The organism is Paenibacillus sp. V4I5, assembly GCF_030817255.1.
Classification (GTDB): Bacteria; Bacillota; Bacilli; order Paenibacillales; family NBRC-103111; genus Paenibacillus_E.
In genome coordinates this window covers 7,983,168-8,039,957 of the sequence record NZ_JAUSZB010000002.1, presented here as the reverse complement: position 1 = coordinate 8,039,957, position 56,790 = coordinate 7,983,168, and the positions used below count along the sequence as shown (strand labels likewise).

Annotated in this window: 61 protein-coding genes, 3 tRNA genes and 1 riboswitch (2 of these 65 running past the window's edge); of the genes, 15 read left to right on the top strand and 49 right to left on the bottom strand. The window is 44.5% G+C overall.

Annotated features, from left to right (window positions below; genetic code table 11):
• Positions 1–583 carry the 3' portion of a TetR/AcrR family transcriptional regulator gene (locus tag QFZ78_RS38040; protein WP_307555318.1) on the top strand. The gene continues 113 nt to the left of window position 1, outside the view, so the window shows 583 of its 696 coding nt (coding positions 114–696); its start codon lies off the left edge, out of view; it ends in the stop codon at positions 581–583.
• Positions 584–608: 25 nt separating this feature from the next.
• Here the strand turns inward: QFZ78_RS38040 and QFZ78_RS38035 are convergent, their stop codons facing one another.
• Positions 609–1,781, bottom strand: coding sequence for an MFS transporter (locus tag QFZ78_RS38035; RefSeq protein ID WP_307555316.1), 1,173 nt, complete (start codon positions 1,779–1,781; stop codon positions 609–611).
• 35 nt (positions 1,782–1,816) lie between these two features.
• Positions 1,817–3,076 carry an MFS transporter gene (locus QFZ78_RS38030; RefSeq protein ID WP_307555314.1) on the bottom strand — a complete coding sequence of 420 codons (1,260 nt, stop codon included), beginning with the start codon at positions 3,074–3,076 and terminating at the stop codon, positions 1,817–1,819.
• A gap of 171 nt (positions 3,077–3,247) precedes the next feature.
• Between QFZ78_RS38030 and QFZ78_RS38025 the strand changes: the two genes are divergently transcribed.
• Both QFZ78_RS38025 and QFZ78_RS38020 read left to right on the top strand, forming a co-directional pair.
• Positions 3,248–4,717 (top strand): aminotransferase class I/II-fold pyridoxal phosphate-dependent enzyme, encoded by a 1,470-nt coding sequence (locus QFZ78_RS38025; protein ID WP_307555312.1) that lies wholly within the window; start codon positions 3,248–3,250, stop codon positions 4,715–4,717.
• Between the two features lie 87 nt (positions 4,718–4,804).
• Entirely contained in the window at positions 4,805–5,224 is a 420-nt protein-coding gene (locus QFZ78_RS38020) for a DUF1885 family protein (protein ID WP_307555309.1), read from the top strand.
• A 61-nt stretch (positions 5,225–5,285) separates the two neighbouring features.
• Here the strand turns inward: QFZ78_RS38020 and QFZ78_RS38015 are convergent, their stop codons facing one another.
• The 3 genes from QFZ78_RS38015 to QFZ78_RS38005 all read right to left on the bottom strand — a co-directional run bounded on the left by QFZ78_RS38015 (position 5,286) and on the right by QFZ78_RS38005 (position 7,280).
• On the bottom strand, positions 5,286–5,597 hold the full coding sequence (locus QFZ78_RS38015) for a DUF1292 domain-containing protein (RefSeq protein ID WP_047672482.1): 312 nt from the start codon (positions 5,595–5,597) through the stop codon (positions 5,286–5,288).
• Positions 5,598–5,688: 91 nt separating this feature from the next.
• Positions 5,689–6,306, bottom strand: coding sequence for a stalk domain-containing protein (locus QFZ78_RS38010; RefSeq protein WP_307555307.1), 618 nt, complete (start codon positions 6,304–6,306; stop codon positions 5,689–5,691).
• Between the two features lie 80 nt (positions 6,307–6,386).
• A complete protein-coding gene (locus tag QFZ78_RS38005; RefSeq protein WP_307555305.1) occupies positions 6,387–7,280 on the bottom strand; it encodes an alpha/beta hydrolase in 894 nt (297 codons plus the stop codon).
• Positions 7,281–7,377: 97 nt separating this feature from the next.
• Between QFZ78_RS38005 and QFZ78_RS38000 the strand changes: the two genes are divergently transcribed.
• Positions 7,378–8,130 (top strand): MBL fold metallo-hydrolase, encoded by a 753-nt coding sequence (locus QFZ78_RS38000; RefSeq protein WP_307555303.1) that lies wholly within the window; start codon positions 7,378–7,380, stop codon positions 8,128–8,130.
• A gap of 199 nt (positions 8,131–8,329) precedes the next feature.
• A complete protein-coding gene (locus tag QFZ78_RS37995) occupies positions 8,330–9,949 on the top strand; it encodes an ATP-binding protein (RefSeq protein ID WP_307555301.1) in 1,620 nt (539 codons plus the stop codon).
• On the opposite strand, the gene QFZ78_RS37990 is transcribed toward QFZ78_RS37995, so the two are convergent.
• A complete protein-coding gene (locus tag QFZ78_RS37990; protein ID WP_307555299.1) occupies positions 9,946–10,383 on the bottom strand; it encodes a GNAT family N-acetyltransferase in 438 nt (145 codons plus the stop codon). The genes QFZ78_RS37995 and QFZ78_RS37990 overlap by 4 nt on opposite strands.
• Before the next feature lie 77 nt (positions 10,384–10,460).
• Positions 10,461–10,922, bottom strand: a complete 462-nt coding sequence (locus tag QFZ78_RS37985) for a divergent PAP2 family protein (RefSeq protein ID WP_307555297.1) — start codon at positions 10,920–10,922, stop codon at positions 10,461–10,463.
• A 171-nt stretch (positions 10,923–11,093) separates the two neighbouring features.
• Here QFZ78_RS37985 and QFZ78_RS37980 point away from each other — a divergent pair, with 171 nt between their 5' ends.
• Positions 11,094–11,525, top strand: coding sequence for a CBS domain-containing protein (locus tag QFZ78_RS37980; RefSeq protein ID WP_307555296.1), 432 nt, complete (start codon positions 11,094–11,096; stop codon positions 11,523–11,525).
• Here the strand turns inward: QFZ78_RS37980 and QFZ78_RS37975 are convergent.
• The 8 genes from QFZ78_RS37975 to QFZ78_RS37940 all read right to left on the bottom strand — a co-directional run bounded on the left by QFZ78_RS37975 (position 11,494) and on the right by QFZ78_RS37940 (position 16,343).
• Entirely contained in the window at positions 11,494–12,705 is a 1,212-nt protein-coding gene (locus QFZ78_RS37975) for an ArnT family glycosyltransferase (protein ID WP_307555294.1), read from the bottom strand. The two genes, QFZ78_RS37980 and QFZ78_RS37975, sit on opposite strands and share 32 nt — an antisense overlap.
• A gap of 28 nt (positions 12,706–12,733) precedes the next feature.
• A complete protein-coding gene (locus tag QFZ78_RS37970) occupies positions 12,734–13,078 on the bottom strand; it encodes an EamA family transporter (RefSeq protein WP_307555293.1) in 345 nt (114 codons plus the stop codon).
• Positions 13,079–13,089: 11 nt separating this feature from the next.
• Positions 13,090–13,434, bottom strand: a complete 345-nt coding sequence (locus QFZ78_RS37965) for a DUF2304 domain-containing protein (protein WP_307555290.1) — start codon at positions 13,432–13,434, stop codon at positions 13,090–13,092.
• Between the two features lie 6 nt (positions 13,435–13,440).
• Complete coding sequence (locus QFZ78_RS37960; RefSeq protein ID WP_307555289.1) at positions 13,441–14,139, bottom strand: glycosyltransferase family 2 protein; 699 nt, start codon at positions 14,137–14,139, stop codon at positions 13,441–13,443.
• A 281-nt stretch (positions 14,140–14,420) separates the two neighbouring features.
• Positions 14,421–14,591, bottom strand: coding sequence for a hypothetical protein (locus tag QFZ78_RS37955; protein WP_307555287.1), 171 nt, complete (start codon positions 14,589–14,591; stop codon positions 14,421–14,423).
• Positions 14,592–14,810: 219 nt separating this feature from the next.
• Positions 14,811–15,278 carry a hypothetical protein gene (locus tag QFZ78_RS37950; RefSeq protein WP_307555285.1) on the bottom strand — a complete coding sequence of 156 codons (468 nt, stop codon included), beginning with the start codon at positions 15,276–15,278 and terminating at the stop codon, positions 14,811–14,813.
• Between the two features lie 21 nt (positions 15,279–15,299).
• Positions 15,300–15,851 carry a superoxide dismutase family protein gene (locus QFZ78_RS37945; protein WP_307555282.1) on the bottom strand — a complete coding sequence of 184 codons (552 nt, stop codon included), beginning with the start codon at positions 15,849–15,851 and terminating at the stop codon, positions 15,300–15,302.
• A gap of 165 nt (positions 15,852–16,016) precedes the next feature.
• Positions 16,017–16,343, bottom strand: a complete 327-nt coding sequence (locus tag QFZ78_RS37940) for a hypothetical protein (protein WP_047672455.1) — start codon at positions 16,341–16,343, stop codon at positions 16,017–16,019.
• A gap of 311 nt (positions 16,344–16,654) precedes the next feature.
• On the opposite strand from QFZ78_RS37940, the gene QFZ78_RS37935 reads away from it, so the two are divergent.
• The 3 genes from QFZ78_RS37935 (at position 16,655) to QFZ78_RS37925 (ending at position 17,660) form a co-directional block, all read left to right on the top strand.
• Positions 16,655–16,810: a hypothetical protein gene (locus tag QFZ78_RS37935; protein WP_307555280.1), complete on the top strand. Its 156-nt coding sequence runs from the start codon at positions 16,655–16,657 to the stop codon at positions 16,808–16,810.
• Positions 16,811–16,965: 155 nt separating this feature from the next.
• Positions 16,966–17,175, top strand: a complete 210-nt coding sequence (locus QFZ78_RS37930; protein WP_029196083.1) for an alpha/beta-type small acid-soluble spore protein — start codon at positions 16,966–16,968, stop codon at positions 17,173–17,175.
• 194 nt (positions 17,176–17,369) lie between these two features.
• Positions 17,370–17,660 carry a hypothetical protein gene (locus tag QFZ78_RS37925; RefSeq protein ID WP_171648541.1) on the top strand — a complete coding sequence of 97 codons (291 nt, stop codon included), beginning with the start codon at positions 17,370–17,372 and terminating at the stop codon, positions 17,658–17,660.
• Positions 17,661–17,765: 105 nt separating this feature from the next.
• On the opposite strand, the gene QFZ78_RS37920 is transcribed toward QFZ78_RS37925, so the two are convergent.
• The gene (locus QFZ78_RS37920) at positions 17,766–17,960 is read right to left on the bottom strand and encodes a hypothetical protein (RefSeq protein ID WP_079420361.1); all 195 of its coding nucleotides are present in this window, start codon (positions 17,958–17,960) and stop codon (positions 17,766–17,768) included.
• A gap of 362 nt (positions 17,961–18,322) precedes the next feature.
• Between QFZ78_RS37920 and QFZ78_RS37915 the strand changes: the two genes are divergently transcribed.
• A tRNA-Val gene (locus QFZ78_RS37915) sits at positions 18,323–18,395 on the top strand.
• A gap of 133 nt (positions 18,396–18,528) precedes the next feature.
• Positions 18,529–18,987, top strand: a complete 459-nt coding sequence (locus QFZ78_RS37910; RefSeq protein ID WP_307555276.1) for a DUF2243 domain-containing protein — start codon at positions 18,529–18,531, stop codon at positions 18,985–18,987.
• Positions 18,988–18,997: 10 nt separating this feature from the next.
• Here the strand turns inward: QFZ78_RS37910 and QFZ78_RS37905 are convergent, their stop codons facing one another.
• Genes QFZ78_RS37905 through QFZ78_RS37895 form a run of 3 tightly spaced genes read right to left on the bottom strand, consistent with a single transcriptional unit; the run spans position 18,998 to position 21,701 of the window.
• Entirely contained in the window at positions 18,998–19,510 is a 513-nt protein-coding gene (locus tag QFZ78_RS37905) for a metallophosphoesterase (RefSeq protein ID WP_307555274.1), read from the bottom strand.
• Entirely contained in the window at positions 19,503–20,864 is a 1,362-nt protein-coding gene (locus QFZ78_RS37900) for a Na+/H+ antiporter NhaC family protein (RefSeq protein WP_307555272.1), read from the bottom strand. The genes QFZ78_RS37905 and QFZ78_RS37900 overlap by 8 nt, the downstream gene beginning before the upstream one ends.
• Positions 20,865–20,867: 3 nt before the next feature.
• On the bottom strand, positions 20,868–21,701 hold the full coding sequence (locus QFZ78_RS37895; protein ID WP_307555270.1) for an alpha/beta hydrolase family protein: 834 nt from the start codon (positions 21,699–21,701) through the stop codon (positions 20,868–20,870).
• A gap of 167 nt (positions 21,702–21,868) precedes the next feature.
• On the opposite strand from QFZ78_RS37895, the gene QFZ78_RS37890 reads away from it, so the two are divergent.
• Complete coding sequence (locus QFZ78_RS37890) at positions 21,869–23,005, top strand: hypothetical protein (protein WP_307555268.1); 1,137 nt, start codon at positions 21,869–21,871, stop codon at positions 23,003–23,005.
• A 49-nt stretch (positions 23,006–23,054) separates the two neighbouring features.
• Here the strand turns inward: QFZ78_RS37890 and QFZ78_RS37885 are convergent, their stop codons facing one another.
• The 24 genes from QFZ78_RS37885 to QFZ78_RS37770 form a co-directional block, all read right to left on the bottom strand.
• Positions 23,055–23,828 carry a stalk domain-containing protein gene (locus tag QFZ78_RS37885; RefSeq protein WP_307555266.1) on the bottom strand — a complete coding sequence of 258 codons (774 nt, stop codon included), beginning with the start codon at positions 23,826–23,828 and terminating at the stop codon, positions 23,055–23,057.
• 81 nt (positions 23,829–23,909) lie between these two features.
• A complete protein-coding gene (locus tag QFZ78_RS37880) occupies positions 23,910–24,656 on the bottom strand; it encodes a DUF1906 domain-containing protein (protein ID WP_307555264.1) in 747 nt (248 codons plus the stop codon).
• A 149-nt stretch (positions 24,657–24,805) separates the two neighbouring features.
• Positions 24,806–25,084: a DUF2277 domain-containing protein gene (locus tag QFZ78_RS37875; RefSeq protein WP_307555262.1), complete on the bottom strand. Its 279-nt coding sequence runs from the start codon at positions 25,082–25,084 to the stop codon at positions 24,806–24,808.
• Between the two features lie 176 nt (positions 25,085–25,260).
• The gene (locus QFZ78_RS37870; RefSeq protein ID WP_307555260.1) at positions 25,261–25,617 is read right to left on the bottom strand and encodes a hypothetical protein; all 357 of its coding nucleotides are present in this window, start codon (positions 25,615–25,617) and stop codon (positions 25,261–25,263) included.
• Between the two features lie 26 nt (positions 25,618–25,643).
• A complete protein-coding gene (locus tag QFZ78_RS37865; RefSeq protein WP_307555258.1) occupies positions 25,644–26,162 on the bottom strand; it encodes a DUF3231 family protein in 519 nt (172 codons plus the stop codon).
• A gap of 128 nt (positions 26,163–26,290) precedes the next feature.
• Positions 26,291–27,811, bottom strand: coding sequence for a xylulokinase (gene xylB / locus QFZ78_RS37860; protein ID WP_307555256.1), 1,521 nt, complete (start codon positions 27,809–27,811; stop codon positions 26,291–26,293).
• 253 nt (positions 27,812–28,064) lie between these two features.
• A tRNA-Ile gene (locus tag QFZ78_RS37855) sits at positions 28,065–28,138 on the bottom strand.
• Between the two features lie 11 nt (positions 28,139–28,149).
• Positions 28,150–28,226: transfer RNA gene (locus tag QFZ78_RS37850), tRNA-Met, on the bottom strand.
• A gap of 91 nt (positions 28,227–28,317) precedes the next feature.
• Positions 28,318–28,482, bottom strand: coding sequence for a hypothetical protein (locus QFZ78_RS37845; protein WP_164484139.1), 165 nt, complete (start codon positions 28,480–28,482; stop codon positions 28,318–28,320).
• Between the two features lie 162 nt (positions 28,483–28,644).
• Positions 28,645–30,396: a hypothetical protein gene (locus tag QFZ78_RS37840; RefSeq protein ID WP_307555253.1), complete on the bottom strand. Its 1,752-nt coding sequence runs from the start codon at positions 30,394–30,396 to the stop codon at positions 28,645–28,647.
• Between the two features lie 66 nt (positions 30,397–30,462).
• Positions 30,463–31,719 (bottom strand): efflux RND transporter periplasmic adaptor subunit, encoded by a 1,257-nt coding sequence (locus QFZ78_RS37835; protein ID WP_307555251.1) that lies wholly within the window; start codon positions 31,717–31,719, stop codon positions 30,463–30,465.
• Between the two features lie 29 nt (positions 31,720–31,748).
• Entirely contained in the window at positions 31,749–34,859 is a 3,111-nt protein-coding gene (locus QFZ78_RS37830; protein ID WP_307555249.1) for an efflux RND transporter permease subunit, read from the bottom strand.
• A gap of 460 nt (positions 34,860–35,319) precedes the next feature.
• On the bottom strand, positions 35,320–37,464 hold the full coding sequence (locus QFZ78_RS37825) for a hypothetical protein (protein ID WP_307555247.1): 2,145 nt from the start codon (positions 37,462–37,464) through the stop codon (positions 35,320–35,322).
• Between the two features lie 52 nt (positions 37,465–37,516).
• Positions 37,517–39,001: an ABC transporter substrate-binding protein gene (locus QFZ78_RS37820; RefSeq protein ID WP_307555245.1), complete on the bottom strand. Its 1,485-nt coding sequence runs from the start codon at positions 38,999–39,001 to the stop codon at positions 37,517–37,519.
• Entirely contained in the window at positions 38,998–39,930 is a 933-nt protein-coding gene (locus QFZ78_RS37815) for an ABC transporter ATP-binding protein (protein WP_307555243.1), read from the bottom strand. The genes QFZ78_RS37820 and QFZ78_RS37815 overlap by 4 nt, the downstream gene beginning before the upstream one ends.
• 1 nt (position 39,931) lies before the next feature.
• Positions 39,932–42,865, bottom strand: a complete 2,934-nt coding sequence (locus tag QFZ78_RS37810) for an ABC transporter permease (RefSeq protein ID WP_373461092.1) — start codon at positions 42,863–42,865, stop codon at positions 39,932–39,934.
• Complete coding sequence (locus QFZ78_RS37805) at positions 42,865–43,956, bottom strand: efflux RND transporter periplasmic adaptor subunit (protein ID WP_307555241.1); 1,092 nt, start codon at positions 43,954–43,956, stop codon at positions 42,865–42,867. Before QFZ78_RS37805 ends, QFZ78_RS37810 begins: the two co-directional genes overlap by 1 nt.
• Complete coding sequence (locus QFZ78_RS37800; protein WP_307555238.1) at positions 43,919–44,689, bottom strand: ABC transporter ATP-binding protein; 771 nt, start codon at positions 44,687–44,689, stop codon at positions 43,919–43,921. Before QFZ78_RS37800 ends, QFZ78_RS37805 begins: the two co-directional genes overlap by 38 nt.
• Before the next feature lie 343 nt (positions 44,690–45,032).
• A complete protein-coding gene (locus tag QFZ78_RS37795) occupies positions 45,033–46,142 on the bottom strand; it encodes a sensor histidine kinase (RefSeq protein WP_307555234.1) in 1,110 nt (369 codons plus the stop codon).
• Positions 46,135–46,830 (bottom strand): response regulator transcription factor, encoded by a 696-nt coding sequence (locus tag QFZ78_RS37790; protein ID WP_307555232.1) that lies wholly within the window; start codon positions 46,828–46,830, stop codon positions 46,135–46,137. The genes QFZ78_RS37795 and QFZ78_RS37790 overlap by 8 nt, the downstream gene beginning before the upstream one ends.
• Positions 46,831–46,871: 41 nt before the next feature.
• Entirely contained in the window at positions 46,872–47,393 is a 522-nt protein-coding gene (locus QFZ78_RS37785; RefSeq protein ID WP_307555230.1) for a VanZ family protein, read from the bottom strand.
• A 44-nt stretch (positions 47,394–47,437) separates the two neighbouring features.
• Entirely contained in the window at positions 47,438–48,295 is an 858-nt protein-coding gene (locus QFZ78_RS37780) for a M15 family metallopeptidase (RefSeq protein ID WP_307555228.1), read from the bottom strand.
• 224 nt (positions 48,296–48,519) lie between these two features.
• Complete coding sequence (locus QFZ78_RS37775) at positions 48,520–49,062, bottom strand: GNAT family N-acetyltransferase (protein ID WP_307556110.1); 543 nt, start codon at positions 49,060–49,062, stop codon at positions 48,520–48,522.
• A gap of 37 nt (positions 49,063–49,099) precedes the next feature.
• A complete protein-coding gene (locus QFZ78_RS37770) occupies positions 49,100–49,237 on the bottom strand; it encodes a hypothetical protein (protein ID WP_307555226.1) in 138 nt (45 codons plus the stop codon).
• A gap of 178 nt (positions 49,238–49,415) precedes the next feature.
• Here QFZ78_RS37770 and QFZ78_RS37765 point away from each other — a divergent pair, with 178 nt between their 5' ends.
• Both QFZ78_RS37765 and QFZ78_RS37760 read left to right on the top strand, forming a co-directional pair.
• Complete coding sequence (locus QFZ78_RS37765; protein WP_307555225.1) at positions 49,416–50,792, top strand: dipeptidase; 1,377 nt, start codon at positions 49,416–49,418, stop codon at positions 50,790–50,792.
• A 24-nt stretch (positions 50,793–50,816) separates the two neighbouring features.
• Entirely contained in the window at positions 50,817–51,323 is a 507-nt protein-coding gene (locus QFZ78_RS37760; protein ID WP_307555223.1) for a GNAT family N-acetyltransferase, read from the top strand.
• 88 nt (positions 51,324–51,411) lie between these two features.
• On the opposite strand, the gene QFZ78_RS37755 is transcribed toward QFZ78_RS37760, so the two are convergent.
• Both QFZ78_RS37755 and dapA read right to left on the bottom strand, forming a co-directional pair.
• A complete protein-coding gene (locus QFZ78_RS37755; protein ID WP_307555222.1) occupies positions 51,412–51,819 on the bottom strand; it encodes a RidA family protein in 408 nt (135 codons plus the stop codon).
• 14 nt (positions 51,820–51,833) lie between these two features.
• Complete coding sequence (dapA, locus tag QFZ78_RS37750; protein ID WP_307555219.1) at positions 51,834–52,715, bottom strand: 4-hydroxy-tetrahydrodipicolinate synthase; 882 nt, start codon at positions 52,713–52,715, stop codon at positions 51,834–51,836.
• Between the two features lie 123 nt (positions 52,716–52,838).
• Here dapA and QFZ78_RS37745 point away from each other — a divergent pair, with 123 nt between their 5' ends.
• Positions 52,839–53,714 carry a LysR family transcriptional regulator gene (locus QFZ78_RS37745; protein WP_307555217.1) on the top strand — a complete coding sequence of 292 codons (876 nt, stop codon included), beginning with the start codon at positions 52,839–52,841 and terminating at the stop codon, positions 53,712–53,714.
• A gap of 62 nt (positions 53,715–53,776) precedes the next feature.
• Here the strand turns inward: QFZ78_RS37745 and QFZ78_RS37740 are convergent, their stop codons facing one another.
• From QFZ78_RS37740 to carB, 4 genes are all read right to left on the bottom strand, one after another.
• On the bottom strand, positions 53,777–53,983 hold the full coding sequence (locus QFZ78_RS37740; RefSeq protein ID WP_307555215.1) for a putative motility protein: 207 nt from the start codon (positions 53,981–53,983) through the stop codon (positions 53,777–53,779).
• Between the two features lie 14 nt (positions 53,984–53,997).
• Positions 53,998–54,084, bottom strand: a riboswitch (cyclic di-GMP riboswitch).
• Between the two features lie 74 nt (positions 54,085–54,158).
• A complete protein-coding gene (gene pyrE, locus QFZ78_RS37735) occupies positions 54,159–54,806 on the bottom strand; it encodes an orotate phosphoribosyltransferase (RefSeq protein ID WP_307555213.1) in 648 nt (215 codons plus the stop codon).
• A gap of 40 nt (positions 54,807–54,846) precedes the next feature.
• The gene (gene pyrF / locus QFZ78_RS37730; RefSeq protein WP_307556108.1) at positions 54,847–55,536 is read right to left on the bottom strand and encodes an orotidine-5'-phosphate decarboxylase; all 690 of its coding nucleotides are present in this window, start codon (positions 55,534–55,536) and stop codon (positions 54,847–54,849) included.
• 54 nt (positions 55,537–55,590) lie between these two features.
• Positions 55,591–56,790, bottom strand: the 3' end of a protein-coding gene (carB, locus tag QFZ78_RS37725; RefSeq protein WP_307555211.1) for a carbamoyl-phosphate synthase large subunit. The gene runs 2,010 nt beyond the window's last position; only the last 1,200 of its 3,210 coding nucleotides appear in the window; the start codon falls outside the window, past its right edge; its stop codon occupies positions 55,591–55,593.

Genomic DNA, 56,790 nt, shown 5'->3' with positions numbered 1-56,790 from the left:
GATTGTTCAAGCGGCCGTAGAGATTTTCTCTGAGAAAGGGTTTGCAGGCTCCTCGACCAGTGAAATAGCCCAAAAAGCTGGCGTGGCGGAAGGTACCATTTTCCGTCACTATAAAACGAAAAAAGAACTGCTGCTCTCGATCGTTGCCCCCCTCATGACAAAGCTCATTGCACCGTTTGCAGTGAAAGACTTCACCAAGGTGTTGGAAGCTGATTATCCTGATGTGGAACAATTCTTGCGCGCTATCACGGTGAACCGATTAGAATTCGCCCGCAAAAATTTTCCTGTTATCAAAATTTTCATGCATGAAATCCCTTTCCATACGGAGCTGCGTGAACAGTTTAAGGAAACCGTTGCCGTATTAGTGCTGGAAAAAGCTTACAAAGCCATTCGACATTTTCAGGCTGAAGGTCAATTAATCGAGCTCCCAGAAGCTACGAGTATCCGACTGATTGCCTCTACGATTTTTGGCTTTCTGATTGCTCGATTTTTGTTGGTGCCGGATTCGGAATGGGATGAACCCCAAGAAATCGAGTACACGATTAACTTCATCATGCACGGCTTATCGCCTCGCAAGCCATAGCTAGCCGCTAAACACAAAAAAGCTGTCAGGCGGTTTGCTGCTGCGCCCGCGTCTGACGATCTACGAGTACGAAGCGCTGCAGCAGCAGGATCGCCGCTAAACAGAGCACGCCACCGATAATGAACGGCAGCGAATGCGCGATAGCGAATACCGCTCCTCCAAGGAGCGGGCCCGCAATGCGTCCCAGACTGTCCATAGAGGAGCTTAGGCCCGTCGCTACGCCCTGACCTACTTTCGTGCGCTGTGTAATCAGCGACGTCACACACGGGCGTATGAGGGCGTTACCTGCGCCGAAGACCGAGAGATAAATCGCAGCGGTCACTACGCTGCTCGAGTACAGCAGCAGGAAGAACCCTGCAGCTGATAGCAATAATCCAATGCCGATCACTCGTTGCTCGGCCCCCTGTTTGACCAAGCGGCGAACTACGCCGCCTTGGATTAAGGCGCCAACAATACCGCTAGCTAAAAACATCATGCCGATATCGAATGGCGTTGCGCCAATCTTGTCCATTTGGTAGTACTGAAGCGTCGCTTCCAACCCTGCCAATGTGAAAGATACGAAGAATGATAACACATAGAGGTACTTCGATGCCCCGGAGAAAGCTGTCCATCTAGATGGAGCTTTCTCCTTCACGGAGGTGCGTTTGTCTACCGTCAGCGATTCTTTCAGAATAGCAAATGCAAAAACAAAGGAAGCTAGTGCGAGTCCGGATGCTACAAAGAATGGTAGGTACGTCCCCCATCGGCTTAATATCCCGCCGATTGCTGGACCGAAGATAAAGCCTAACCCAATCGACATCCCCACCATACCCATGCCTTTTGTCCGATTCTCAGCGGTAGTAATATCAGCGACATAAGCCACAGCGCAGGCCGTTGCTGCTCCTGAGAATAATCCGCCTAGAATGCGGGATACGTACATGATCCACAGATTACCGTCAGCGAATCCAAATATCAAAAAGCTAACACTAAATCCAAGCAGACCTATTAAGATAATCGGTCTGCGTCCGATGCGATCCGATAGTCCTCCCCAAATGGGGGACATAAGAAAAGAGGCTGCGGAATAGACCGATAATAGCAGCGCGTTATGATATTCAGCGCCTGCACCTTTAACAACTTCCGGCAGTACAGGAATGATGATCCCGAAACCTACGAATATAGTCATCAACAACAGCATGATGATTCCGATCTGTTTATTCATGATGCTTATAATCCTCCAAACGAAACATTTTTCCCTTATCGTACCATACCTTTTTTGGGGATGGAAATGAACATTTGAAGAACAAGCAGCAGTACCAGAACTAGGCCGCTCATCAAGAATGGTGCATGATAGCCATACACATCCCAAAGCTTACCGGAAACGATCGGCCCAATGATCATCCCCAGTCCTTCAATCGTTAGGAAGAAGCCCCACACAGCGCCTCGTTTCTCAGGTGGAATGGCAGACGCAATGAGCGCATTCCAAGAAGGAATAATGAAGGCATAGCCCGCTCCGAGCACAGCTACCAAGACATAAAGCAGCATCATTGACTTCGCGAAGGTAAACAGCAGAAGTACGAAAGCGCTCAGCATAAATCCTGCAACCAAAAATGGACGAATGCCTAGACGATCAACCAACTTCCCCATCGGAACTAAGAAAATAACAGTTACAGCTCCACCTGCAATTAGAAACATGCTGTACTGAAAAGATGTAAGCATCAGTACCTCTTTGGCATAGAGTGTGAGAATGGGTGTCAGTATACCGAGAGCGAACGTTTGCAGAAACATCGCGGGGAATAAAAGCGGACTAACAGACATTGAGCGCCGTACTTCACTTAAATATGTTGTAACCCGTTCCCATAGTGGTGCAGCGGCACGGTTAGAAACCAGCGCCTTCTCCCCCCCGCCCTCTCCATCCGTTCTTACCACGCCATTCTTTCTTGGAAGCATGAGCGCAACAATAACGACGACCGTCATACAACCGATCAATAATCGAAATGAGGTGCTGTAGTTATTTTCTCCAACGAAAAAGTTAATCGCTACCGGTCCCAGTCCAACGCCCGAGAGCCAAGCCATATAGACAACGCTCATGATCGTGGCTTTGCCATCGTCGCCAGCCACTTCCGTCGATCCTGTAATCACACACGGCCATAATGGCGCCGTACCAAAGCCAAGCAGCGCACATCCTACGATCATCCAGATATACTGGGATGTTGTTGCAATTAGAATGACTGAAACGAATGTCATGAGTACACCAGTAAGCATGGTTGTTCGGTAACCCAATTTGTCAATAATCCAGCCAACAGGTGTACGAAGCACATTATCACCAATATATTGAGCAGCTAGCGTCCAGCCGATAATAAAAGCGGAAGCACCTAGTGTCGTTTTCATATAAACGGGTAAAATTGTTAAAAGTAAGGCTCCCTTCACAAATTCGACGACAAACATAATAATTAACAATTCGATCACAAATGGGGAAAACAAGCGATTATTCCGCCATTTTTGCATCCAAACCATAAGATTTCTCCTTATTTTGGCGTATTTTAACAAGTTGCTGTTAGTTTTACCTGAACTAGCACAAACTATTTTCGAAAAATTAGCTTGCATGAAATCTCTATTTTGATATACTCATTTTGTTTGTTGCAATGTTCGACAAGCAATCCACTATAGAAGGGAAGCGATAATCAGGTGGATCATACCCGTACCCCCCTGTTCACTGCACTGCTCACACATGCTGAGAAAAATCCAATTCAATTCCATATTCCAGGCCATAAAAAAGGAGTCGGCATGGACCCAGAGTTTCGTTCCTTTATTGGGGACAACGCGCTGTCTATCGACCTCATCAATATAGCACCGCTGGATGACCTTCATCAACCGATGGGCGTGATTGAGGAAGCTCAAAAGCTTGCTGCAGACGCCTATGGGGCGGATCACACGTTCTTCTCTGTTCAAGGGACAAGCGGTGCCATTATGACCATGATTATGACCGTCTGCTCGGAAGGCGATAAAATTATCGTTCCGCGGAATGTACATAAATCCGTCTTGGCCGCGATTATTTTCGTCGGCGCTAAGCCCGTGTTCATCCAACCTGCTCGTGATAAAAACTTAGGTATTGATCACGGAATTCCGACACGTTCTGTTCGCCGGGCACTGGAAAAGCATCCAGATGCCAAAGCTGTTCTGGTCATCAATCCAACCTACTATGGCGTATGTACCCATCTTAAAGAGATTGTTGACCTTGTACACAGCTATAACATGCCTGTCCTTGTGGATGAAGCACATGGCGTGCTCATTCATTTCCATGATAAATTGCCGATGTCCGCGATGGATGCCGGAGCCGATATGGCCGCGACCAGCGTGCATAAGCTAGGTGGTTCCATGACGCAAAGCTCCGTCCTTAACGTGAAAGGGAATCGTGTTAATCCGAAGCGCATCCAGACCATTATTTCGATGCTCACAACTACTTCAACTTCTTATATATTGTTAGCCTCATTAGATACTGCACGCAGACATTTGGCGTTAAACGGCCATGCAATGGCCGAGCGCACGATAGAACTTGCACAGTACACTAGAAAACAGATCAACGAAATCAGCAACCTCTACTGCTTTGGGGAAGAGATTTTGGGTGAAGAAGCAACTTATAACTATGATCCGACGAAAATATGCGTTCACGTGCGCAAGCTTGGCATCACTGGCTTTGAAGTTGAGAACTGGCTGCGCGATCATTACAATATTGAAGTCGAAATGAGCGACATGTACAACATCCTGTGTCTGATAACCCCAGGTGATACCCAAGAAAACGTTGACACCTTATTGGAAGCCTTACGTGAGCTCTCTCATATGAATGATGACGTTGTTGAGGTGAAAGAAGTCGTTATCAAAGTTCCTGCGATTCCACAATTAACCTTGACACCTCGGGATGCCTTCTATGGCGAAACCGAAATACTCCCATTCAAAGACGCTGCAGACCGAATTATTGCCGAATTTATTTATGTGTACCCGCCCGGTATTCCCATTTTGCTTCCAGGTGAAGTGATAACCCAAGAGCTTATTGATTACATTGTGGAGCATGTGGAAGTTGGGTTGCCTGTGAAAGGACCTGAAGACCGCAGTGTTCAAAATGTGAAGGTCATCGTAGAGACCCAAGCGATTTTCTAGTACCCTCCTTGTGCGGTGTATATATTGTAAAACCGTTTACATGATGCTATGATGTTGGTGATGTTTAGCGAACGAGGTGAACAAGAAATGGCTCAAAGCGCTTATATTAAATTCGTAACAGGATCCACAGTTGCCGCACTCACCTTAGTTGAACTAAAGGAAAGGCTGCTGCATTACCGTGATCAGCTCAGTCAGACAGCCAAGCAGCTTGGCTGGGAGTATGACGAGGCCGGATTCCCTTATACCATTGAGACGAAGCCGGAAGGCGAAGGCAAATGGTTCTACCTGAAAGGTATCAATCCTTTATACAAATATATTGTGATTGGTGTTGGGAATGAGCAGAACCAAGAGAAAGAGCAGCATTATGTGCAAGTCGTGCTGCCCGACGACGCCACGCATGGTGACAAAAGTAAGGGCAATGAATTCTGCAAATACCTTAGTAAACTGCTGAAAGCTGAACTTCATCTATTCAACGGTAGAATCATGTATTTCAATCCTAGAAAATGAATGTATGCAAACAGAAACCCCCTAACAGATTATTCTGTTAGGGGGTTCTTATGTATAGCTCTTATTCTTCGCCTTCTTGAGCTACGATCTCATTGTAAATAGTCACTACACGTTCCCACTCTTCTTCATCTTCAATGTTGACAAGGAAGGCATCGTCGTCCTCTTCTTCAACACGGAAAATAACACCATCAGCTTCAGGATCGTTACGATCGAGCAAAACAGCATAAGCCTGCTCTTGAGATTGGAAGGTGTATACCATCACCATCTCATGCTCTTCACCGTTCTCGTCCGTTACGATAAAAACATCTTCCCCTTGCTCGTGATCGTGGTCACAGTCCGGGCCGTGTACATGATCATGCTTATCATCGCTCACAGGCAGAACCTCATTTCGTCGAATAATTAGTTACCTAATTATCCTAACATTTTCATAATAAGAGGTCAAACCGCTTTCGAGTTTGCTTTTCCTACTCGGATTGAATCTGCTTCTCAGATACGACTGAGTAGTCGTTAGAACCATCTAGCTTCATAGCAAATTTAACAACATACGTACCAGCCTCATTAAAGGAAACGCCATATAACGGTACTTTCAGCCAAAACGATTCTTTGGATTCTGAGATTGATTTCACAACCGGTGTAATAACGCTCTTCCCGCTTGGTGATACAACAGAAACCTGTACAGAGTTAATACTTGACTTCAAATTATCGACTTGAGCAAAAACGATAAAGTCTGCTTCTTTCCCGCGCTCCACAACGCCAAATGGAACGATGGCGGAGTCTTTACGCACCTCAGTTGTGAAGAACATGTGCACATTGGGTTTGTATAAGTAGGCAGTCTTATTCGAGTTATCCCATTTCACTAATGCTTGAAGCGCATCACTTACTGCGCGAAGCGGCAGAACGGTTTTACCATCAACAATAAGAGGCGGAACATCTGAATCCCCGAATTCCACCGTCTCTTCATTAACGATTAAGCGGGCAATATTATTACCTTTAAAATCCCCCCAGATCGATGAAGCCACCACTGCAGCCGTACTTAGAACAAAAAACATCAGCATCAACGCTAATATCCGTTGAACTTTCATTCGCGTAACCTCCAGCTCTTGTTAGTAATCTTTGTGTCTGCATCTTTATACTCCAATGATTAAGAAGAGTTGCGATGATTTTATAATTTTGATAAAAAAGCTAGAACACGTTGTGTATAGGCTTCCGGTTGCATGTGATAGGAGCCAACATGCCCTGCTTTTTGTGTGACCCAAAGTTCAAATACATCCGGATGGCGGCTCCACATTCCTTCACTATTGGACCAAGGAATAGCCTCATCATCTCGACTATGAATAAAAAGAATCGGCCTAGGATAAATGTGATCTACCGCGGCAAGCGCATCAACGCGATGAGGGTTGATGCCAATTAATCTAGGTAAAATAAGTAGAATTAGAGGTGTAAAAGGAAAACGCGGCAGCCTAGACCATACAGGCAAATTGTCCCTCAAGTACGGACTGAGCTGACTAAAAGCGCTGTCTGTAATGACCCCTAATACAGCCCTTTCTTCGGCTGCTGCTAAGATGGATGTACTGCCGCCCATTGAAAAACCAAGCAAGCAAATTTTACTTGGTTCGTGCTCCTGAACCCAGTCGATAGCACCGAGTACATCTTGCTTTTCCAAAAAGCCAACCGTAGTTATTTCCCCCTCCGATTTCCCCGAGTTCCGAAAATCAAACATAAGCACATGATAGCCTGCTTCGACAATGGATTTAGCCAAGGCCAACGCTGGAAGCCCTTTTTCCAGACGTGTTCCCGCATAACCATGCGACATAATAACGGTCATTGGCATAGCATCAGTTGGAGCATAAGGAGACTTCAAAATCCATCCATCTAATTGGACATCTCTAGATCGGCTTTGGAAGCTAATATTCTCCATGTGCAAACTATAGTCATCAGGCGAGGCATCAACCGGCTTACGCTGCGGATGTGTGAGCTGCCAACCTACATAGACCGCTATACCTATTAGAGCTAGACAGACAAGAACAAACAAAATACTACTAATCATCCAAATCATGAAGTAATCAACACCTTTTAATTAATGGTTGAAATTCCGCAACCTCCCATGCTACATTAGAAAAAGATGGTTTTTGTCGAACAATGGAGGCTGCTGAATGAGTTTGCAAATTCAAATGTTGGGAACCGGCAGTGCGTTTGCCAAAACATTTTACAATACAAGCGCATTAATCCGGTCTAATGAAATGAACATCCTAATCGACTGCGGGGCAACAACACCAAGATCGCTTCATGACATCGGTGTACAGCCTGACCAAATTGATGGTATCATCATTTCGCATATTCATGCCGATCATGTAGGCGGATTGGAAGAAATTGCCTTTCGCTTGTTATACCAATATAAGAATAAGAAAACGAAACTTTTCGTAACAGAATCACTAGCAAGAGTCCTTTGGGAAAACACGCTAAAAGGCGGCATGTATAATCCCACAGACGGCTTCAGCCGATTAGAGGATTATTTTGAAGTCATCCTTCTCGAAGAAAATGTACCTGTTACTATTCTTCCTGGGCTAACCATTGAAATTATATCCACACTTCACATACCTCATAAACTTAACTACTCACTTTTTATCAATGGCCGAACATTCTATAGTGCTGATACCCAATTTAATGAGGAACTTCTCGTTCAAGAAATTGTTAACAAAAGAAACTGTCACACCATTTTACACGATTGTCAACTAAGCGGGGACGGTTTTATACATGCTACATTGGATGAACTGCTTACCTTGCCTGATTATGTACAGGAGCGAATCTATCTGATGCATTATGACGATGATATGATGAATTTTATTGGGAAAACAGGCAGCATGACTTTCATCCATCAACATGAAGTGATTAAAATTCCAGAATAATTATTTTACGATCAAAACCTAGGGATGAATTGTCCTTAAGGTTTTTTTTTGAGAAGAAGCGTGATACTTTTCAATTTTGTTTACTATTGTTGAAGGGATTTAGTTCATAGATAGAGAACATGTCACAATGATGTGAGAAACCTCGAAAATAGGCCATTCAAAGATGAGCGACCGCGTTTAGTTACAATCAGGAGATGATATGGTGGTTATCAATTGGATTTTTTATGTCTATGCACTTGTTTTTTGTCTATACACAATTATATTGCATACTGCACTCAACATACCCTTACTTGTCGTAGGATTGGTCCTTTACATCATCAGTCTTAGGTTTCAAATGCAGCATGCGGCAATCCCTTGGCTTCGCTTGCTTTTCATTGGATTTTTACATTACATCGGACATTCGAATTTTTGTCTTCCCTTGTACATACTAACACTTTCCTTCGATATTTATAAAGAAGATAGCCGCAAAAAATCTTGGTTGTTAGCTGCATCCTATGCATTCATTTATATTTGCAATGTTTATCTCATTATTGGTTTTTCCAGTAAGAACTTGCTATGGATTCATGCTCTTAATAGTATACTTAATTTTACCGCGGTAGCCTTATTCACACGAGCAGCTTATTCTACAATTAGACAAGCAGATTCATTAAGAAATGAACGATATTTATATACGCAAAAGGATTCGCTAACAGGATTATATAATTACGAAGAGTCACATCGCAGATTGGAACAATACATACAGCAAAAGCAAAGTCTAGTCCTTATCCTTATTGATTGTACGGATCTGAAGGCAATGAATACAACTCGCGGGTTTCAAGCGGGGAATTTCATTTTGAAGCAAATGGCTGACCTCCTGCAAATCTTGTTTAAAGACTCTCTCTTTATAGCAAGGTACGGTGGTGATGAGTTCGCTGTCGTCTTGCCGCTTAATCCAGATCATGATTCAACCACTTCTTTCAAGCTAAAACTTGATTCTGATCTGCCGAAATTGACTGGCATTCAAATCACGTATGGCATTGCTAATTATCCGTTAGAGGGTTTGACGAAGGATGATCTCATTTTATTAGCCGAGCATAACTTATTTATGAAGAAGCGTGAATCCTGGTTAAAGCGCGAAGAGCATATGCTCAGATCGGAAAAACTGAGAGTCGTCGGTGAGCTTGCATCCGGGATGGCTCATGAAATTCGAAATCCGTTGACAACAGTAAAAGGATTTTTGCAAATCTCTAAGGCAAATGGATACAATATTGAAAATTGGTATGCGATGATCATGGATGAAATTGATCGGATGAGTGACTTGACTGCTGAATTCCTCCAATTCTCAAAGCCCCATCGCATTGATTTCCAAGCCGATTCTCTCCATGAGTGCATACTCAAGGTCATTGCCTTGATGGAATCAGAAGCTACTCGTTTCGGCCACGAAATTCATTATCAAGAATGGATGGATCCTATCCTCGTATGGATGGACCAAGATAAAATGATACAGTTATTGCTTAACATTATAAAAAATGCTTGCGAAGCCATGGAAGAAAACGGCATTATCCGCATGCAATTAAGCCGCGATCCGAAGAACGCGACTTTAATTATTGCAGATAACGGCCCTGGCATTCCAAGTGAACAGTTAGAGAAGATCTTCCATCCCTTCTTCACGACAAAAGCAGCCGGTACCGGACTTGGTTTATCTATTTGCTACAAAATCGTTCAAGATCACCAAGGGACCTTGGAAGTTGAGAGCGAACTAGGAAAGGGTACTCGATTTATCATAACCTTCCCATTAGTTGACGAAAATTCACAGAATGAAAAAACCGCTTTTCTTTAAAGCGGTTTTTTCATTCTTACATGTAGGATGCCAGCATCATAAAAAGGTTCATCCGAGATAACTTTATAGCCCAGTTGGCTATAAAAGCCCTCTGCTTGACATTGTGCGTCGAGGATCGCAGTTGAACAATGCTTTTCACGAGCTTGCTGCTCCATCGCAAGAATCATTTGTTTACCTAGGGATTGGCCCCTATATTCTTTCAAAACCGCCACACGCTGCAGTTTAGCCGTTTGAGGTTGATATTCATACCAACGAGCTGCCGCAACAGGCTGATCTCCATCTAACATAAGAAAATGATGGCACGCTTCAGGTGATTCATCCTTTTCATCGATCTCCTCGTGCTCAGGTACTTGCTGTTCTTCAACGAACACTTTGAACCGTACTCCAAAACAGGCTTGTAATTGATCTTTTGTTGTGACTCGAATGATTTCCATGTGAACTTCTTCCTTTCTAAGAACATTTCTTGATCTTATCCCATTCAAGAAAAGTTGTCCACATGTACTAATTTAACCTATTTCTTGTTTTCCAGCATATAACTAAAAGCACCAATGGCAATACCGAGAAGCGCTCCCCCCACGACTTCTCTTGGCAAATGACCTAATCGTTCCTTTAAGGCTTTACGTCTTCGTGCATGGTACAAACCCGGATGCTGTTTGGCCAATCTCTCGACTTGCTCATCGAGGTCATTCACTTCAACCGCAATCTCTCCAGCAGCCCGCCGGATCCCCATCGCATCATACATGACGACCGCTCCGAAAACCGAACTCACGGCAAAATCGATCGCAGAAAAGCCTCTTTTCATCGCTATATAGGTTGCAAGCGCAGATACCCCCGAGGAGTGTGAGCTTGGCATCCCTCCTGTTTGAGTCAGCTGCGACCAGTCCCACTTTCTAGTTTTCAAATAGAAAAGTGGCAATTTCATTACTTGAGCAGTACCAATACCAATCACTGCTGTTGTCAATGCTCGATTCATCACTTTCACCTCACTTCTAGCATCCATCACAGGTTTAGATTCTATTCGAAAAGTTTGATACAATAGAAATGTTGACCCTGCATGAAAAGCAAATAAAGTTTTCCAGCGGAAAACTCAGCCCATGCTTACGAAGAAAGTTTTCCTACGGAAATCTCTAAGGAGTGTTAATGAATGAATATTGCTTTTTTCCTTTTACCTAAATCCGAAGTTATCACAACGACATTGCAAGCAACGCTTCGCCAGACATTAGAACGAATGGAATATCACCGTTATACGGCTGTGCCTATTCTTTCCGATGATGGTCATTATGTAGGTACGGTTACCGAGGGAGATTTATTGTGGTTTCTTAAAAATTCAGACGGAATTGGCTTCGAAAATGCTCATCGCCATGTACTGGCCGAGGTTCCTCTGCGTGTACAAAACAAACCGGTTCATATTCATGCCGAAATGGTCGATCTTATTGATTTGGCCAAAGTGCAAAACTTCGTGCCGATAGTTGATGATTCCGATAAATTCATCGGGATCGTTCGAAGGAGTGAGATCATCGAATACTGCGCGAAGCAGCTCGAATTTAAATCCCCCTCCGCTGCAGGAGAGAGGTAGTCCAGGCAATATGAAGTAAGTAGATGACTTGTGTAATCAAATAGGCACTGCCGAGCATCAGGAATGGAAGCATACCGTACACATAGCGATCCACCGGAATAAAGACCATATGGACGCCTAAGAACAAGAGAAATGCCACCGTTAAATATTGAATCGAAGTCTTGCGAAAACTGAAAAAGAGCATTGCTATGCTACCTGCAGCAATTAAGAAAGTGTGCAATTGAGTTAGTGCATTCGCATACCACGCCGGTACGGAAAAAGGATAAGGTCCCACCCACATCGTTTTAAAAAATACGAGTAATTTTCCGATTGTCATCCATTTCATCCATAACAACGGTTCCTTTACCAAACCTTCTTTTATCCGTCTCATACCTTCAGCGAACTGATTATCTGTATCGATATGATCCCAATCAATTGTTCCTTGGAAGTAGGGGTCCGTTCCTCCAAGGAACGGATTGCCCGCTTCCCCTTTGGCGATAAAAATAAAAGAATGAAAAGTCATCCAATTCCGAATCCACCAAGGCATCATAATACAGGCAAAAGACGCTGCTGCAAGTAATCCATAGGCTGCGTCTATTTTCTTTGTTCTCACCCAAAGAAACAAATAGGGAACAACAGATAGGGGAAGTACATTCGGACGAATGAGCACGCAAATCCCAAGCAGAGTCCCCATCCATAGATGATCCCGCCATTTATTATCTTGTAAGATCCGCACCTGCATGTAGAGCAGTCCCGTAAAAACGGTCAAAAACGGAACCTCCGTCAAGATGAGTGAAGTTGACCAGACGTAGGAAGGATACACCGCGGCAAAAGTACCGGCGATTAGCCCTGTTATGGGGTTAAACAGCCTTTTTCCAATTAGAAATAGGAATAGTATCGCTCCCAGTGAAATAAAGCAGTTCATGATACGAACGACCATTAATGCCGGCTCCAGGTGTTCATGGCCTGTAAGGCTAAATACAGCCGCTAAAAGCAGCGGAAATCCGGGAGTCACGAGTGAGTTAGGCTCGGTATCGCGATAGGCGAATAGGCCTTTTTCTAGCAATTGAATCGCTGTCTTCGCATACTCTAATTGATCCCACTCTAGTGGTGGGTATTCAGCTTCAAGCACATAGTGCAGGCGTATATACAAAGCTGCAGCCATAAGAAGCAGCAAGCCAAGCCAAACTCCGCGTTTCATATGACTCTACTCTCCTTATTAGACGAACCTATCTAGCTAACAGGAAGGCGCCTCCAACTAAGAAGAGCAGTCCTACCCATTGTGATGATGTGAACGTTTCCTTTAATACTATCCAACCGAACAATGCACCCAGTACATACGCAATCGATTGGAGCGGATAAACACGACTTAAATCGAATCGACTAAGAGCATAGAACCATATCAACGTTGCAATGCCATAAAGTAAACATCCTATAAGAATATAAGGCTGCATCAGTACGGTTCCTAAATTTTGAATCCCTGTTAATGGCGTTCGATTGAGCGCTATTTTCCATACAATTTGACCACAAACCAACAAACATACATTTAGGAATACAAGGAGAATCGGAGCCATCGACATAGACATCATTCAGAACCCTTTCCGCGTAATTGTTCCTGCAGCAGCGCAACTTCTTGAATCAAACGGGTTAATTTGCGATGAAGCTTAGAAATAACTAGCGTCAAATGCATGATAAATACAAGTGAGAATAACAATCCCACCAGAAAAAGCAACGAAGGTGCGTAGTAGATGTGCATTTTGTGCGAAATCAGATCCAATAAGCTCGGAAACACGCTAAACAATGCCATGATAAATCCTAGTACTAGCCAGAGAATGGCGTACTGCTCCTGTAGTTTTTGCCTACGAATAAGCTCTATGGAAATGAAAATAAACACCAAACAAAAAGAGATTGCCCAAACATACACATTCACGAATCATCAACTCACATTACGGATTCTTGTCATACATACAGCTAGAGATACTTTGACCATATAGTAAAATGATTTCACAGGGGTAATGGACGATTGTCCCGCTTTCCTCGCATGCATTAAAACAGATACTTCTCTCACTCTGAATTGCTGCCGTTCCAGTAAAACTACAGCCTCTACCTCCGGATAATCCTCCGGGTAATACCTCGCAAAAAGCTCAATGATGGGACGGTTCACCGCTCTAAAGCCTGATGTAGGGTCAGTGAAGGTCTTACCAATCATCCAACTTATCATCCAGGTAAAAAAAAGAATACCTAATCTTCGATTCCAAGCTGAACGATAAGCGGTCTTCACCAGAAATCGAGAGCCGATACAGCAATCAACATGCCCCGTCAAGATTGGTTCCATAATTTGAGTCAATGCTTCTGGGTCATGTTGGCCATCTGCGTCGATCTGAATAGCGATATCGTAGCCATTCCGTGCAGCATACATATATCCCGTCTGCATAGCGCCTCCAATGCCTAAATTAACAGGTAAATCGATGACAGCCGCATGCTGTAACGCACGTGCAACTGCTGAGGTACGATCCGAGGAACCATCATTGACGATGACAATATCCATTTCAGGCTGCTCTCGTTTTATGGAGGCTACCACGCCTGCTATCGTTTTTTCTTCGTTATAAGCCGGAATGATTGCAAGTGTCTTCATTAGGTTATTCCTTCCCTCGCTAAGATCATCATCCATCCTGAACCATTTCTATTCCCAAGCATGCCCGCTTCTCCATCTGATTAAACCAAATGGAAAGAACGCAAATGGATAGGGCCCGACTGAAAGAGACAGACTAAGAGGAAAACTTTGCTTGGAGTGGAAGGATATCCTTGGATCTCACAAGCCAGAATAAGCAGTGGCTTTTGTTTCGGAATATGCATTCGATTTTTACACAAAAAAAAGAATGGGGGTTGAATCCCATCCTTCCTTTTATCGAAGTATCAAGAAACTATTATACGATCAACACTTCTATGGGAAGTTCCAATCGAAGTGTCAACAACGCTTGTACTTTTAACTTCATCTTGTTGAGCTTGTTGAGCTTGAAGCTCTTGCCATTGTATGGGCTGAATTCCAAGCTGATTCATGACGTGATTAATATCGACTTCTCTCACGATTCCAACACCTCATCCATGGTTTGTCTCTTTCTGTTGTCTACACTTTACTTTATCGGTCATTCTGTCATCTGTAAATATGGACATATTGTCGAATCGCCTAAAAAATCAATAAACCTTTTATTAAGTTCACTTAATGAATAAAGTTAGAATTCGACAAAAAAAAGACAAAAGAGCTGCTACATACGGCCCTTTTGTCTTTTTCATAGACATTTTCAATTATTGTACTTGCCCATTCGACGATGCTCTGGATGAAACAAATTCGCTCGCCCAATCTACCATACCATTCATTAAAGTCAGTATAAGATTGACCGCATCTTTCTCTGTTAATGTACCATTGGACTGACTACTAACATATTGGGACGTTTTTAGTTCTAATTTTTCAACGAGATCCTTGATTTTCAATAAATCATTAGCCAAATCCGTTACTTGCTGACCGTTCGCGTTAACTTGACCGACCCTTTTGCTTTGATTCTGATTTGGGTCTTGACCCTGCGCCTGTTGATTTGAGTCCGAGGTTTGCTGATCACTGCTGCTATTAGTTAATTGTTGCTGCCCTTGGCTTCCTTGTATGCTTTGAGAGCTGTTAATCAACATCTTCTTTACTTGCTCTAGCTCGATGAGCACCATATCATTTTGTTTCGTTAGTTCATCCATTTGCAGCTTGAGATCCTGTGTTTTAATCATGTTGCCAGACAGCTCCTTCCATTATTTCACAGTCCCACACGCAATTCGATTGCCCGAATTCCCGGTTGGATCTGTCTTTAGATCATCTTCTTTCTCATGGATGACCAGACTTGTCCCCCCTTGTTTCAGCAAATAATTGGGCTTGTCCGGAAGCAGCACTGCAGCTTTCGTAATGGCATTGAACTTCCCATTTCCCTGTTCATCCACGACTAAATTGGGGAGATCCCCTGCATGGAAACCTTTCGGATTGTGAAAGCCATGTTCCTTCTTAAATGGATTGAAATGGGCTCCTGCCGATTCAAAGCTAGGGGCTTCGCAGATCGCTTTCTCGTGAAAGTGTATGCCATGTTTTCCTGGTGTCAGCCCGCTAACTTGGAGATCAATCTGAACGCCATCCTGAACAGGTGTTAAATGGGCAGTCCCTATGGGTTGGCCGCTCGAACCGATTAGTGAAACTTGGAGCTCTGATGGTGGTGATGCGGCTTCTGTCGTTACCGTGCTCTTCACACTCTGACAAGCGGTAAGTAATAGAAGCCCCAGACTGAAGGTCATGATGGTCTTCATTGATTTCATTCAACAATATCCTCCCGGAAACTTGGCTTTTACATAATCTACCCTTAGGATGCACAACTGCATTACACTGTAACCGCAGTAAAAGAACAAATTTTTCATAACTAGCGTTCTATAGTAAAAAGCCCGCCATCTCTCGATGCGGACTTGATACATTTCATTATCTCATTATAAGATCGTCATGAGTTTCGCAATTATTTGAAGATTCTCTAGCTTCCTCTTGTAGAAATGGAACTCAACCTTCGTATGCTCGACGGCGTCTTCCATCCGCAAAACTTGCTGCTGTAAATCTTTGGTGTATGGCCACATCTCGGCTTGTCGGTGAAGCTCGTTTTTCCCTGTAACCATTCCGTCCCCAATCACTTCACATTCTTTGGCTAGAAGCTGATGCTTTGCCCAGGCCAGTTCTGATACCGCATCCACATAGATGGCTTCTGCTTGTTTAAGCAACTCCGGTACAAGTTGTAACTCCAAAATAACATCCGACCGATTCATTCGGATTCCTCCTAAGAGTTTTCATAAGAAAACTAACTTCGTAAGCATAAGCTCAGCTTAGCAAATCATGAACTTTTGCTGCTTCGCCTCATGTATATTCATAGAAAAAATAAAACATGCTTAATCGTGCCATCAGGCGAAAACAAAGCATTTTATCGTAGAATACGACTTATGTTGCTAAACGAATTCCCCAAGGAATGACAAACGGATTAAGGTTACATTAAATCTATCGTATCCTCCTCTCCCCTACTTGTTTAGCCTGCTAGAAGCAGATAAGATGATACTATACGTATCAGAGGAGGTGACGATATATGAGCCAAGAGGAAGAAGTTGTATCCCAAAATGAAGAAGAAACAGCCCCAGAGTCCACCGAAGAAGTGGTGAACGAAGAGGCTTCTGAAGAAGTTGCAGAAGCTACCCAAGAAGCTGCTGTTGCGGAAGAAAGCACGGAATCCGAAGAGGAATAATCATTCTATATATATTCCCCCCAGCCTACAGGTTGGGGGTTTATTGATGTTTGGAAGACAGTAAAAAAACTTGAAATTTTTTTTAAAATTTCATGAATAAATAATCTGAACATTCAAATAATACTGGTGTACCATAAAAAAGGAGATGATTATGAATGGCTAGAAACAACACTTTAGTCGTACAACAAGCAAAGGCAGCATTGGATCAACTGAAGTATGAAGTCGCTCAGGAAATTGGTGTCCCTCTCTCCCCTACTGGTTACAACGGTAATTTGGCAACACGAGATGCTGGCGCCATTGGTGGCAACATCACGAAGCGATTAGTGCAAATAGCTGAGCAACAACTTTCCAGCTTCAAACGCTAATCCTTTGATGTAGGAGCAAGCAAAAAAAGACTGATTCACTCGATCCTCCTTAGAGTGAAAATCAGTCTTTTATTTTTTTCTTCGAAATGATCATGTATTCCTTCAATTTCCTCATCAGTTTCAAGAAAAGCATTCTATTCAGAAAACAGTTCTAGTATGATTACTTTACCCGTTATCCAATAAGGAGTGTTAACATGACAGAACAATATGAAATATTCCGTGATCCCTATCGCATGCTTATTCTTTTGGCCACATTAGTTAGTGAACAAAAAGGCGAAAAAGCTCTCCAATTTGATAATGTACCGTATTTCGAGAATGATACTTTTCTCATCCAGAACGAAAAGTTTGTATACAAAAAAATTCCCACCGAAATCACCTGGTTTCAATTCCTAGGAAGAGACATTGCTTGCAATAAAGACTATACCCGCGAAGAATATAACAAAATGTTCGTTGATTGTCTTGCTTCTCTATACAACATCACCTAATACATACATGGAGGCTGTAAAGAGCAGCCTCTTTTTATTAGCATAAACCATAAAAAAACGCCATCTATCGGAAGCTTCCGATAGAATAGCGCTCACTTTGAACCCTTATTTCTTTTTCACTTCTTCTACAAACACGTCACTTGCGTCACGATTACTCCCAAGCTCGAGTATCGTATATTTCTTATCGCCAATCATGATGACATCTTCGACTTCTGGAAGCGGATCCCCTAAATATACGGTGCCCAAATATACATTACTGCTCTTCAAACGTAAATTCCATCGATGCTGTTGTTTCGTCATTTCCTTGTTCCTCCCAAGATCTACTGTCATCAAGTTACCATAAATCAAGCCAAGATGAAAGCCCCACTATCAAACAAGCTCCTAAGTATGGTACAGTAGAGTCAAGATTGTCCGGAAAGGTTGACCACTACCATGACAGCACAAGGTGTTTCTAAAGAAGAACTTTCTATCCTGCTCCCCAAAAATGACGAGGTATCTCACGGTTCACTGGCGGACATATCCTACATACCCAGGTCCAAAAAGAAACGAATGACGTATCCTTTTTTCCAAAAGCTGTTCCGTTATTGGCGTAAATAAGAATGATAACCATGTGTTGACAATCACATAAATCCTTGGTATATTACTAATTGTCTTCAAAAAACGACTTGTTAGCTCAGCTGGGAGAGCACTATCTTGACAGGGTAGGGGTCAGTGGTTCGAGCCCACTACAGGTCATACTAAGAAAGTCCTTACATCGTAAGGGCTTTTTTTCGTTTTTCGCCCCAGCACACAAAGGTTTATCCTTTATTTACAAAGGTAATACTATCATATGCACTACCATTAGCATGAATGGGAGATATGATCGTATATGGATGTAAAAACAAAGAATCTATTTATCAATGCACTAATCCTAGGGTTAGGTTTTATGGGTGCCATAGATGGCATCCTTTTTCACCAATTTTTGCAGTGGCACCATGTCGTTGACCACCATAATCATCGGATTGAGCTGTTCTCAGATGGTGTTTTTAATTTATTTGTAACGCTGCTGCTAGTGTTTGCCTGCGTTAAGATATTTAAAGATGCTTCGAATGATCGCCTTAGTTTCAACTGGCGAAACTTTATCGGTTCAATGATAATCGGTGCTGGTGCTTTCAATTTGCTAGAAGGTTTAATAGATCATCAACTCTTAGGTTTACATCATGTTAAACCTGCTAGTCCGAATTGGTTGCTTTATGATATTGGTTACTTAATCTCAGGGGTGATTTTAATTGTCATCGGATGCCGTTATGTGAAGTTAAAGATTGAAACTAGAAAAAAGGTACGATGAAACCGTACTATCACGACTGCTCTTCACTCACTACAACTGAATCTCGCATCTGTTCAAAAGAAACTGGCGTATAATCCCAATGCTCCACACTCACATTAAAGAAATGACGTCCCTCGTATTTCTGGCTGTGAATGTGGCCGTGTACATTGACGTAGGGCATTTGTTTGTTCATATACATCGGCTCATGAGATAGGAAAAAGAAATTCTTATAAATGATCGGGTACTCACTCACTTCATCAAAGCCGACTTCAAGCCACCAGGTTCTCGACCTCCCCCGATCGTGGTTACCTAGGACGAGGATTTTGTAACCATTTAGCTCCGAGACAATGGCTTTGGTTCGTTCTTTATTTAGGAAGGAAAAATCCCCTAGATGAAATACTTTGTCTTCTTTGCTGACGACTGCGTTCCATTTGGCAATCATGGTCGCATTCATTTCGTCTACATCGGAGAAAGGGCGAGCTTCGAAATCAATAATGGATGAATGACCAAAGTGATGGTCCGAAATAAAATAAGTATTAGCCATCGAATCCCACTCCTTTTCTACTACTTAAACTCCCACTTTTCCTCCACCATAAAGACCACAGCAAGGTACATACAGGCAAAGCCCAAAGAAACGGAGCATAGCCGACATACGCTAACACGGGTACACCTACTATTGTCCCACAGACAATGGCAAGCATGTTCCACGGAATCATCGCAGCTAGAATGAGACTTGAATCAGCAACAACTCTTGCAAGTTGATTGCGAGGAAAACGCTCTTCCCAAAAAGGCAGCAAACTCCGTCCCGTCATCATTATAGGCAATGTTTGCGTGCACGAAACAAGACCAAGACCTAACCCAAACAGGGATGTTCGTACCGTTGCTGAAAGGAGTGAAGCGGATGTCTCCCCTAGCAGCTTTTGCATATAAGTCTCTAGGATACGATACTTTTCTAAAATGCCACTATAAGCACCTGCGAGTGCGATAAGAGCAATCAGCTCGATCATGTTAGAAAGCCCTTTGGTTTGCAGCGATTTAAATAAGCTGGATTGGTAGCCGAACCACATATCGTGCAGCCATTCATGCCAAGTCATTTGTTGCAAACTTATGCCAATTGCGAACGCACAAGCAATCGACAAGAGGAAGCCATTTCTTGTTTTGAACCTTAAAAGGATTGAAGTCAATAGAACAAGTACTGGCAGCAAGAGCCACAAGCTGTACCTAAATCCCAAAGCAAACTGCTGATTGTGTAAGCTGATGTCACTCTGATGCCATTCTCCACTAAAATCGCAAACTAAGAAAAATCCAAGCGCTACACCTAGCGCACCTATTGTTGTGGGTAGTAAGGCTTTAAAAAGGACTTGCATGGAAACGCCTGTGGAAGAAGCCACAAGTCTGTTCGCACTGGAAAAAGGTGAAGTCCGATCACCAACGAAAGCACCCGACACGAGTGCACCAGCCACCATAGGAAGCGGGATTTGCAGCAGCAAACCCAGACCAATTAAGGGGATACCCACAGAACTTAGCGTTCCCGTAGAGGTGCCCAGCACCATAGAGATGCAAACGGAAAGTACAAAAGAAAATGTTAGAAAAAAACTAGGATCAACTATACTAAGGCCCAAATCAATCATAAATGGGATCGTACCGCTCATTGTCCATGTAGGGATAACCACGCCCACTAGAGCAAGAATCCAAATGACCTCTTTGGTGTGTTTGACACCTTCCCACATGCTTTTCAAGATGCCCCGAAATGATGTTCCCGCTCTCCTAATGAGGGCAGCCAATGTCAAAAGCCCCAATGAAAATCCAATCACTAAAGGAATATGTAGAAAATAAGCGGCAGCAAGTCCTATAATCGTTATCGTGATTACTGCACTAAGTTGTCTAATCGTTATCATCGTTTAGGCTAACATCCCTTTAATCGTTCGTTTGGTTTCACGAATTGCTTCCTTCAGCGGCTTCGTCTCCCCTTTATATGGATGAACGGAACCAAAGGTATGGTTGCCCTCAGGAATTTTAATCCATGTAATGGCCGCATTTTGCTCAACAAGCCTCTTTGAACCTCGGAGTCCTCTCTCTCCATCTTCCGCTCCCTGGATAAGCGCGATTGGGAATTTAGCACCGCTAATCCTACCCACAATATCGAAGCGCTCTCGATTATGCTCCATATCTTCTAAGATTTCGAGATCCAGCGGCATGTTTTGCTTCGTGCGTCCGTTCATCGTGTACGTTCGCCCTGTTGCCCGCATCTCATCTTTATTTTCCTCCGTAAATAAATCGACATTCGCAATCCCGTTCCAGCTTATCACACCGGCAATATGTTCAGGATGATCAAGCGCATAGATCATGCACACAGCCGCACCCCTGCTATGGCCTAAAAGAAGAATGGGTTTCTCAGTGGCTGAGACTTCACGATTGCGAATATCATTCACAACAGCATGCAAATCTTCTAAATCTTTGGAATAAGTTTCTCGAGCAAACTTCTCAAGCTCCGTAAATTCAAGTAAGTCAGCGCCCACACCGTTGTATGAAAAATTGATCGAAATCACATCAACATCTTCGGCTAACGTCTGAGCCACATGCGGGAACATCCCCCAATCTTTGAAACCTTTATACCCGTGACAAATAATTAAAGTCCCTCTGGCCGGGTGTGATGCCGCTTCGTAAAAGTCCCCTCTTACAACACGATCTGTCTCTATACATCGTTCAAACGGTTTACCCGTGCTTGGATTCATTCGGTTTACCTTCCTTTCCAAATCGTGTTCTAAACGCTGCATACTTCTGTTATTTTATCACAAATCTAAAAAGGACAGCATAAGCAAGAAGGCTGTTCATAAATTAAAGACATTTAGTAAAAACTTGAATATGTGCTTATAAAACTGAATGAGGAGGAAGCTAACCTATGCATCCACTCCGAGCAAACAGCTTGCTCCAAAAGTTGTTTTGCACGCTGTTGTTTACAAACCTATTAACAGCTGCAATAGGTATCAACACGCAGGCTCACGGCGGTATGCCACAGCTTGAAGAAACCGCAAGTTCTGGGAAGTTCCAGCTGGTCGTTAAAGTTACACCTCATGCTGCATATCAAACTGAAGCTATATTTGTAGATAAAAAATTACAACGAGAGATAGATGATGGAGGTACAGGTGCGCCATTCGTCGCCCCCCTTCCCCCGGATACCACGCTTTCCTTTGACAAAAAAGGTGTGCAACAACGCTATGGTGTCACCCCGAATGGTGAAGTAGTAGATCTCTCGGCGGGACTCACGTTAAACATATCAAGCACCGCCCAAGAAACGCTGCGTTCGCAAGTTCAAGTTGTTAGAGCCAAGCATTATGGCGAAATCCTTCCCTGGGAGGAGGCGAGTGAAGTCCTCCCCAAATACAGTAAATTCACCATCCTTGACGTGGAGAGTGGTCTCAGTTTTGAGGGACAGCGCCGCGCCGGCTCGCATCATGCGGATGTACAGCCGCTGACCAAATCCGACTCCGCGACGCTCAAATCCATCTACGGCGGCGCCTGGAGCTGGGACCGCAAGGCGGTCCTCGTGAAGCTGAACGGCCGCACGCTGGCCGGATCCATGCACGGCATGCCGCATGGAGGGGATGGTATACCGGGAAATGACTTCAACGGTCATTTCTGTATTCACTTCCTTAGGAGCGTGACCCACGGCTCCCGCTCCGTCGACCCGGCGCACCAGGTCATGGTGCACCGAGCGGCAGGCTTGCTGACGGACTACATCAGCAAGCTCTCGCCCTGGGCGCTGATCGACGTGTGGATCAGCGCGGCGAACCAGGGTGACCTGCAGCTGCTGCAGGTCACCACAGGGCAAGAACAGGCGCTGCATGTGCGAAGCATGCGCCGCCTGTCCAAGTTCCCGGAGCGGGACGTGTCCCAGCTCCTGCAGCTCGAAACCGCGGTTGACGTTTCGGCTACGCCGGTACGTGCGTCAGCGGTTGTGAACAGGCGAGTGCACTTTCGCCTCGAAAGAGCTTCGCTTAATGAGCGCTGGTATATTCGCAGCGCTGTCATTCAATAATAAAGCCCGGCATCTCGAAGCTAGTCGAGAGATGCCGGGCTTATGATCTTTATTTCACAGTAATTTTGCCCTTCATGAAATCCTTATGAGGCTCACAGAAGTACGTGTACTCACCTGGCTTAGCAAACGTAACACTTTCCGATTCACCCATCGCCAGAAGCGCTGTTTGGAAACTTCCATCATCAGCGACAGCATTGTGTTTCGCTTTATCCTTATTCGTAAAAATAACAGTGGAGCCTGCTTCAACGGTAATATCCCCTTCTTTGAATGCAAAGCCCTCTATATTCACGTAATACGTTTTCGCTACCTCTTGTCCGGATCCAGAAGTCCCTCCGCTAACGAGATTAACCGTCCGCGTTGTTTCATCATACAAGACCTTAATCCCGAACACTTCAGCCAAAAAACGAGAGTGAACAAAGGTTGAACTATTAATTAATTGAGCAGGACCGACCATGGATACTTTGGCGCCATCCACATTGGCTTCTGAGGATCCGATCATGAGCTTAACCGTTTTTGCGTCCTTCTTTACGGTTACCGTTTGTGTAGCTGCATCATAACCTACTTCTGATCCAATGCCTTCTGCAAAGGCACGGTACGGTACAAACAAAGAATTATCAATGAGGTAGGACTCATCGAGCTGCAAGGGTTTGCCATTCAAAGTGAGCTTCATATCGGATTTCACCTGCTGTTGTACGGCTGCTTTCATATTCATGTCAGCAGCCATCCTATCATGTCCAGGCTCATTTTCTTGCGCCGAAACCGATAAGATACTTGTAGTGAGCAAACCGAAACCTAGTACAACCGCGAATAACCTTTTTTTCATATTAAAAATCCTCCTTTGAATTTGTACATCTTCTCTATAGAGTAAACGTATCAATGGAGGATTCGGTTTACTTTCGGACGATTATTGTTCGGGTTGGCCCGAAACTTTGCGCAGCTCATTGGCAAGTCGATGAAATTCTTCCCTGGCAGCCGTGGACGACGTCGCCTCATATCCAGCCGAAAGGAAAGGTATGATCACATTGGCATCTTTAGGAGACAAAGGATACGACACGGGGGGCTCAGGTGGTGCTATCGTATTCCACCAACCTTCATTCCCATACGATTCATCGTAATCCACGCCAATCCCATGCTCAACCACATCGTTTAAGTATTGATAAATGTTTATGAAGCTGGACTTTTTACCTCCGCTCCAAGCATACGTTTGCCAAAAATGAGAGCAAGCTCCCGCGTTCCGGACGGCTTCCATCACGGTATAAGAACCATATACACCTGTCGTATACTCGGGTGTTGCCTCCCTTGCTGCCCGGATATAGGCAATAACGGTTGGCATTTGAGCACTTGAGGCATCAAAATCGACAGCAAAGTAAATACAACTGCCAGGTGGTTGCCCCAAATTATGAGCAACCTGCACAGCCGTTGCCCCATCAGCCAAACCAGCGCCTCTTCCACCGAGAGCTCGATTCGCCGTTGTTTCGAAAACAGAAACGATTTGCAGTCCTGCCTCACTGATCGTGTCCGCTTCCCTTTTGGTTAACGCTTTGTAACCACTCGGAACGAGATATCTGGCCACAAACAAGTAGCCATCTTTGACGAAAGCAGCGGCGGTTTGTGCCGTTAAAGGCGTTGAACAATCAAAACCTTTGGTCACTTTCTATCACCTATTTTCTACTAGTTTCCTACAGGATATGCGTAACGAGGCTTGATCGCTACAAGGACAAGTTGAAAGCCTATCCAGGTACACACAAAAAGGCTCTTTCCCATTAAAGAAAAGAACCTGTCATTCAACGATTGATGTCCTTAATCTTCTTTTGTTCCAAACCTTTTGGCATTCCTAGCACGCGCACGCTCGACTTCAACCTCGCGATTACGAGGTTCAGCATTGGTGACTAGCGAGTCCAACAGATTCCGGGCGACTAGACTAACCTCCTTGACAGCTTGATTGAACGCTGCCTCATTCGCCTTCGAAGGCTCAGTAAAGCCCGAGATTTTCCTAACAAATTGCAATGAGGCCGCCTGAATTTCATCATCGGTAGCCAAAGGATCGAAATTGAATAGTGTCTTAATATTTCGGCACATAGCTTTCTCCTTTTGTTATCGTTATACGCTTAATTTTACAATAACATCCGAAAATAAGCACACTATCCATTCATCATTGAGCACCTTGTGCATTTTACTCAATTATAGGAATAAACGAATAAAGGCCCGACGAATATCGTCAGCCTCTATCCTTTTCAAACTATTCATGCTTAGTATTATTGATAACCTCGGTACGATGAACCATACGAATTGCCATAATTCGTTTGTTGTTGAGGTTGCTGCATATTTAAAGACTGAAAGCTGCTTTGAGCCGTTTGTTCAAGCTGTCTGCACAACTGGGAAACGTGTTGTAATTGTTCAATAGCCATTTGGTGGCCTTGCAGCGCAGATTGAATGATTTGGACGGCTTTTTGTTCCCGTTGTGCTAGCTCTTCAAGTCTCAATGCGTTTTGCTGCTCTTGTTGAAGCATCTGTTGGTACATCTGTGAAGATTGTTGCGTTTGGTTTATGAGTTGTGCAATGATCCCTTGCGTTTGTTGAAATTGGTTATTGATATTTTGGCCTTGATACATTGAAAATCCTCCTCATTTTTTAAGTTTTAAGCTTCCACTAAATCGGGTCTTTTAATTTGTAGAGGCGGGGGGACAAGCCACCCCTTTTCTTTGCTTAGTCGAAGAGCCTTTAATCCAATAGCAGCCTTGGTGATATGGTACTTTGCAAAAAGAGCACCTATGTCTTCACGAATAGACTTGCCCATTACCTGACTGCAAGTGATCAGCCCCGCCGCCAGATCTGCCGATACCATAGCTGCGATCTCGGGATCAGTGAATCTTGCTCCGATAGGTATCTCTTCTAATTTCGCTTTTGGGCGGTCAGGGTGTGCCGGATGAGGAACGATACCATTACTATTAAGGATTTCGTCGCACTCTTTAACTTCTAGCTCGGCTTGGTTGATGATATCGCCGATGATCTCTTTTAAGTCTTTATCTCCAGCATGATAACTTAAAGCTCTATAACCCGAAATACATCCCTTCGCTGTCATGGAGAACTGCCAAACATCATAAACCTCCCCGTAATGCAAGGGCTCGTCCTTGGGTTTCCCACTTAAAATCCCCATCCAAACCTCTCCTTTCTTAACTTCCTTTTTGCAACCTTGTATAAGATCTCTCAGATGAATAATTTTTATCCCCACAAAACAAAAAAACCTGATTTCTCAGGTTTTCATCGATAACTATAATTTCTGCACTATTGGCTTGAATGACTAGGATTGGTTAGACCACTCATTCTTTTGAACAATTCCTTATTGCATTGATATAACTCTCTAAAGAAAGCGTACTGCTCTTCATAGACGGATCTGTTCTTCAAAATAGGCGTAATCGGTCTCTCGGCTTGCTTCACCACGATCTCACACGCCTCCTCTATCGATGCGTATATGCCTGCTCCTACTCCAGCCATCATGGCCGCTCCAATGCAGGCCTGCTCTTTCATAGCGGATGGATACAACTCACGACTCAGCACATCTGCAAGTATCTGCAGCCATACAGCACTTTTAGCTCCACCACCAGCCATCACGATTCGGTCAACGCTCACACCCAATGCCACTAATACCTCTAACCCATCACGCAGCCCAAAAGCCACTCCCTCCATGACAGATCGAACCAGATGTGCTTCAGTGTGTTTCAGCGTTAAACCGAACATGGCACCTCTGGCAAAAGGGTCCATATGCGGGGTTCGCTCCCCTGTCAAGTAGGGCAGGAAAATAAGCCCTTCTGAGCCTGGGGGAACCTTAGCAGCACTTTCATCCAGTGACCTGCTGTCCTTATTTTGAAGGATATTTTCTGTTAGCCATCTATGTGATAATCCAGCGCTCAGCATCGCCGCCATCATATACCATTTGCCCGGTGCCGCGTGGGTGAAGGTATGCGTTCGCAGCAAGGAATCATAGGTAGGTGTAGCTACAGGGACAAACCATTGTCCTCCTGTGCCCAGCGTACACGAAGCCTGCCCCTGGTGTAAAATCCCATTGCCAATAGCCTGCATGGGCTGATCTGCGCCGCCAAAGACAACAATCGTACCTGCTGGAATGGCACAATCGGTTGCTGCCTCAGCTGTTAGCGTTCCTGCAACCTCCCAAGGCTCACGAACAGTCGGCAGCAGTTGCGGATCAATTCCGAGCTGTCCCAACAGTTCTCTGGACCAACACTTATTGGCTACATCATAAGCTAATGTGCCTGATGCATCCGTTGACTCGGTTCCTATTTCGCCGGTTAGCTTGTACCTGATATAATCCTTCGGCAGCATGACTTTCCATATCTTCTCATATGTATCCGGTTCATTCTGCTTTAACCACAACAGCGATAAAAGCAGAAAGCCAGTCGCAGCCCGGTTCTGTACTAGCTTGCCAAGCTGCTCGATAGAATACATCGCCTCAAGCTGTTCCTTCTGTTCAATTGAACGCTGATCGCACCATATAATCGCCGGCCGAAGCACCCGTCCGTCCATCCCGATCGCAACAAGCCCATGCATCTGCCCAGATAAGCCAATAGCATAACGGTTGCTGCTACCTGAGCCTGCTTGCCTGACGGATTCAGACAAGGTTTGTCGTACTGCCTCCCACCATTGCTGAGGCTCTTGCTCCGCATAGCCGACCAAAGGCGAATGAATATCATAGCTTTGTTGAGATAAGCCTACCACCCGTCCCGCGGGGTCCATGGCAGCCGTCTTCACGCTGGAAGTCCCTAAATCTATTCCGAGAAGTGTTGTCATTCTATATCCCATCCATTTCCTAAAAGTTCAGCCTGTTTTTGTTGTCTAGTATGGTCATATCCTATCTGTGCAAGCATCTGCATGAACAATTCTTCGACACTCGAGGTCACTGTCCCTTTAGGAAAATCAGACTAGCTTGTGATATACGTACTAAAATGTAAAAAGCCCCTCCATTTCATCGGGAAGAGATGAAATCGAGAAGCTTATTTGTTATAAAATAATAAAAACCCTTATACCAAGGGTTTCCGTGCTATGGGCCCAGAGGGACTCGAACCCCCGACCAATCGGTTATGAGCCGACCGCTCTAACCAACTGAGCTATAGGCCCAAAGTAAAATTTGGTTGCGGGGGCAGGATTTGAACCTGCGGCCTTCGGGTTATGAGCCCGACGAGCTACCGGGCTGCTCCACCCCGCGTCATTAGCTGCCGCTCAACAGCGACAAAAATAAATATACACTAAATGCGCGGTCTAAGTCAAGCGTTAATTTCTAGGGTATTTCGTTTGAATTACGTGTTGTAACGAACGCCAAATCGCCCTTTTTTGGACTTAAATACTTCCACTTCTTGTGGGCATTCATAGCCGTAAATCCACCAGTCCTCTTCCATTCTTTTCGCCAAGCAGCCTGCTTGAAACTTCGAATCGTATAATTTTGCCCAATATATCCAGTTCATTGCATTCACTCCGTTATGTTCATATCGTTAATCCTATCTTATCCAAAATAAGGCCACCTTATGAGCACGCCTCCACTAAGCAATGAGTTACTGCTCAAAATAAAGCAAAAACTACTTGGAGATGCTCTAGAGCATTCGTCCAAGTAGTTTTCATTGATTTAACTATTGTTTGAAAGTAGTCAACAACCGTTTAACGGATTCACCAAATTCGTTCGTAAATGTCTCATATACTTTGACCTGAATCGGGAAGTCCAGTTGGTTGGATCTCGCATTTAGGTTAATTGTGTTTGTTCCATTGTATAAACGGCCTTCGCCTGACAAGGCTTCAACTGATTTTCCAACAGGATTTCCAACATTATCGAATAATTCGAATGAGAGCTTACTGTTAAACTTATCTACCGTCACTTGCTTATCCGGTTTAATGTCCAGATCGAGCTTCAGCTTATAATCATAAGTCATATTACCTTGGAAAATAGCTGAAATTGACCAATCTTTAATAGTAATACCATACGGGTACACGTCCAGCGTTTTGCTCGTTGGATCATTCTTCTGAACAGGTACTTTCGCCGTCGCAAGCAGTGATTTATAGGTCGTTTCTCCACTAACTTGTTGGCTGTAAAGGTTCATTTTAAGGCCTTCACCCTTTTCAGACGCTGGAAGTGCATATGAATAGCTAACGACATACGAGGCATTAGGAACAACACTTAGTGCGGTAGCTTCCTGTCTTCTTCCTCCATACGCATAACCATCTTTACTAACAAGTTCCGTTTGGATCGCCGGAATTGGGATTGGACGGTCACTGTTGTTCGTCAATTTAAACTTCGCCACAACCGTATTAAAGCCATCGTCTTCATTACTTGTTACATGTAATTCAACCAACGAAACATCGACATTGGAAGGAACGAATTTATTCGTAGAATCCAGTTTAACTGGCGTACCTAAGGTATATTCTGGGGCAGGGATGACTCCCTGCGTCGCAGCTCCTGTAGGGAGAAGAATATTGACGCGTCCTACCCGATAAGTGTCTTCTTGGAACTTACCTTCACTCGTCGTAATGGCAAAACTCTCTGGTGTCACTACATTCAGGCTAGTAAATTCCGTATCCAGATCAGTCGGAATGACAATATGGATATATTTCTTCTCACCTGGATCTAGCATGACGGAAGCTTCGGCGCGACTGCCGGAATAAACGTTATTTTCTGTTTTCCCATCAATCCCAAAGTTAGGTACGGTTTGACGTTCTTTGGTCGGATTTACAACTTGAATTTGCACAACCGTAGAAACGCCTTTAGCTGTAATTTCCTTATGAATGTCCACAGGAATGAATCCAAGGGATGAGCGCAAAGAAGGTAAGGTAAACGCTTCTCCCCATTTAAGAATAGCGGTTGGTTTCGTTATGGTGCTGTCACTGCCATTCCATACGATGCCAGAGTCAACTGCTACGGAAAGCAGTGTTGTTTCTTCTTTCGGGTACACTTCAAGATCTACATCTACAAAGCTGAGGTCGGTAAGAGCAACATCGTCACTCCGCTCAACCGTCGTCAAGTAGCTGAGCTCCTGCTGGCTCTTGGGTTGTATGGATTTAGGGTTTTTGGCACTTGGCTGCAGCGTATATTCGATACCATCGGCCATCCGAACCCGCAGTTCATAGTCAGGTACACGAGAGATTTTACCACTCGTATTTTTAATTCGAATGACGGCACCCAATTTCGTTGAATCCGACGCGTGCTCATTGAGAATGCTTTTAATTTCGACCTCAATTTTATCCTTTAGTGTATAGCTTATACTTGTATTTGATGCAACTGCTGCTGCCGAGTTTAGACCATCCGCAGCCCATGCAGGAAAAGATGCTGTTGTTAATATTGCAGCTGATAGAACAATGGTAGCTAGTGATCTCTTCATCGTCTTATTCACTTGTTTCTCCTCCAATTATAGGGATCTTTGAGCAGGAGCTCAAAGTCTCTCCTTTTCAAGTCTTTGTTAGTTACCAATTTTTATTTTATCTTGATCTTTTAGTTGATGTTGACCGGATATAACAAGAATTTCGTCTTCTTTGACTCCGGAAATAACTTCCTGATTGGTCTCATTTAATCGACCAAGTTCAACTTTACGCTTTTGTACGGTTTCACCATTCACAACAAAGACAAAATTATTACCACCTTCGCGAACGATGCTTAGACTTGGAACGACAGGTACATTTTGTTCATCATCTTTGGTAAGTTCCACCTGTGCTTTGGAGCCTGGTTTCAGCTTGCCATCAGGATTCGGAACCTCCAATTCCAGATCATAAGCTTTGGATTGTCCGTTAATCACATCTGATAAGTAAATCACTTTGGCTCCGGCTTTCGTCGTTACCCCAGGTATGTAGAAAGTCAATTCGCTCTTGCCTCTAACAAGGTTAGCCGATGCTTCGGTAAGCTGGGATTTGATTTTGACCGGATTCGTCTGTTGAACTTCCCCTACGCGGCCGCCTGGCGCTAACGTTTGACCGACAGTAACATTGAGATCCGTCAACACGCCGGAAGCTGGTGCTTTCACCTCAAGGTTGCTAAGAGCTCTCTCGATATTCTTAGCGTTTACTTGCGCCGATTCTAAACTAGTCTCTACTTGTGCGAGCGAATTCGTCTCTTGCAATGTTTTCAATGATCTATGTGCGCTTGCTAAATCTTTCTTTCTATTAATAAGCGCCGTTTCCGCCTGCTCTAATTGAGATTTCGTTGCTGTCCCTAGATCATATTCATTGCGCACCGTGTTGTAGGCTTTCTCTAGATCACTAACGGCGGTCTCCAACTTAGATACGCCATCCTTGGCATCTTCAATCCCGTTGGAAGTCTTCTGTTTAGCCTCTGTCAGTCCTGCTTGCGCCCCTTTAATATTAACAGAATTCAAATCCTTCTGTATAAGAACATCCGTTGGATCCAAGCGGAAAAGCACTTCGCCTTTCTCTACGATATCTCCGCGTTTCTTCACGATTTCGATGACTTCGCCACCAGACTTCGCGACGATATCTAATTGAACGGATGATACTACGTCTCCAACTTGTTCAACAGGCTCACCAATCTTTTGCTTGGCAATTTTGGCCGTTTTCACTACCTTGACCCCTTGCTCGGCTGCAGCAGTTGTTGCTGCCGGGCTTGCTGCTGGTGATGCGGAACATCCTACGGCTATCGCCGCGCTGAGCGCGACGATACCGAATAATTTGGTACTCTGTTTAATCGTAAACAACTGACGTTTCATATTCGTTTTCTCCTTTTCCCATGTTCAGCTTATTGGTGGGCAGATGTTGCTTGCTCCGATTGGATGGAATTTGATTTCCCTTTTCTCTTGAAGAGGCGGCCTTCTCTTTTCTTAAATAAGATCTCGTAAATAATAGGCACAATTACGAGTGTTAGCAGAGTTGAAGTCGTAAGACCGCCAATTACTACGACAGCCAAACCTTTTGAAATGATCGTTCCTTTGGATAATCCAAGTCCTAAAGGCAACAGTGCAAGGATAGTAGCACCTGCCGTCATGATAATAGGTCTTAAACGCGTAATTCCCGCTTCAATAAGTGCGTCACGAATCGAATAATCTTGCTCTCTTAGTTGCTGTACGCGGTCTACGAGTACAATCGCATTTGTTACAACGATACCGATCAGCATGAGGAAGCCAATGAGCGAAGTTACATTGATTGATTCGCCCGTAATTAGAAGTCCTAAGAGGCCCCCAATAGCTGCAAGCGGCAGTGAAAACAGAATAGCAAGGGGCGCTCTAGCGTTACCAAAGGCAATAACCATTACCATGTAAACAATGAAGATGGAAGCAATGATGGCCATAAACATTTGCATGAAGCTTTTTTGAATATCATCAGATACACCCTTCACTTCACGAGTGACGCCTGAAGGCAGTTCTAACTTCGCCAGTTCTTCCGTAATTTTCTTGCTGACGCCGCCTTTATCCGTGGCATCAATTTTCGCTCTTACACTGACAATTTGTTCTTGATCTTCACGACTAATGCTATTTGGCGCTTCAATCTGTTTGACTCGAGCTACTTCATTTAATTGAATCGTTTGACCAGTAGGAGTCTTGATCAAGAAAGTACCCAGTTTATCCACAGAGTTTTTGTAAGCAGGATTCAACATAACCTTGGTTGCATAGGTGATATTATTAAATTTCAGATCGCCCAGCTTCTCTTCCGCTATCCAGGCGTTGACGGATTGTAAAATTTGAGCACTAGAAAGCCCATACAAGCGTGCTTTGTTTTGATCTACTGTAATCTCGACTTCGGTTTTGGAATCACTCAAGCTGTCTTTAATGTCATTCAGCTCAGGGAACTCCTTCATTTTATCTTTAACCAGCTGCGATGCTTGCTTAAGATAAAGCTGGTCATCCCCTTTAAGGGAATACGAGAAATCAGCTCCAGTTGAGGTAGGTGGCCCACCGGTAAACAATTGTATATTCACATCGGATCCTGGAGGCATCAGTTTCAACATATCTTCCTTATACGTTTTGACACCTTCTGTCGCATCGGTTTCTGCTGTTAGCTCAAAAAACATCATCGCTCTATAAGCATACCGATCACTGCTCTGGTTGTAACCTATAAGGGATTCAATGTACTTGAATGCAGGTTTACCGGTTTTGTCCGTATGTAATTTCAAATCTTTTTCAAGTTCTTTGGACTTCTCATTCATCATTTCGATGGATGTTTCTCGCGGCATTTTAATCTCAATGACCCCTTGTTTAACGGCTTCACTATTGGGCATGAAAGCCACCGCTAAATTAGGTACTGTAATGACGATTGAGATGACAAGGGCAACGCCAGCCATCAATAAAGTTTTGATGCGGTTATTCAAGGACCATATGATCGCTTTTTTGTATTTCACACCCATAGGTCCCACGTGATTATCATCGTGATTTGTAAGCTTCTTGCTTCTAAGCACCATCAGCTTCGCCAGCATCGGAATCACCGTTAAGGCAACAATCAATGATGACAATAAAGCTACAACAAGTGTAATAGCAAAAGGACGGAATACTTCACCAACTACCCCACTTACGAATCCAATGGGACCAAATACACCCACTGTTGTAATTGTAGAGGAAGTAATCGCGCTTGAAACCTGTTTCGTTGCTAATTTAATAACAGATTCGTTACGCTCTTGAGCTTTTTGCAGCTGACTATAGATATTCTCAATAACGACGATACTGTCGTCCACGACCCGCCCGACGGCAATGGCCATTCCTCCTAACGTCATGATGTTAAGGGATATGCCCAGAGGTCCCATAACTAGTAACGTTACAAGAATCGAAAGAGGAATCGAAACGAGTACGATAATCGTCATACGTATATTACGCAGGAAGAGCAAGATCATTAAAGAGGCAAGCACTGCGCCCAATCCGCCTTCTTGCACCATACCGTGGATGGAATCTTTGATATCGTTGGCCGAATTGTAAATTTTGTGGAATTTTACGCCAGGCAGCGTTTGTCCCCAATCTGTCATAAGCTTATCTGCACTATCTGCAAATTCTACAGCATTCGCTGCTTTCGTTTTGTAAAGCAGTACACCGATGGCTGGTTGATCATCTAATCGTGCAATGAACTTGGACTCGCTGATTGCTTCAACTTTGGCAATTTGCTTGAGAAGAAGTGTATCGCCTGTTTTCGTTGTAATTTTCAAATTGTCCAAATTGTAAATCGTATCCATTTCACCTTTGACTCGAACCATCTGCGTGTTTCCATTGAAATCTACCGTACCCGCAGGGCTAGATACCAAAGAGGCTTTGATCAAACCCGAAACATCTGCCGGGGTTAGACCATAATTATTTATCGCAGGCGCATCCAGCTTAATGGTAAGTACTGCATCCTGATTGCCTACAGAGTCGACATGGTCGATTCCTTTGAGCCCATTAAAGCCAGGAAGAATCGTATCTTTGTAGGCTTTATCCAGCTCGGTTTGGTTCATTCCTGCCTCACCATAAACCGCTAAATAATAAACCGGTTCGGAAGAAAATCCTGCTGTTAACACTTTAGGCTTCTCAGAGCCTTGAGGCAGCTTAACATTGGAGATCAAGCTCTCCACATCTTTCTTAACATCTTCAGGCTTCTTGTCTTGGTCCAACTCCAGGATAATCTGTGAGTAATTGTCCTGGGACCCGGAGCTCAGGGTTTTCAATCCATCCAGCCCAGCGACTGCCTTCTCTAGCGGCTTCGTAATTTCATCCAGCACATCCTTGGGAGGTGCTACGTATGTAGTACTAATAATGACGACCGGAAAGGTAATATCTGGCATACTTTCTACCTTTAATGTGGTTGTAGAATACGTTCCTCCTACGACCAACAGCAGCATGACGATGAAAATCGCTGCCACATTTTTCATTGAAAACTCGATTAACTTGGACATTCTCACTTCTCCCCTATCACCAGCTTTAATACCTACATCCTTATTACTCACTTAATCATAATACTTGGAAATTATTAACAAAACATAAACTAGAATTGAAAATTTTATGTTTTTTCTCGGTCAGGATTTATTATAGCTCTTCATTTTGATAAAAACAGGTGAGGGAAGTCATATTCCAGTCATAAGATTGTCATATGACTATATGCGGTTTGCGGCTGAGAGGGCCTTTTCGGTCTTCTCAGCTTACAGATCCAAGCTGAGACTCGCGAGGCCTCAGCTTTAAGCGCCTTTTCCGACCTTATTCGGCGGGAATGCGCTGAGGCTCCAGCTGAGAGGGCCTTTTCGGCCTTCTCAGCTCGCAGATCCGAGCTACAACTCGCGAGGCCCCCGCCTTAAACATGCTTCAACTACCCAAAAAATAAAAAGCGAAGGCTGGGGTGCCTTCGCTTCAAATAATGAATTAGTCCGTTGTAATAAACCAATCAGCTTTCTGTGTGGCCAGCAGCTTTCTCTGACCTTGAAACTCGTCATAAATACTAAGTGTATATTTCTCTAAGAATTTGGTGTTATAAATGAGGCCCGGATCAGGATTTGTAATCTTGAAATTCTCCCGCTTGCCAAGACGGATCTTCGTATCTTCATCTGCGGTTGAGTCTCCGTTAATAACGTCAAAGTCTTTGAAATCAAACTTTTTCTCAAATCGTTTAATCCCACCGCCATCTTCAAAAACAAGCAGCAAGTTATGGCCTTCGGTATTAATTTCTGTCAATTTTTCTTTGCTTAACTCGTAGTTGAATTTTAAAGTAAATACTTTATCCTCAATTGATGTCCCAATCTTATCAATCGTAATTGTATAGGGGAATAATTCAACTTTTTTAAGTGTTGTTGCTACGTTTGTCTTCTCATCAGGCAGCCAGTAGGAAACTGGGTTCACGTAGGAATCTGCAACGGCTTTTTCACCTTCAGACAACTTCCCTTCGGTCACTGCTTCTCCTAGAAGCAAGTTCATATTCGCTGTAGTGTAACCTTTTGGTACAGAAGCCCATACATTTAATAGCGCTTTTCCTGTTGGACTAATCTTGTTCTTTACTTCAGCAACAGTTGCCGGGAAAACAGTTCCATCCGATGATCGGAAATTGGCGACGAACTTGGATACATTCGTAAAACGCTTCTCCAAATTGGTTGCTTCCACCATCGCGGAGTACATGATATTCGTTTTATCCTCATAAGTGGAAACACTTCGAACAACATACTTCGCTTTACGCCCAATATCATTGGATGTATAGGACTGCCCCATACCAATGAAAGGAATAGCCTGAAGCTCCGCCTGTGTAGAAAACTCCAGCACATCCGTTGCAGTAGCAGTGCCCGTACCCGCCGGCGGTGTTTCTCCCTCATTCTCTTGAAGAACTAATTTAATTTGAGAAAATTCATACGTATACGGCACTTTACCTGCAATTTGCAAATTAACGCTCGCTCCTGCTCCCAATCCGATTACTTTCGCCGTCTGAATGAGCTTGGCATCAATTTTCACAGCGCCATCAAGCAGGAAATACCCTGATAATTTCGGGATAGGAAGTGACTCTTCACCTTTATTACTTAGTGTCAAATCGGCTGTTAATAAGTCTTGATCTTCCCAAGGCAGTCGGTGCAATCCATTAAGCTGAGTTGTATAAATACCGGATTTACTTGTGAAGGAATACTCCTTACCCACAGAGCCGCCTTCTTGCTGCGTAACGGCAGGCAGCCCAAAATTCGCAACGGAAACATTCAATTTCAAGTCTGGAATTGTTTCTGCCACAGCCAATTGCCATGCTTCAGCGGCAACGGCTACTGGAATGGAACCCGATAGCTGAATTTCTTTGCTTTCCTTTGGATTGATCTTCAAATCTTTCAATCCTTTGGCTTCCAGTGGATAAAGCAACCCCTCTTGCGTGCGAATTGAGAAGAGGTAAGAAGGAATCGTAACGGTATGATTGCCAGCATTCTCTAAAGTTACATATACGGTGGGAACATGATATTTTTCATTCTTATTGCTGACAAACTTTTTAATTGAAGCATTCACGTTGGTTCCATTTACAGAAATGGCTGCAGCACCATCTGAAGGCGTTACGTCTGTATAGGTGTCCGGTACGGCGACTTCACCCAGAACACGCTCAAAATTCGACTGACTAAAATCCCATTTAATAAATTGGATAACGAGATCTTGCAAGTTCGTGCTAGTGTTAACGGTCGCATAGAATGTTAAATCTGTCGTTGAACCGGGAGCAACCCGGTTCTTATCCTTATCTGCTGGCAGCAAGCGTGCTGAAAATTGATTGCCGGATTTGCTTTTCAACCGTACCCAATAATCTATGAATTGCAGCTCGCTGCTCCCTTCGTTATGAATAGTAATGGTAAATGTCGCAAGCTTGCCGCTTTGATCAGGTAAAACATGGATCTGTTTCAATTCAAAGTAACTGCTTCCTGTGATGGCAACCTTACCTACAGTCGAAGTAATAGCAGTAGGATTGCTATCCGCCCAAACGGGCGTTACAGCTCCAAGTGTCAATGCAGCAGACAAGGCAATGGTTGCCAAACGAGTATAGCGTATCTTGTTGTTCATGGTAATAAGCTTCCTCCTTCATATGTTCATCCTTTAAGAAATTCCATCCTGCTTAGCCAGCAGGCACAGCCTGCTGTATCATCGGGTTCATAGGTGCATTCGGATTTTCCTTCATTTGTTTGAGCATCGCATCCCCCTGGGTTTGCCATTGCTTGAGCGCTTCGCGAGCTGTCGTTTTCCCTTGAAGGACATTCATAAACTGTGTACGACCAATTTCCTGTACCTGATAAATGTTAGGATTAGTACGATAAATCTTGGTGTTAGTATCTATTGGAGCTGGCGTCACATTGTAGAAAGCTTCCATGTGAAATTCCAACCCATCTTTGGGCTTCAAATATTTGGAGCGGGCAACCAAGTTATAGGAACTATGAGATTTCAATTTTGCCCAGTCATCGCCATTAATGAACTTTATGAATTTCCAAGCATCATCAGGGTTTTGCGCTTTGGCATTTATACCCATAATACCATTCATATAGATGGATCCGCCAACACCTTTTGCTTCCGGGTGAGAAGGAATCGTTACGACATCCCAGTCGATGGGTGTGTAACCTTTATAATTGGCTGCATTTTTGTTCGCATTCGTAAGCTGTTGAATTTGACCATAATTGATAATCGCCATGGCTAACCGGCCTGACATGAAATCATCATACGCAAAAGGATTATTTTGATCATACTGACGGTTCATTTGCTTCTGCGGATCCATCATCTCTGGGAACACGTTCTCTTTTTGCATCTGAGCCATTTTTGCCCAAACTTTTTCCCATTGGTCTGTATCCACCGTCATTTTCTCACCGGCGTCATCAAACATTTTTAATTGCAAGGGAGCTGTGTACATTTGCATGCCATAGAACAAATCTCCGCCTTGAGATTGCGTTGTAAATGAGAAGCCATTGATGCGGCTCTCCCCTTCCCCTTTAACAAGGCGTTTGGAAAGATCGAATGTCTCATCCCATGTCATCCCATCCTTAGGAAAATCGACGCCCGCATCTTGGAACATTTTCTTATTATAAATGAGTGCCGAGGAGTTGAATGTCGGCGCAAGTGCGTAAAGCTTACCACCGCCTGCATTTTTCATACCATCGATAACCGCTGGAACGATTCCGGCCGTATCGAATTTATCTTTTGTTATTCGTGGATCAAGCTGTGTCAGCAAGTTGCTTTCAATGATATCCGGCAGTTGTTCATAACCTACCATAACTACATCCGGTGGATTATCACCCTGCATCACTTCCTTCAGCTTCTCCGTGGGATCAGGCATCTTCTCTCCAGGTTGAACGTTGCCATAACGGAATTTCTCATCCATCGTTGGAATCATTTCAATCTTGATATTCGGATTGGCGAATTCAAATATTTCGGTGAATTGTTGTCTGAAATATTCGTCATCACCACCGTACATCATAGAAGTCGCGATCTTAAGCACGCGCTCCTGAGTATCATCGGCTTTTTCCCCTTTGGTACAAGCAACAGCTAGTGGAGCCACCATAGCCAGTGTTAAGGTTGTAGCAAGCATTTTACGTGATATCATTTTCATTTTCATTTTGATTTTCCTCCAACGGTTTGTGAATTAGGTTCAATTCGTTCGATTCCTTCGTTCGCAGATAAATCCTTCGGTGCTTTAATCATAATTTTCTCGCCGTCAAACTCCATCGTAGCTTTACCGTCAATTTGCAGAGCGCTCAAGTAAGCCTTCGGAACCTGCAAACGTCCCGCTCGGTCTAGTACCACATACTCCTCATGGTCTTCACTTGTGAGTCCTGCCGACGTTCCATCGAGCGCCGAAATCGAAGGATTGCGAGCAATAAACTCCGAACTTGTCATGCCATCTCGGATAGCAACGACTCGCCCTACCTTGCCTGCCATGGACATATCGTGGGTAACAATGACAATCGTCACTCCCAATTCCTTATTCAGCCGTTGGAAAATAGAAAGAATCATATCCGCCGTCTTCGTATCCACCGACCCCGTCGGTTCATCCGCAAGCAGTAAACGCGGACGGTTAGCAAGCGAAATCGCAATAGCCACACGCTGCTGTTCCCCACCTGACAGTTCTTGCAGCTTGTTATTCAAACGATGGCTGAGCCCCACCCATTCTAGCAATTGTTTCGCGTAGACTGGGTCATAGTTCCCACTGAGCATCATCGGCATTTCTACATTCTCGAGCGCGGTGAGGTACGAGACAAGATTTCGCGCATTATTTTGCCAGATGAAGCCGACCGTATGTCGTTTGTAATCAACTAGCTGTTTGTCGGTAATCTTCAGTAAATCCCAATCGCCGACTTTCACTTGACCTGCAGAAGGGCGGTCAAGCCCTCCTAATATGTTCAGCAATGTGGACTTGCCGCTTCCGCTATTCCCGATAATGGCCATAAGCTCGCCGGCGTCGATCTGAATATTTAGCCCTTGCAAAGCGACAACTTCAATCTCGTCTGTTTTATAAATTTTGACTAAGCCCTCGCAAGTAATCACGCTATTTCTCCTCTCCCAGCTTCACAGCCTGATGAACGCGTAGCCTTCTAATATGTAAGAACAGCAGCAGGGCCCCTGTTATCATCATGAAAGCAACCACGAAGTATAGCTGATAAGTGTCTTTGGAATCGAAAACAACTCGGAACGGCGGCACCTGCGTCTTCACATTCTGTGAAGTTTGTAGGAAAGGCAGGAAGAAATAACTCGTTAGCTTGCCAATTCCGATGCCTAGCGCGATGGACAATCCAGCCGTAAAACCTTGTTCAAGGAGAAGCATACCGGTCAATTGTTTGCGGGAAAGCCCCATGGCGCGAAGCACCCCAAACTGTACAACTCTGCTAGATAAATTAAAGAACCAATACAGCATATAGCCAATTAAGGATACGATCACAGAGACTAGAAATCCCAGGCTAAGAATACCAAAGACGCCGCCTCTTGCTGGGAGTTTCTTCTGAATAATGAGCTCGTTACGAACATCCTTCACGGAAACTAGCTCAATCCCCTTGGCCTGCAGAGCAGTAACAATCGGTGCAACTTTCGCGTCCGGTTTCATTTTGACCCATACGTCATAGGGAGTAATAGGTGCTTGATCGTATATATAATCTAAATTTGCGATGAAAAATGGTGTCTGATCCGGATATTGACTCGGCCAATACGGTAGAATACCAACAATGACGAATTCCACAGGCTGCTGTCCGATAGTAATCGAAAGCAGATCACCCGCTTTAAGCGCATATTTACTTGCATAATTCGAAGGTATGATAACTGCTTGCTCATAGCTCCCTAGCAAATTCAGGTATTGATTCGGATGAGCTGGGAATAAATCGGGCCGGAACCAAGCTACTTTAGCAAAATCCGCATTATCGATCCCCATGATCATTCCCTGACCGGTTGATTTACCAGATACAACGACGTTTCCTTTCGTCTGCAAAACTCTGGCTACAGCCTGGACGCCTTCTAGATCACGGAACATTTGAAATGGAGGCTCGACGTAACGAATCTTGGTGGGTGTCTCCTCTCCAGGTTTCGGGCCACCTTGACCTTGGCCTCCACCCGCACCGGAGCCACCGCTGCCATTGCCACCGTTATTACCTCCATCACCAGATGTCCCGCCTCCCTGAGCTCCACCGCCGCTATTGCCTGCGTTCGGATCCTTCGGCAAGTCGTCTGAGAAGCCTTCCCATACAGTTTGCAGCACAACATCGGTACCGTATTGATACAAGATCCGCTCCGTCGAGTTCAGATCAATCGTACGAGCAGCTGAAGAATTGTACACGCCGAGGCCGAGCGTAAGAATGAGCAGCAGCATAAGTGGATAATAGGCTTTGGCTGAGCGGGAAAGCTGAACTAGCGTCAAGTATAGCGGCACGGGCAGGAATTTCCGTCCAAGCCAGCCGAACAAACGCAGCAGCCACGGAAAGATGCGCAGAAAGAAAAGTCCTAGCGCAAAGATCGAGAGTGCTGGAACGAAAAACAGCAGCGGATGCACCTGTAATTGATCGGTCGTTAGCCCTGTTTGTACGGATAATACTTGGCGTTGATCAAATAAGTAGAAGCCGTAGCCAACAAGTCCTAACAGTACGATGTCGATGAACCACCGCTGCCATAGCGGCGAGCGGTCTGACCTTGCGAGCTGCTGCTTATAGTTGACGATCGAAGATCTTGCGAAAAGGACAGCTGGAATCACACTGGCAAGAATCGCAATCAGAACAGCGAGCCCGCCGTAGAGCATCGCCTCATTTGTAAAACTAACAGGAATCGATTTACGATCAACGAAAGTTAGAAATCCGCTAGAAGAGCCGATACTTTTTGCCATGAACCAGCCCATAAAGGGTCCAATCAGCAGTGCAATCGCCCCAAGTAATAAACCTTCCAGAAAGTAAATTCCAACAATTTGCTTCGTGCTGCCTCCACGGCTTCGCAGGATGGCAATCACACCACGCTGTCGATCAAGCGATTGTCTGGCATTCATCACAATGTAATAGAAAACCATCGCAATCATCGGGGCCGCTAATGTGAATAATAAAATCTGCATCTGCAAGCTTTGGGCTTTGAATTCAGTAAGAATCGGCTTAAACGATACATCTACCTTTGTATTCTTGAGTTTTTGGAACAAATTGATATCCAGACGCTCCAAACGGTTCTCGAGAGGCGACAATTGACTGGTTTGGATATTGCGCAGATCGAATGCATAATACCAATTGGCGAGCTGAAGCGGAATTTTCTTCTCCGTCAACAACGTCTTCATAAAAACATCATCATGAATAATAAGTGCGTTTACTAACCCTTCTAAGCCTTGAAACCAATAAGCACTCGTTTCATTTTTGGGTTTGAAGGAACCAACGATCTTCACTTTTAACAATTGACTGCCGCTGCTACTTGCGACCGAATAACTGAATACATCCCCTACATGCAGATCGTTTCGAAACAAAGCTTCTTCTAAGACCACAGCTTCCAATATGCCATTCTGAACTTGCCCAGAAGCCATCTGGCCGATTGACCATTCAACCTGATCGGTTAAACCGCTTAGCGTCGTTAATGTCATTTGTCGACGTTTACTAGGATCTGCTTTTGTCCCATCTGCGGGAGTTAGCTGAGCTCCTTTGATGGTATAGCTTCTTGCATAGGTCTGTAATGGAAAGCCAACATCTTTCGGAATTTCATCTTGTATGTACACATTGACGTCTTTGAGCTCTTCCAACCCTGCACGTTCTGTCCCAACAGCTTGATAACGCATGAGCAGTGAGCCTGCTGGAAGTCCCTCGCTCTTTTCTTCTAACGATTTGGCGACGACTCGCTTCAGCGACCCATCGGCATACATCGGAATGCTCGTGGTGAAAGCAACAGCCATCACTAGTCCAAGCAAGGTGCTGAGCGTTAGCCAGCGGGTATTCCACATTTTCCGAAATAAAAACCGCAGCATCGGCATGGACATTAGCGACCCACTACTTTCTGTCCAGCTATGAGACCTTTTACAATCTCCACATCCGTTGACGTCTGCTGACCGATTTCCACGTCCACTTCCTTCTTATTTCCTTGATTATCAATGACTTGGACATAATTCCGCCCCGAATACGAGCGAAGTGCAGCCAGAGGGATCGTCGTGGCGTTTTCTTTTCTTTGTGTAATAATCGTGACACTTAGCGGTGTTCCACGATTCAGTCCTTTCGGAAACTCACTAAGCTGAACTACCAGATAATTATCGATCGTATCCTGCTCACCTTGACCAGGAAAACCGCCGTTATTATTGTTGTTCCCAGCTTGCGGGTTCGGCAGCTGCTTCACTTTCCCTTTGTGCTGGCCGGCCGAATTAATATCCACCTGCACGTCCATGCCAATAGCTACTTTCTTCGCATCATCTGCACTAATACTTGCAGCCACGGTTAGTTCATTCAAATCGGCGAGAGTCGCAACGGATTCCCCGGACTTCACGGTATCGCCTTTTTTGGCTGTTACAGTGACGATGGTTCCGCTGAACGGAGCGAGCAGCTGCGCTTTACCCACTTGTGTTTCAAGCTTGGTCAGTTCTTCACGCTTCAACTCAAAATCAATCTTTGCCTGTTCGATTTGCTCCGGCGACATTTCATCCGCTTTCCGCAGCGTTTCAATCATCGTCAGCTCATCCTTACGTGTTTGAAGCTTCTTCCGCTTCAAATCGCTCGCCAGATCCGAGACGTCGAGTTCCGCGATCGGCTGCCCCTTCTCAACAGAATCCCCATTTTTCACAAGTATGGCACTGATCCGTTTGGCGGACATATCTTCGGAGAAAAACAGCTTCTCCTCTTGCAAAGCCATTAACCGCCCACTCCCTCTCACTTTCGTTTCAAGGGTTTCCGTTTTCACCGTGTATTCAGGCTTTTTGGAAAGCTTAGGCGGATTAATCGTCGGAAGCGATTCTTCTTCCTGCTCCTTAGGCAAAAGCGAACATCCAGAAGCAAGTAGTAATGTCGAACATACAATCAGTGCAGCTAAAGGCTTCATCGTCCAATTACGTGACGAATCTTCCGTCCACCATTTCGTAAACATGATCGGCAACCTCCAAAATTGTAGGGTCATGTGTTGTCATACATATCGTGACTTGCTCGGCTTTCATGATGCTGCGGAAAACGGACATAATCTGCGCACCCATCTGAGAATCCAGCTCAGCTGTAGGCTCATCCGCCAGAATAAGGGAAGGCCGATGTGCAATCGCTTTCGCAATCGCGACACGCTGCTGCTCTCCACCGGAAAGCTCATAAGGACGATGGTGCATCCGCTTGCCAAGTCCAACGAGCTCCAGGCAATGCTTCACTCGCTCTTTCCACTGGGAACGCGGAATCCCCGCCATTCGCAGCGCCAGCTCCACATTTTCCCATGCAGACAACAAAGGCATTAACGCATAGGATTGAAAAATAAAACCAATTTCCTTGCGACGTATCAACGTCCGTTCATCGTCACTGCTGAGATGAAAGGCATGCTCTTGAAACAAAATCTCCCCCTCATTTGGCTGATCGAGCCCCCCAATTAAATTAAGCAGCGTTGTTTTCCCCGAGCCGGATCTGCCTTTGAGCATGACTAGCTGCAGCGGGTTGAGCTCCATCTCAATCCCTTTCAGAACCTCTAACTTCTGACCTCCAACTTGAAAAGAGCGGTGTACACCACTTACCGTTAATAACGGAGAATGGACTTGGCTTAGACGAGAGGAACGTTCATCAGCATGAGGTTCCTCATCGATAGCTAAAGCGTCATTTGCGCTTCTTTTACGAAACCATCTTGCCATTTGGTATGTCTTCCTTTCATTTCCAAACTGTATGTATGATAAAATAGACGGCACATCTTTCCAAAAAGTTTCATGAAACTGAATATTTCCTGAAAGCTTTTTGAGGATCAACCCGGTTGTATGAATCTATTAAAATATACTATGAAATGGAAAATTCATCCATACAACGAATTGCCTATTTTATACATAACAATCACCCCATCTACCTTATTTCCAGATATATCAAAAACCCCACTTCTTCATTCTCAATTTCCTCCTTCCATTTCTACATTTAGAATAGGGGAGACTGTTAAAAGAATAAGTAGGGTAAAAATAAATTTTCCATTAAATGATCGGCCCATAGTTAACCGAGTTCTTCGGATGCCATTTTTTGCGGGAAACGGACTTCAAAAAGCGTACGAATTACACTGCTTTGGGCCGAAATTATGCCTTGATGCTGATCTACAATGTTCTTCGCTATAGATAAGCCAAGGCCGGAACTCCCCTCACGATGAGTGCGCGCTCGATCGCCGGTAAAAAACATATCGAAAATGTGCGGCAGTTCTTCCGGAGGAATACAGTCTCCATAATTAATTACTTGTATCACCACATTTTCTGCATCAAGATTGCAATTAATGTCTATTAGCTGACCCTCTTTTCCATAACGAATAGCATTCGTCAGGAGATTTTCAAATACGCGTGCCAATAGCTCTCCGTCACCCCAAATCATCAATTGTGGAGTCACATTCATTCGTGTTGTTAGGTTGTTTTTCTCAAAAACAGGGTATAATTCCTCGTTTAATTGAATGAGAAGCTCGCTTATATCGATTGGTTTTTTTTCAATGGTAAGCTTCCCATAGTTCATTCGGGTGATTTCGAATAATTCATCAATGAGCTTTTCTAAACGTTGAGACTTGGTAAAAGCAATACTCGTATAGTGCTTGATTTGTTCGGCAGTCAGTTGATCGTTCTGAAGAATGAAATCCAAATAACCTAAAACGGACGTCAGCGGCGTACGCAAATCATGAGCCAAATTCAAGACTAATTGTTCCTTGCTGTTTTCTGCAAAGTCCCCTCTTTCCAATGCTTGCTGCAATTTTTCGCTTGCCAGATTGATGTCTCTCGCAATATCTCCGAACTCATCATTGGATGGAATACGTATACGACTGTTAAAGTCGCCATTCGCAAGCTGATTAATTCCGCTGGAAATTTCATTGAAATACGCTGCATATGGTTTGGTGAAGAGAAAGAAAAACAAAACGGAGAGCGGAATGAAAATCAGCAAAAAGAAGTTAATATCCCCAATCTCTCTTATGAAAAAACGAACTTTAGTTAATGGATTTTCCATTTTGATCGTATAATAATAGAGTTGGAGAGTTTTATAGAGCAAATAGGTAATGATGCCGGAAAAAAGCATACTTAAAGCAAAAAGTTGAATCATTTTAAATCGAAAACTTCGGAAGATGTCAGCCATTGAATGTATACCCCACCCCCCAAACTGTTTTAATCAGTTTGTTTTTATGAATGTCTTCTCCAAGCTTCTTCCGCAAGGTACGAATATGTACCATGACTGTATTGCTCCCTTCATAATAGGCATCGCCCCACACCTGTTGAAAGATATTTTCCGCGCTATACACTTTCTTTGGATAACTGGCTAACAGATATAAAATATCAAACTCTTTTGGAGTCAGTTCAATAGGTTTGCCATAAACGAATACGGTTCGTGCTTCGGGATTGATGACCAGTCCGCCTGCCTCCAAAGTAAGCTTGCCCGCTTGCTTTGGTTGATTAAACTGTGTGGAACGCCTCAGCTGAGCATTCACGCGAGCAACCAATTCCATCGGGTTGAACGGTTTGGTTACATAATCATCCGCTCCGCTTACCAGTCCTGTAATCTTATCAAGGTCCGTCGTTTTGGCGCTTAAAAAAATGATAGGCAGATGATACTCAGCTCGAATTTGCCTTGTTGCTTCATAGCCATTCAATATAGGCATCATAATATCTAGAATCGCCAAATCAATGGAATTCGTTTGAATAGCAGAAATAGCTTCCTGCCCATTAGCTACTTTCACGCAGCGGTAACCCTCTTTTTCTAAATGCAACTCAATCAGATCGGCAATTTCTGCCTCATCATCCGCTATCAGAATTGTGATCGGATTCATTCGTTCCACCCCTGTATGGCCTTTGTATTGCTTTTATTGTATCAGATGGAGCTACCTCTTGCTTGTTTAGCACTTGATGAAGTAACTAACATTGTGAATAATTTGAAAGTAATGAAACCGATCAAGCCCCCACTTGAATTTAGTATGAGATCATCTACATCATAACGTCCAATAGAGAAAATGGCCTGCGCGCATTCCAGGATCAGACTTAAACCTAATGAAAGAATAAACGCATCTATAACTGATATTTTTTTGTTTCTTAACATTAAACCAAGAAGAATACCGTACGGCATGAAGATCGCGAAATTCCCAACTAGGTTAATCAAACCATGACTCGTTATATCATGAATTGTACTGGATATTTCTTTAAAGGGAATCAGATTACCTTTTTGAAATTGCATGCTGATATAATCAGGGTTTCCCAGACTTATCTTAAGCTGCTTCCAGAGAAATGTCATATCCATTGAGCCGAACTTAAATAGAATAATTTTGAATAACGTGTACACATAAAGGGTAAAGAATACTTGAATTGTAATATCTTTCAACATTATCTTAGGTTTCATACGCCATTCTCCCTTTTTTGATTTTTGATATTCATAAGCCCTGATTATGGATACATGGTCACAATGACACCGTCCATATTGTTGCCTGATAACTGATAGCGACCATTCGCTGGCACAGGGATAGTTGTGTTTTTGGAGAGAGGATGGTAAGAGATTTTATAGGTTTGGTGATCTACAATAGTCGTAATGGTCTTCTTTTCTTTCAAGTAATCCAAATATTCTTCGAGGACAAAATTCTTTTCCTGCATGACAGCGCTGTGCGGCAAACCAACGTACCGAAAATGCCAGGGCTCAGACTGAATACCTGTGATTGCCGTTTTGTCAGCCGGATAACGCACGATAAAGCCGAAACGCCATGCGTTTTTTTTCAGCCATTTTCCTTCAGGTGCTTGACTCATCTCCGCTTGCGTAGATCCAATATCAAGCGATAATCCCAAATTATGTTCGCTGTAGCCTGCTGGTAATGCATAATCAGCACCCATTTGTTGATAGAGCTTATTTTGTTCTTTATTATCCCGATAACCGCTGCTGATTAAAAATCGGCTAACCCCATCTTTTTCTGCGGCCCCAATCATTGTAGAAAATTTTTGCACCAAACTCGGTGACAATCGAATCGATTTATCCAGCACGATGAAACCATTCAGCAGTTCCTTATGTTGAAACAGATTGACCGCTTCGGACTCCTCGCCACTTGGAGGTACAGGATGATCCTTATTGACCAACAACAAATTGCCTTTATAAATCTGATCTTTTGTTACTTTAAGCTCGTTCATTTGAAGAGTCACCTCTTGAGCTTGCTTGTTTTCTTCCGGTGGTTTATCGTTAACGACTTTCAGTTTGTGTTGAGCAGCTCCATAGCCGAGCAATACAAGTATAACAAGCCAAAAAACCCACTTCTTCATCCTCAGTTCCTCCTAACCTTTCATTCACTCCAAGGATAAGGAAAACTAATTAATAAGAAATGGGGTTAAAAATAAAATTTTTCTTAAACTTGTACATCACCCTCAATAAGTCCCAAATAGGAAAAGACCGCTCATCGCCACCTTCATAGCGATAAACAGTCTCTATTTATGTATTAAACATATTTCACAAACTCACCAATCGGTTTACGATAACCGCGCGGCCGCTAGCTGGACGTGTCTTCTTTCCCAATCGTAATTAACATAACAGGAACGTAACGTTCCTCTAATTGAAGAGCCTCAATGAGCTTGTCTGCCTCAAAACCGATCATCGGACAAGTATCCCAACCCTGCTCTTTCGCCGTAAGCATAAATAACATGGCGGATAGACTTGCATTCCGAATCGCTTCATCTCGCTTGAACGGCTCTCCCCGTTCTTCATAGAAATGTGTCACTTGCTGTACTTCGGAATCTAACTCTTGTTTACTAGAGAATCCCAAATGGAAAAGTCCTTCATTTATTCTCGCAGAATCCTTATATGCTTCCAAATCGCCAAGGACCACAATAACTGCGGACGAGCTCTGAATTTTGTATTGCTTATAGGACGCATCATACACCTTCTGTTTCATCAAAGGGTCTGTAACAACAACATAATTAGCATGTTGTAAATAAAAGCCCAACTTCTCAACGACCTTCAGAGATGCCGTGTTTCGAGGCATGATATTGGCTTCAATCCGATGTAGATTCATTACATCAAAAGCGTAGGCAATAATCGCTTCCCTCCGTCATGAGTCCCCGATTAAGGAGCTAATACGTTTCATTACGTTCTAATTCCCACGGTTCAAGAAAGGTTCGATTACGAATCACATAATCCAGAACTAGATCTACGGAAGAACGATCCAGTAAAACTAAAGACATTCGTCCCGTCTTAACAAAGAGTTTCATGAACTCCCCCCTTCAAATAGCAGAATTTACCTATACAATAATACCCACTTCTATTTACATCGTGCAACACTCTTATAAAATCGGTATCTGCATCACATATTTGCAGGAATTTACTTGCATTTGGGGAACTTAAAAGAAGCCCCGATTTAAATGCCTTAAAAAGAAGGAGAAATCAAACATGATAGAAACGATCAAAACCTATTTGAATGAGCAAAGGGACCAACACATAGAGGAATTAATGCAGTTTTTGCGGATTCCAAGCATAAGTGCTGTTGCCGAGCATCAACCAGACATGATTCGCTGTGCAGAATGGACGGCTCAGTCTTTGAAACAAGCCGGTCTTGAGAACATTGAAATTATGGCTACTGGGGGACATCCAGTTGTCTATGCAGACTGGTTGCATGCTCCGGGTAAGCCAACTGTACTAGTCTACGGACACTATGATGTTCAACCGGCCGAGCCGTTAGAACTGTGGAACACTCCTCCTTTTGAGCCCGTGATTCAAGATGGCAAACTATTTGGCCGCGGAAGCACTGATGATAAAGGTCAACTACTGCTTTACGCCAAAGCGATTGAGGCTTTTTTACGAACACACGGCAGTCTACCTGTTAATGTGAAATTTTGTATTGAAGGCGAAGAAGAGATCGCGAGTAAGCATCTACCAGCATTCGTGGAAAAGTATAAAGATAAATTACAAGCCGATACCATTGTTCTTTCCGATACTCAGATGCAAGGACCAGGAAAACCTGCACTTATGTATGGTCTTCGCGGGCTTGCTGGGTTTGAAATTACGATTGATGGCGCAAATAGTGACCTTCATTCTGGCCTGTTTGGCGGCGCGGTTCAAAATCCAATTCACGCTTTATCGAAGCTGCTAAGTTCCTTCCATGATGAGAATGGTCGAGTAGCGGTCGAAGGCTTCTATGATCGAGTCATTGAACTATCGGACAAAGAGCGCGAAGCCTTTAAACAAGTAGAACCCGACGCGAACAAGGTTCGATCGGACTTACATGTTGAGACCTTATATGGCGAAAATGGGTTCTCTTTCTACGAACAAACGACTTCAAGACCGACCTTGGAAATCACATCCGTAAGCGGCGGCTTTCAAGGTGAAGGCATTAAACCAATCATTCCTAATCGAGCTAGCGCTAAAATAGCTTGCCGTCTCGTTGCGGCACAAGTACCCGAGGAAATCATGGATGCGGTTGAAAATCATATCCGCGCCCTCTCTATGCCTGGCGTAAAAGTAATCCTAGACCGCCAGCTGCGCGGAAATCCTTTTATCACGCCAATTGACGAGCCTGTAATGGTAGCAGCTGCGGAAGCTTATGAGGATACCTATGGCGTTTGGCCTGTATATACTCGAAGCGGAGGTTCAATCCCAATTGTTGAAGTGTTGGGACGCGTATTAGAAGCACCCGTAGTGCTGCTTGGCTTTGGTCTACCAGGTGAAAACCTGCACGCGCCGAATGAGCATTTCCATTTGGTCAATTGGGACAAAGGAACAGAGACCATCAGTCGTTTTTGGTTAAACCTTGCCGAGATGAATAAATAACCACTGAAAGGTATGAGCCTACTCATGAGTACGAATCATCTAACGATCCGCGATGCCAGCTTGGAAGACTTAGCAGACATTGTACGAATTTATAATTCCACCATTGAAGGACGCATGGTTACAGCAGATACAGAACCCGTAACCATAGCCAGTCGCGAAGGCTGGTTCTATGAGCACTCTGCGGATTTCCGCCCTTTATGGGTATTGGAAAACGGCAGTGGCATTTGTGGCTGGCTCAGCTTTCAGTCCTTCTATGGCCGACCCGCCTATAACGCTACAGCGGAAGTCAGCATTTATGTCGATGAAGCTTTTCGCGGCCAAGGCATTGGCCGTTACCTGATGGAGCACGCAATAGACGCTAGTCCAAAGCTGGGACTGAAGACACTGCTTGGCTTCATTTTTGGCCATAACGATCCTAGCCTCCACCTTTTCCGCAAATTCGGCTTCGTCAACTGGGCTCATCTGCCTGGCGTTGCTGAACTTGACGGAATCGAACGCGACCTCATCATTCTTGGTAAACGTGTAGGATAAAATGTAAACAAAGAGCGCCTTTTCCCTTATGCCCGCGATTTCAAATCGCCTTCTAAGAGGATAAGCGCTTTTTTTATACTTAAATGCCTTACTTCAAGCCATTCTCAGTTTCCTCCATCAACAGAGCTTCAATCTCAATCTCTATCAACAACAAAGGATCTATCAAAGCCTTCACTTCAACCATCGTCGCCACGGGCTGAACGTCACGGAAAAACTCCCCATGTGCCTTGCCAAATTCCTGCCATAAGGAGATATCCGTTACATACATCCGCGTTCGAATGACATCTGACATTTGCCCCCCAAGTTCTTGCAGCGCCTGCTCGATCGTCTGGAGGACGAATTGTGCTTGCACATACGGATTACCTTCGCCAACGACCTCTCCATCCCTCATTGCTGTTGTGCCAGCAACCTCAATGCGGTTCCCCACCCGAATCGCCCGGCAATATCCTACTAGAGGTTCCCATGGAGAACCTGTAAATACTCTAGTCCGATTCATCAAATCTCTCCCTCTCATTTTTGCAAATAATCGGCTAACTTCTCCTGCAGGCCTTCTGTCACCGAAAGCAGCGGCAAGCGAAGTGTTCCGGATTCAATGACACCTTGCTGCTCAAGCAGCCATTTGAGAGGTGCTGGATTAGGCTCTTCGAAAAGTAATCGGATGAGTGGCAGCAATTCATCGAATAGCTGCTTACTCATTTCGTGTTGACCTGCAACAAAATGCCGATAGAACGAAACAAACCGCTCAGTCATTACATTCGCTGACGCACTCATAACCCCTTTAGCACCGGAGCTAAGCGCCGCAAAAAGCAGTGAGTCCTCCCCACACAGTACGGGTTTCGAGCCTAGACGAGTAAGCTCAGACACCAATCGGGTGTTCGGCGTACTGTCCTTCATACCTATGACACCATCGAGTTCAAGTATCGTACGCACAGTATCAAGTTCCAACGTAACACCCGTGCGATGCGGTACTTCATATAAAATAACAGGGACACCAACGCTGGCTGCCCGGCGAAAATGTTCAATGATCCCTTGTTGACTCGGCCGATTATAGTAAGGCACAACGACTAAAACGGCGTCAGCCCCTAATTTCCCTGCAGCCTCCGTCTTTTTCACCGTGGACAAGGTAACATTCGTTCCTGTACCTACAATGAGCGGAACATCTACTTGCGCAGCCTCGCGAGCCGCTTGTGCTGTAGCGAACAAGATCGCCATTTCCTCATTTGTAATCGTCGGCGATTCCCCTGTCGTTCCATTGACGACCAGTCCGTCTACCTCATCTTGAAATAAATTGTAAGCTAGATTATAGAAAGAGGCTGCATCCACCTCGTATTCCTCATCAAATGGCGTAATAATGGGAACATAGATCCCGTTTAAGTCTTTTTCTCTTAACATCCCAATCATCTCCCAATCCTCATTCATTTGTACATTCACTTTAGCATGGATCATTGAATCACAGTTAGCTATAATAAATGATAAGACTCATCAAAAATTTTGATATTAAAGCGAGGGGTTCCCATGGATTTAACCTATTTCCGAACCTTTCGGGAGGTTGCACGGAGAAAGAGCTTTACACGAGCTGCCGAAGAATTGGGCTATGCGCAATCCAGTATTACGATGCAAATTCAGAAGCTGGAACGAGAGTATGGCGTACCATTATTCGAAAGATATGGACGTCAGCTTCGATTAACAGCACCTGGTGAAAGCTTGTTAAAGCTGGTCTTGCAAATGCTTGACCTCTATGATCAATCCAAAGAAATGATAACAAGTGAGGTTAGCGGAACACTGACCATCGGTACGATTAACTCACTCGCAGCTTACTATTTACCGCCCTATTTACATGTGCTGAAACAGCTTTACCCTGGTCTTAATATCCAGCTCTTCCCTGACAGTGAAGCTTCGCTTATTACCAAAGTAAGAGAAGGGGATTATGATATAGGGCTAATATTAGATCGTTATCCGGCAGACACCGCACTTGCATGCACGAAAGTCAGAGAAGAACCTTTGGTTTTGGTAGCACCGCTTGAGCATCCGCTAACGAAGCGAGCACAAATACAGCTAACTGATTTTCAACAAGCCGAATTTATCGTTACTGAAGAGGGCTGCATCATCTATCGAGGTATGTTTGAAAAGTTACTAAAAGATCATGCTGTCCCGCTTCAAATTGGATTTGAGCTCGGTAATTTAGAAACAATTAAGCACTGCGTCATGAATGGCCTTGGCATCGCCCTGCTGCCCCAAATTGCCGTACAGAACGAACTGGAACAAGGGAAACTTGCCCATCTTCCTTTTTCACATTCGGACTTAAAACTGGATCTTCAACTGCTGCTCCACCCCAAAAAGTGGATGTCCCAGCCCTTGCAAACATTCATTCAACAACTGACTCAAGAATAACCTCGGCAAATAAAAAAAGAAGCTCTCCTTTTCGTAAAGGTAGAGCTTCTTCTGTTATGAACTTATATGCGGATGTCGAGATTACCACCCAAATGCGGTGTCGCAGAAGCGGTAACCAGCTGTTGGGATTTAGCAAAATCCTGTATTAATGTACTAGATGAAGCTGCTTGCATATCACTTACTTTGCTTAAAAGCTGAATGCCAACGGCTTGCTTCAATGCATCTCCACCGCTAATTGCAGTCAGAACACTATTGATATTTACGAGCACTTCTCCTCTCATCGTTCGGTAGCTGGCGAGCATGCGGCCGTAACCGAGAAGCCCCTATAGCTTTGCGTCTGTCGCTTTCGCGTCATTTGCCATTTCGCAGATGTTAGGCAGTACCTAGCACTTATCCAGTATAGGATATTCTTACACAATTCGTCAATCTTCGCATTATAAGTAGCTACAGATCTACACCAAATGCAGCAGGATTTGATCTCCAAGAACGAAGTAATTCCATGTCTTCTTGTTTGATTTTCCCCTTCTCTAAAGCCACTTCAAGCAGTGTGGAGTAATTGGAAAGAGTATACAGTGGCATATCAGCATCTTGGAACGCATCTGTTGCTTTATCTAGCTGATAGGAGAAAATCGCCAGCACACCCAGCGCTACAGCGCCAGCTTCTTTGACTGCAATAGCTGCTTTCAAAGAACTGCCACCCGTAGAGATAAGATCCTCAATCACGATCACCTTTTGACCTGGTTTCACAGTGCCTTCAATCAAGTTCTCTTTGCCATGTCCTTTGGCTTTATCACGAATGTAGATCATCGGGAGACCTAGCTTCTGAGCTACCCAAGCGGCATGAGGAATCCCCGCTGTTGCCGTACCAGCAACAACCTCAGCATCCGGAAATTTCTCTTGGATCAAAGCTGCGAAGCCGTCAGCGATCGCTTCGCGAATAGCTGGGTGTGACATTGTCAGACGATTGTCACAATAGATTGGCGACTTGAGGCCAGAAGTCCACGTAAAAGGCTGCTGCGGTCGAAGTGCTACTGCTTCGATATCTAATAATGACGCTGCAATATGCTGCGCGATTGTTTCGAGTTGACTCATGTTCCTACCACCGTTCCTTCCGTTGTTAGACAAAAGCATACTACACGATTGAATCGATAATCGCTTCAATTGCTGCTCTTGGATCCGCTGCGCCTGTGATCGGTCGACCGATCACGACGTAATCCGTCCCCTGCGCGAACGCCTCAGCCGGCGTCATGATGCGCGACTGGTCACCCACGTCGGCTCCAGCCGGGCGAATGCCTGGCGTCACGGTGACGAACCCGTCACCACACGCCGCCTTAATCGCTGTCACCTCTAGCGGTGACGCGACAACACCCTGCAGCCCCGCAGCATGCGCCAAGCGGGCATAGCGAATGACGGCCTGCTCAACCGTACCGGTCAGGCCGATCTCATCATTCAGCACCTGCACGCTGGTGCTGGTCAACTGCGTCACGCCGATCACGATCGGACGTACAGCTCCAGTTACTAACCCCTTGTCGACACCCTCCAAGGCGGCTTCCATCATCTGCTTGCCTCCGGCAGCATGGACATTGAACACGTCAACCCCAAGGCGCGTCACGCTTTCCGCGCCGCCTTTGACTGTGTTCGGAATGTCATGCATCTTCACATCGAGGAACACCTTGTAGCCGCGATCTTTCAGACTCGCGACGAAGCCGGGACCCGCAGCATAGAACAGTTGCATGCCCACCTTCACGTAACACGGGATGCCTTCGAGCTGCTTTAGCAGCCCTTCAGCACCTTCTGCGTTAGCATAATCCAAAGCGACCATAATGCGTCCAGTAACATCTGTGCGAGTTAACGTACTCAAATTCGTCACTCTCCTTTAGACATGAATTGGCATTGCTCGTGAGGAGAAGTTGATCGTTTCAAGCATATTAACAAGCGCTCTTACTGTATCAAGTGATGTCATACAAACTACACCGTTCTCTACAGCTTCACGACGAATGCGGAAACCATCACGCTCTGGCTCTTTACCTTTCGTCAGTGTGTTCACAACGAACTGTGCATCACCGCTGCGGATGAGATCCAGAATGTTAGGCGAACCTTCGCTCAGCTTGTGAACGGTCGTCACTGGAAGACCAGCTTGTTCGATCGCTGTTGCCGTTCCGCCTGTTGCAATGATTTTATATCCAAGGCGATAGAAGCCTTTTAAGATTTCAATCGCTTCATCTTTATCTTTGTCAGCTACTGTTACAACGACAGATCCTGCTGCAGGAATTTTCATGCCCGCTCCAATTAAGCCTTTGTAGAGTGCTTTGGCAAAATTGATATCGCGCCCCATAACCTCACCCGTCGATTTCATTTCAGGTCCGAGCGTCGTATCTACACGGCGCAGCTTCGCGAAGGAAAACACTGGCACTTTAACCGATACGTACTTGTCTTCCGGCCATAAACCGCCTTGGTAGCCCATATCAGCCAGCTTTTGTCCCATAATGACGCGTGTAGCCACGTTAGCCATCGGGATGTTCGTTACTTTGCTCAAGAAAGGCACGGTTCTGGAAGAACGCGGGTTTACCTCGATCACATACACTTGATCGTTATGAATAACGAACTGGATGTTAACCAGACCAACTACGTTCAGCTCAAGGCCGATTTTCGTCGTAATGTCGATAATTTGTTGTTTAATCTCGTCCGAGACGGATTGCGGTGGATAAACCGCGATGGAGTCACCGGAGTGAACCCCTGCGCGTTCAACGTGTTCCATAATCCCTGGGATTAGAACCGTTTCTCTATCGCAGATCGCATCAACCTCTACCTCTTTACCAAGCATGTAGCGGTCGATCAGGACCGGATGCTCTGGGTTGATTTTCACAGCATATTCCATGTAGCTTAACAATTCTTCATCGGAGTAGACGATTTCCATAGCGCGTCCACCTAGGACGTAAGATGGACGAACGATAACCGGATAACCGAATTTCGCAGCTGTACCCACAGCTTGGTCAACCGATGTAACGGTGCCGCCTGGTGGTTGAGCAATCGAGAGCTTGCTAAGTAAGGCTTCGAATTTCTTACGATCTTCCGC

What these genes read in the sequence shown, in the direction of transcription:
- QFZ78_RS38035 (WP_307555316.1), bottom strand. Translation starts at nt 1,781, where the DNA reads ATGAATAAACAGATCGGAATCATCATGCTGTTGTTGATGACTATATTC.
- QFZ78_RS38030 (WP_307555314.1), bottom strand. Translation starts at nt 3,076, where the DNA reads ATGGTTTGGATGCAAAAATGGCGGAATAATCGCTTGTTTTCCCCATTT.
- QFZ78_RS38020 (WP_307555309.1), top strand. Translation starts at nt 4,805, where the DNA reads ATGGCTCAAAGCGCTTATATTAAATTCGTAACAGGATCCACAGTTGCC.
- QFZ78_RS38010 (WP_307555307.1), bottom strand. Translation starts at nt 6,306, where the DNA reads ATGAAAGTTCAACGGATATTAGCGTTGATGCTGATGTTTTTTGTTCTA.
- QFZ78_RS38005 (WP_307555305.1), bottom strand. Translation starts at nt 7,280, where the DNA reads ATGATTTGGATGATTAGTAGTATTTTGTTTGTTCTTGTCTGTCTAGCT.
- QFZ78_RS38000 (WP_307555303.1), top strand. Translation starts at nt 7,378, where the DNA reads ATGAGTTTGCAAATTCAAATGTTGGGAACCGGCAGTGCGTTTGCCAAA.
- QFZ78_RS37995 (WP_307555301.1), top strand. Translation starts at nt 8,330, where the DNA reads ATGGTGGTTATCAATTGGATTTTTTATGTCTATGCACTTGTTTTTTGT.
- QFZ78_RS37990 (WP_307555299.1), bottom strand. Translation starts at nt 10,383, where the DNA reads ATGGAAATCATTCGAGTCACAACAAAAGATCAATTACAAGCCTGTTTT.
- QFZ78_RS37985 (WP_307555297.1), bottom strand. Translation starts at nt 10,922, where the DNA reads ATGAATCGAGCATTGACAACAGCAGTGATTGGTATTGGTACTGCTCAA.
- QFZ78_RS37980 (WP_307555296.1), top strand. Translation starts at nt 11,094, where the DNA reads ATGAATATTGCTTTTTTCCTTTTACCTAAATCCGAAGTTATCACAACG.
- QFZ78_RS37975 (WP_307555294.1), bottom strand. Translation starts at nt 12,705, where the DNA reads ATGAAACGCGGAGTTTGGCTTGGCTTGCTGCTTCTTATGGCTGCAGCT.
- QFZ78_RS37970 (WP_307555293.1), bottom strand. Translation starts at nt 13,078, where the DNA reads ATGGCTCCGATTCTCCTTGTATTCCTAAATGTATGTTTGTTGGTTTGT.
- QFZ78_RS37960 (WP_307555289.1), bottom strand. Translation starts at nt 14,139, where the DNA reads ATGAAGACACTTGCAATCATTCCGGCTTATAACGAAGAAAAAACGATA.
- QFZ78_RS37950 (WP_307555285.1), bottom strand. Translation starts at nt 15,278, where the DNA reads ATGATTAAAACACAGGATCTCAAGCTGCAAATGGATGAACTAACGAAA.
- QFZ78_RS37945 (WP_307555282.1), bottom strand. Translation starts at nt 15,851, where the DNA reads ATGAAATCAATGAAGACCATCATGACCTTCAGTCTGGGGCTTCTATTA.
- QFZ78_RS37940 (WP_047672455.1), bottom strand. Translation starts at nt 16,343, where the DNA reads ATGAATCGGTCGGATGTTATTTTGGAGTTACAACTTGTACCGGAGTTG.
- QFZ78_RS37935 (WP_307555280.1), top strand. Translation starts at nt 16,655, where the DNA reads ATGAGCCAAGAGGAAGAAGTTGTATCCCAAAATGAAGAAGAAACAGCC.
- QFZ78_RS37930 (WP_029196083.1), top strand. Translation starts at nt 16,966, where the DNA reads ATGGCTAGAAACAACACTTTAGTCGTACAACAAGCAAAGGCAGCATTG.
- QFZ78_RS37925 (WP_171648541.1), top strand. Translation starts at nt 17,370, where the DNA reads ATGACAGAACAATATGAAATATTCCGTGATCCCTATCGCATGCTTATT.
- QFZ78_RS37920 (WP_079420361.1), bottom strand. Translation starts at nt 17,960, where the DNA reads ATGACGAAACAACAGCATCGATGGAATTTACGTTTGAAGAGCAGTAAT.
- QFZ78_RS37910 (WP_307555276.1), top strand. Translation starts at nt 18,529, where the DNA reads ATGGATGTAAAAACAAAGAATCTATTTATCAATGCACTAATCCTAGGG.
- QFZ78_RS37905 (WP_307555274.1), bottom strand. Translation starts at nt 19,510, where the DNA reads ATGGCTAATACTTATTTTATTTCGGACCATCACTTTGGTCATTCATCC.
- QFZ78_RS37900 (WP_307555272.1), bottom strand. Translation starts at nt 20,864, where the DNA reads ATGATAACGATTAGACAACTTAGTGCAGTAATCACGATAACGATTATA.
- QFZ78_RS37895 (WP_307555270.1), bottom strand. Translation starts at nt 21,701, where the DNA reads ATGAATCCAAGCACGGGTAAACCGTTTGAACGATGTATAGAGACAGAT.
- QFZ78_RS37890 (WP_307555268.1), top strand. Translation starts at nt 21,869, where the DNA reads ATGCATCCACTCCGAGCAAACAGCTTGCTCCAAAAGTTGTTTTGCACG.
- QFZ78_RS37885 (WP_307555266.1), bottom strand. Translation starts at nt 23,828, where the DNA reads ATGAAAAAAAGGTTATTCGCGGTTGTACTAGGTTTCGGTTTGCTCACT.
- QFZ78_RS37875 (WP_307555262.1), bottom strand. Translation starts at nt 25,084, where the DNA reads ATGTGCCGAAATATTAAGACACTATTCAATTTCGATCCTTTGGCTACC.
- QFZ78_RS37870 (WP_307555260.1), bottom strand. Translation starts at nt 25,617, where the DNA reads ATGTATCAAGGCCAAAATATCAATAACCAATTTCAACAAACGCAAGGG.
- QFZ78_RS37865 (WP_307555258.1), bottom strand. Translation starts at nt 26,162, where the DNA reads ATGGGGATTTTAAGTGGGAAACCCAAGGACGAGCCCTTGCATTACGGG.
- xylB (WP_307555256.1), bottom strand. Translation starts at nt 27,811, where the DNA reads ATGACAACACTTCTCGGAATAGATTTAGGGACTTCCAGCGTGAAGACG.
- QFZ78_RS37845 (WP_164484139.1), bottom strand. Translation starts at nt 28,482, where the DNA reads ATGAACTGGATATATTGGGCAAAATTATACGATTCGAAGTTTCAAGCA.
- QFZ78_RS37835 (WP_307555251.1), bottom strand. Translation starts at nt 31,719, where the DNA reads ATGAAACGTCAGTTGTTTACGATTAAACAGAGTACCAAATTATTCGGT.
- QFZ78_RS37830 (WP_307555249.1), bottom strand. Translation starts at nt 34,859, where the DNA reads ATGTCCAAGTTAATCGAGTTTTCAATGAAAAATGTGGCAGCGATTTTC.
- QFZ78_RS37825 (WP_307555247.1), bottom strand. Translation starts at nt 37,464, where the DNA reads ATGAACAACAAGATACGCTATACTCGTTTGGCAACCATTGCCTTGTCT.
- QFZ78_RS37820 (WP_307555245.1), bottom strand. Translation starts at nt 39,001, where the DNA reads ATGAAAATGAAAATGATATCACGTAAAATGCTTGCTACAACCTTAACA.
- QFZ78_RS37810 (WP_373461092.1), bottom strand. Translation starts at nt 42,865, where the DNA reads ATGTCCATGCCGATGCTGCGGTTTTTATTTCGGAAAATGTGGAATACC.
- QFZ78_RS37805 (WP_307555241.1), bottom strand. Translation starts at nt 43,956, where the DNA reads ATGTTTACGAAATGGTGGACGGAAGATTCGTCACGTAATTGGACGATG.
- QFZ78_RS37800 (WP_307555238.1), bottom strand. Translation starts at nt 44,689, where the DNA reads ATGGCAAGATGGTTTCGTAAAAGAAGCGCAAATGACGCTTTAGCTATC.
- QFZ78_RS37795 (WP_307555234.1), bottom strand. Translation starts at nt 46,142, where the DNA reads ATGGCTGACATCTTCCGAAGTTTTCGATTTAAAATGATTCAACTTTTT.
- QFZ78_RS37790 (WP_307555232.1), bottom strand. Translation starts at nt 46,830, where the DNA reads ATGAATCCGATCACAATTCTGATAGCGGATGATGAGGCAGAAATTGCC.
- QFZ78_RS37785 (WP_307555230.1), bottom strand. Translation starts at nt 47,393, where the DNA reads ATGAAACCTAAGATAATGTTGAAAGATATTACAATTCAAGTATTCTTT.
- QFZ78_RS37780 (WP_307555228.1), bottom strand. Translation starts at nt 48,295, where the DNA reads ATGAAGAAGTGGGTTTTTTGGCTTGTTATACTTGTATTGCTCGGCTAT.
- QFZ78_RS37770 (WP_307555226.1), bottom strand. Translation starts at nt 49,237, where the DNA reads ATGAAACTCTTTGTTAAGACGGGACGAATGTCTTTAGTTTTACTGGAT.
- QFZ78_RS37765 (WP_307555225.1), top strand. Translation starts at nt 49,416, where the DNA reads ATGATAGAAACGATCAAAACCTATTTGAATGAGCAAAGGGACCAACAC.
- QFZ78_RS37760 (WP_307555223.1), top strand. Translation starts at nt 50,817, where the DNA reads ATGAGTACGAATCATCTAACGATCCGCGATGCCAGCTTGGAAGACTTA.
- QFZ78_RS37755 (WP_307555222.1), bottom strand. Translation starts at nt 51,819, where the DNA reads ATGAATCGGACTAGAGTATTTACAGGTTCTCCATGGGAACCTCTAGTA.
- dapA (WP_307555219.1), bottom strand. Translation starts at nt 52,715, where the DNA reads ATGTTAAGAGAAAAAGACTTAAACGGGATCTATGTTCCCATTATTACG.
- QFZ78_RS37745 (WP_307555217.1), top strand. Translation starts at nt 52,839, where the DNA reads ATGGATTTAACCTATTTCCGAACCTTTCGGGAGGTTGCACGGAGAAAG.
- pyrE (WP_307555213.1), bottom strand. Translation starts at nt 54,806, where the DNA reads ATGAGTCAACTCGAAACAATCGCGCAGCATATTGCAGCGTCATTATTA.
- pyrF (WP_307556108.1), bottom strand. Translation starts at nt 55,536, where the DNA reads ATGGTCGCTTTGGATTATGCTAACGCAGAAGGTGCTGAAGGGCTGCTA.